Origin of the sequence: Komarekiella delphini-convector SJRDD-AB1 (genome assembly GCF_014831675.1) — a bacterium.
Classification (GTDB): Bacteria; Cyanobacteriota; Cyanobacteriia; order Cyanobacteriales; family Nostocaceae; genus Komarekiella.
The window spans coordinates 57,672-115,342 of the sequence record NZ_VJXY01000026.1; the positions used below are offsets into that span (position 1 = coordinate 57,672).

General features: G+C 41.8%; 48 protein-coding genes, 1 other RNA gene and 1 pseudogene (1 of these 50 only partly in view). 24 read left to right on the forward strand and 26 right to left on the reverse strand.

Translation table 11 applies throughout. From position 1 onward, the window contains the following. The first annotated feature begins 504 nt into the window (after positions 1 to 504). From FNW02_RS21905 to FNW02_RS21915, 3 genes are all read left to right on the forward strand, one after another. Positions 505 to 984 (forward strand): ribonuclease III domain-containing protein, encoded by a 480-nt coding sequence (locus tag FNW02_RS21905; RefSeq protein ID WP_191759610.1) that lies wholly within the window; start codon positions 505 to 507, stop codon positions 982 to 984. Positions 985 to 1,070: 86 nt separating this feature from the next. Beyond that, a complete protein-coding gene (rlmB, locus tag FNW02_RS21910) occupies positions 1,071 to 2,048 on the forward strand; it encodes a 23S rRNA (guanosine(2251)-2'-O)-methyltransferase RlmB (RefSeq protein ID WP_191759611.1) in 978 nt (325 codons plus the stop codon). A gap of 79 nt (positions 2,049 to 2,127) precedes the next feature. Then, a complete protein-coding gene (locus FNW02_RS21915) occupies positions 2,128 to 2,430 on the forward strand; it encodes a DUF1816 domain-containing protein (protein ID WP_162395508.1) in 303 nt (100 codons plus the stop codon). A 106-nt stretch (positions 2,431 to 2,536) separates the two neighbouring features. Here the strand turns inward: FNW02_RS21915 and FNW02_RS21920 are convergent, their stop codons facing one another. The 5 genes from FNW02_RS21920 to FNW02_RS21940 all read right to left on the reverse strand — a co-directional run bounded on the left by FNW02_RS21920 (position 2,537) and on the right by FNW02_RS21940 (position 9,949). Beyond that, entirely contained in the window at positions 2,537 to 3,394 is an 858-nt protein-coding gene (locus tag FNW02_RS21920) for an alpha/beta fold hydrolase (RefSeq protein WP_191759612.1), read from the reverse strand. A gap of 76 nt (positions 3,395 to 3,470) precedes the next feature. Continuing rightward, positions 3,471 to 4,094 (reverse strand): CAP domain-containing protein, encoded by a 624-nt coding sequence (locus FNW02_RS21925; RefSeq protein WP_225225832.1) that lies wholly within the window; start codon positions 4,092 to 4,094, stop codon positions 3,471 to 3,473. A gap of 333 nt (positions 4,095 to 4,427) precedes the next feature. After that, positions 4,428 to 5,132: a CAP domain-containing protein gene (locus FNW02_RS21930; protein WP_191759654.1), complete on the reverse strand. Its 705-nt coding sequence runs from the start codon at positions 5,130 to 5,132 to the stop codon at positions 4,428 to 4,430. Positions 5,133 to 6,467: 1,335 nt separating this feature from the next. Further along, positions 6,468 to 7,232 carry a DsbA family protein gene (locus FNW02_RS21935; RefSeq protein ID WP_191759614.1) on the reverse strand — a complete coding sequence of 255 codons (765 nt, stop codon included), beginning with the start codon at positions 7,230 to 7,232 and terminating at the stop codon, positions 6,468 to 6,470. Positions 7,233 to 7,312: 80 nt separating this feature from the next. Continuing rightward, complete coding sequence (locus FNW02_RS21940; RefSeq protein ID WP_191759615.1) at positions 7,313 to 9,949, reverse strand: DNA polymerase III subunit alpha; 2,637 nt, start codon at positions 9,947 to 9,949, stop codon at positions 7,313 to 7,315. Positions 9,950 to 10,116: 167 nt separating this feature from the next. Between FNW02_RS21940 and FNW02_RS21945 the strand changes: the two genes are divergently transcribed. Next, a complete protein-coding gene (locus FNW02_RS21945; protein ID WP_191759616.1) occupies positions 10,117 to 11,421 on the forward strand; it encodes a dicarboxylate/amino acid:cation symporter in 1,305 nt (434 codons plus the stop codon). 24 nt (positions 11,422 to 11,445) lie between these two features. Here the strand turns inward: FNW02_RS21945 and FNW02_RS38860 are convergent, their stop codons facing one another. The 4 genes from FNW02_RS38860 to FNW02_RS21960 all read right to left on the reverse strand — a co-directional run bounded on the left by FNW02_RS38860 (position 11,446) and on the right by FNW02_RS21960 (position 17,287). Further along, on the reverse strand, positions 11,446 to 11,625 hold the full coding sequence (locus FNW02_RS38860) for a hypothetical protein (protein WP_225225824.1): 180 nt from the start codon (positions 11,623 to 11,625) through the stop codon (positions 11,446 to 11,448). A gap of 368 nt (positions 11,626 to 11,993) precedes the next feature. Further along, positions 11,994 to 13,082, reverse strand: coding sequence for a hypothetical protein (locus FNW02_RS21950; protein WP_225225825.1), 1,089 nt, complete (start codon positions 13,080 to 13,082; stop codon positions 11,994 to 11,996). 594 nt (positions 13,083 to 13,676) lie between these two features. After that, positions 13,677 to 15,389: a diflavin flavoprotein gene (locus tag FNW02_RS21955; protein WP_191759618.1), complete on the reverse strand. Its 1,713-nt coding sequence runs from the start codon at positions 15,387 to 15,389 to the stop codon at positions 13,677 to 13,679. A 179-nt stretch (positions 15,390 to 15,568) separates the two neighbouring features. After that, positions 15,569 to 17,287, reverse strand: a complete 1,719-nt coding sequence (locus FNW02_RS21960) for a diflavin flavoprotein (protein WP_191759655.1) — start codon at positions 17,285 to 17,287, stop codon at positions 15,569 to 15,571. Between the two features lie 1,172 nt (positions 17,288 to 18,459). On the opposite strand from FNW02_RS21960, the gene FNW02_RS21965 reads away from it, so the two are divergent. Continuing rightward, the gene (locus FNW02_RS21965; protein WP_191759619.1) at positions 18,460 to 18,882 is read left to right on the forward strand and encodes a helix-turn-helix domain-containing protein; all 423 of its coding nucleotides are present in this window, start codon (positions 18,460 to 18,462) and stop codon (positions 18,880 to 18,882) included. A 337-nt stretch (positions 18,883 to 19,219) separates the two neighbouring features. Here the strand turns inward: FNW02_RS21965 and ssrA are convergent. Next, positions 19,220 to 19,609: a transfer-messenger RNA gene (gene ssrA, locus FNW02_RS21970) on the reverse strand. Positions 19,610 to 19,697: 88 nt separating this feature from the next. Then, positions 19,698 to 20,465: a class I SAM-dependent methyltransferase gene (locus FNW02_RS21975; protein ID WP_191759620.1), complete on the reverse strand. Its 768-nt coding sequence runs from the start codon at positions 20,463 to 20,465 to the stop codon at positions 19,698 to 19,700. Between the two features lie 227 nt (positions 20,466 to 20,692). Here FNW02_RS21975 and FNW02_RS39620 point away from each other — a divergent pair, with 227 nt between their 5' ends. Further along, positions 20,693 to 20,818, forward strand: coding sequence for a hypothetical protein (locus tag FNW02_RS39620; protein ID WP_263627816.1), 126 nt, complete (start codon positions 20,693 to 20,695; stop codon positions 20,816 to 20,818). A 54-nt stretch (positions 20,819 to 20,872) separates the two neighbouring features. Here FNW02_RS39620 and FNW02_RS21980 read toward each other — a convergent pair whose 3' ends face one another. The 10 genes from FNW02_RS21980 to FNW02_RS22025 form a co-directional block, all read right to left on the reverse strand. Next, a complete protein-coding gene (locus FNW02_RS21980; RefSeq protein WP_191759621.1) occupies positions 20,873 to 21,820 on the reverse strand; it encodes a F0F1 ATP synthase subunit gamma in 948 nt (315 codons plus the stop codon). Positions 21,821 to 21,998: 178 nt separating this feature from the next. Further along, a complete protein-coding gene (gene atpA / locus FNW02_RS21985) occupies positions 21,999 to 23,519 on the reverse strand; it encodes a F0F1 ATP synthase subunit alpha (RefSeq protein ID WP_191759622.1) in 1,521 nt (506 codons plus the stop codon). Between the two features lie 163 nt (positions 23,520 to 23,682). Beyond that, complete coding sequence (atpH, locus tag FNW02_RS21990) at positions 23,683 to 24,237, reverse strand: ATP synthase F1 subunit delta (protein WP_191759623.1); 555 nt, start codon at positions 24,235 to 24,237, stop codon at positions 23,683 to 23,685. After that, on the reverse strand, positions 24,234 to 24,806 hold the full coding sequence (locus FNW02_RS21995; protein WP_191759624.1) for a F0F1 ATP synthase subunit B: 573 nt from the start codon (positions 24,804 to 24,806) through the stop codon (positions 24,234 to 24,236). The genes atpH and FNW02_RS21995 overlap by 4 nt, the downstream gene beginning before the upstream one ends. 162 nt (positions 24,807 to 24,968) lie before the next feature. Then, positions 24,969 to 25,400, reverse strand: coding sequence for a F0F1 ATP synthase subunit B' (locus FNW02_RS22000; protein WP_191759625.1), 432 nt, complete (start codon positions 25,398 to 25,400; stop codon positions 24,969 to 24,971). Positions 25,401 to 25,690: 290 nt separating this feature from the next. Beyond that, on the reverse strand, positions 25,691 to 25,939 hold the full coding sequence (gene atpE, locus FNW02_RS22005) for an ATP synthase F0 subunit C (RefSeq protein WP_073640718.1): 249 nt from the start codon (positions 25,937 to 25,939) through the stop codon (positions 25,691 to 25,693). A gap of 224 nt (positions 25,940 to 26,163) precedes the next feature. Continuing rightward, a complete protein-coding gene (gene atpB / locus FNW02_RS22010) occupies positions 26,164 to 26,925 on the reverse strand; it encodes a F0F1 ATP synthase subunit A (RefSeq protein ID WP_191759626.1) in 762 nt (253 codons plus the stop codon). A gap of 61 nt (positions 26,926 to 26,986) precedes the next feature. Further along, positions 26,987 to 27,427 carry an ATP synthase subunit I gene (locus FNW02_RS22015; protein WP_191759627.1) on the reverse strand — a complete coding sequence of 147 codons (441 nt, stop codon included), beginning with the start codon at positions 27,425 to 27,427 and terminating at the stop codon, positions 26,987 to 26,989. Between the two features lie 299 nt (positions 27,428 to 27,726). Beyond that, positions 27,727 to 28,284: a PEP-CTERM sorting domain-containing protein gene (locus FNW02_RS22020; protein WP_191759628.1), complete on the reverse strand. Its 558-nt coding sequence runs from the start codon at positions 28,282 to 28,284 to the stop codon at positions 27,727 to 27,729. 413 nt (positions 28,285 to 28,697) lie between these two features. Then, the gene (locus tag FNW02_RS22025; protein WP_191759629.1) at positions 28,698 to 29,879 is read right to left on the reverse strand and encodes a class I SAM-dependent methyltransferase; all 1,182 of its coding nucleotides are present in this window, start codon (positions 29,877 to 29,879) and stop codon (positions 28,698 to 28,700) included. A gap of 219 nt (positions 29,880 to 30,098) precedes the next feature. On the opposite strand from FNW02_RS22025, the gene FNW02_RS22030 reads away from it, so the two are divergent. The 3 genes from FNW02_RS22030 to FNW02_RS22040 are packed head-to-tail and all read left to right on the forward strand — an operon-like array spanning position 30,099 to position 34,221. Further along, positions 30,099 to 30,758 (forward strand): vWA domain-containing protein, encoded by a 660-nt coding sequence (locus FNW02_RS22030; protein ID WP_191759630.1) that lies wholly within the window; start codon positions 30,099 to 30,101, stop codon positions 30,756 to 30,758. 10 nt (positions 30,759 to 30,768) lie between these two features. Next, the gene (locus FNW02_RS22035; protein ID WP_191759631.1) at positions 30,769 to 31,542 is read left to right on the forward strand and encodes a protein phosphatase 2C domain-containing protein; all 774 of its coding nucleotides are present in this window, start codon (positions 30,769 to 30,771) and stop codon (positions 31,540 to 31,542) included. Positions 31,543 to 31,548: 6 nt separating this feature from the next. Next, the gene (locus FNW02_RS22040; RefSeq protein ID WP_191759632.1) at positions 31,549 to 34,221 is read left to right on the forward strand and encodes a WD40 domain-containing protein; all 2,673 of its coding nucleotides are present in this window, start codon (positions 31,549 to 31,551) and stop codon (positions 34,219 to 34,221) included. 105 nt (positions 34,222 to 34,326) lie between these two features. Here the strand turns inward: FNW02_RS22040 and FNW02_RS22045 are convergent, their stop codons facing one another. Both FNW02_RS22045 and FNW02_RS22050 read right to left on the reverse strand, forming a co-directional pair. Beyond that, a complete protein-coding gene (locus FNW02_RS22045; protein WP_191759633.1) occupies positions 34,327 to 34,755 on the reverse strand; it encodes a type II toxin-antitoxin system VapC family toxin in 429 nt (142 codons plus the stop codon). A gap of 5 nt (positions 34,756 to 34,760) precedes the next feature. Beyond that, entirely contained in the window at positions 34,761 to 35,108 is a 348-nt protein-coding gene (locus tag FNW02_RS22050) for a type II toxin-antitoxin system HicB family antitoxin (protein WP_191759634.1), read from the reverse strand. Positions 35,109 to 35,849: 741 nt separating this feature from the next. Here FNW02_RS22050 and FNW02_RS22055 point away from each other — a divergent pair. The 4 genes from FNW02_RS22055 to FNW02_RS22070 all read left to right on the forward strand — a co-directional run bounded on the left by FNW02_RS22055 (position 35,850) and on the right by FNW02_RS22070 (position 41,063). Beyond that, positions 35,850 to 39,209, forward strand: coding sequence for a phycobilisome rod-core linker polypeptide (locus FNW02_RS22055; RefSeq protein ID WP_191759635.1), 3,360 nt, complete (start codon positions 35,850 to 35,852; stop codon positions 39,207 to 39,209). A gap of 378 nt (positions 39,210 to 39,587) precedes the next feature. Then, positions 39,588 to 40,073: an allophycocyanin subunit alpha gene (gene apcA, locus FNW02_RS22060; protein WP_191759636.1), complete on the forward strand. Its 486-nt coding sequence runs from the start codon at positions 39,588 to 39,590 to the stop codon at positions 40,071 to 40,073. Positions 40,074 to 40,140: 67 nt separating this feature from the next. Continuing rightward, positions 40,141 to 40,626 (forward strand): allophycocyanin subunit beta, encoded by a 486-nt coding sequence (gene apcB / locus FNW02_RS22065; protein ID WP_162399879.1) that lies wholly within the window; start codon positions 40,141 to 40,143, stop codon positions 40,624 to 40,626. Between the two features lie 230 nt (positions 40,627 to 40,856). Then, on the forward strand, positions 40,857 to 41,063 hold the full coding sequence (locus FNW02_RS22070; protein ID WP_162399880.1) for a phycobilisome linker polypeptide: 207 nt from the start codon (positions 40,857 to 40,859) through the stop codon (positions 41,061 to 41,063). Positions 41,064 to 41,144: 81 nt separating this feature from the next. On the opposite strand, the gene FNW02_RS22075 is transcribed toward FNW02_RS22070, so the two are convergent. Next, positions 41,145 to 42,146, reverse strand: a complete 1,002-nt coding sequence (locus FNW02_RS22075) for a hypothetical protein (protein ID WP_191759637.1) — start codon at positions 42,144 to 42,146, stop codon at positions 41,145 to 41,147. A 610-nt stretch (positions 42,147 to 42,756) separates the two neighbouring features. On the opposite strand from FNW02_RS22075, the gene FNW02_RS22080 reads away from it, so the two are divergent. From FNW02_RS22080 to FNW02_RS38865, 10 genes and pseudogenes are all read left to right on the forward strand, one after another. Continuing rightward, positions 42,757 to 43,527, forward strand: a complete 771-nt coding sequence (locus FNW02_RS22080; RefSeq protein ID WP_191759638.1) for a class I SAM-dependent methyltransferase — start codon at positions 42,757 to 42,759, stop codon at positions 43,525 to 43,527. Then, positions 43,524 to 44,252: a TenA family transcriptional regulator gene (locus FNW02_RS22085; protein ID WP_191759639.1), complete on the forward strand. Its 729-nt coding sequence runs from the start codon at positions 43,524 to 43,526 to the stop codon at positions 44,250 to 44,252. The genes FNW02_RS22080 and FNW02_RS22085 overlap by 4 nt, the downstream gene beginning before the upstream one ends. A gap of 207 nt (positions 44,253 to 44,459) precedes the next feature. After that, positions 44,460 to 45,011 carry a heme NO-binding domain-containing protein gene (locus FNW02_RS22090; RefSeq protein ID WP_191759640.1) on the forward strand — a complete coding sequence of 184 codons (552 nt, stop codon included), beginning with the start codon at positions 44,460 to 44,462 and terminating at the stop codon, positions 45,009 to 45,011. A gap of 10 nt (positions 45,012 to 45,021) precedes the next feature. After that, positions 45,022 to 46,473 carry an ATP-binding protein gene (locus FNW02_RS22095; RefSeq protein ID WP_191759641.1) on the forward strand — a complete coding sequence of 484 codons (1,452 nt, stop codon included), beginning with the start codon at positions 45,022 to 45,024 and terminating at the stop codon, positions 46,471 to 46,473. Between the two features lie 250 nt (positions 46,474 to 46,723). Continuing rightward, positions 46,724 to 47,926, forward strand: coding sequence for an FtsW/RodA/SpoVE family cell cycle protein (locus FNW02_RS22100; RefSeq protein ID WP_191759642.1), 1,203 nt, complete (start codon positions 46,724 to 46,726; stop codon positions 47,924 to 47,926). 73 nt (positions 47,927 to 47,999) lie between these two features. Then, complete coding sequence (locus tag FNW02_RS22105; RefSeq protein ID WP_191759643.1) at positions 48,000 to 49,481, forward strand: FHA domain-containing protein; 1,482 nt, start codon at positions 48,000 to 48,002, stop codon at positions 49,479 to 49,481. Positions 49,482 to 49,729: 248 nt separating this feature from the next. Further along, complete coding sequence (locus FNW02_RS22110) at positions 49,730 to 50,878, forward strand: alanine--glyoxylate aminotransferase family protein (protein WP_191759644.1); 1,149 nt, start codon at positions 49,730 to 49,732, stop codon at positions 50,876 to 50,878. Positions 50,879 to 52,460: 1,582 nt separating this feature from the next. Then, entirely contained in the window at positions 52,461 to 54,194 is a 1,734-nt protein-coding gene (locus tag FNW02_RS22115; protein WP_191759645.1) for an iron uptake porin, read from the forward strand. A 199-nt stretch (positions 54,195 to 54,393) separates the two neighbouring features. Next, positions 54,394 to 54,687 (forward strand): annotated as a pseudogene (locus FNW02_RS22120) (DUF433 domain-containing protein). Between the two features lie 114 nt (positions 54,688 to 54,801). Next, positions 54,802 to 55,050: a DUF5615 family PIN-like protein gene (locus FNW02_RS38865; protein WP_348535431.1), complete on the forward strand. Its 249-nt coding sequence runs from the start codon at positions 54,802 to 54,804 to the stop codon at positions 55,048 to 55,050. 577 nt (positions 55,051 to 55,627) lie between these two features. On the opposite strand, the gene FNW02_RS22130 is transcribed toward FNW02_RS38865, so the two are convergent. Further along, positions 55,628 to 56,023 (reverse strand): hypothetical protein, encoded by a 396-nt coding sequence (locus FNW02_RS22130; protein WP_191759646.1) that lies wholly within the window; start codon positions 56,021 to 56,023, stop codon positions 55,628 to 55,630. 126 nt (positions 56,024 to 56,149) lie between these two features. Continuing rightward, a complete protein-coding gene (locus FNW02_RS22135) occupies positions 56,150 to 56,503 on the reverse strand; it encodes a ribosomal eL19 family protein (protein WP_191759647.1) in 354 nt (117 codons plus the stop codon). A 214-nt stretch (positions 56,504 to 56,717) separates the two neighbouring features. Between FNW02_RS22135 and FNW02_RS22140 the strand changes: the two genes are divergently transcribed. Then, positions 56,718 to 57,671, forward strand: partial view of a sensor histidine kinase gene (locus FNW02_RS22140; RefSeq protein ID WP_191759648.1) — the 5' portion only. It continues 909 nt past the right edge of the window; 954 of the gene's 1,863 nt are visible here — the first part of the coding sequence; its start codon is at positions 56,718 to 56,720; the stop codon falls past the right edge of the window.

Sequence of the window (57,671 nt, forward strand, 5' to 3'; positions counted from 1 at the left end):
AAACTTCTGGCGAGAAAACCTCTCTCCTTGTGGGAGAGGCAAGCCAGTTGAGCTATTATTTATTTTTAAAGCTGACCGAATAAAGGATATAGACAGCCAGTGCTTTGCGGTGTAGTTGGCTATGATATTGGATAGAAGTTAGAGAAAGCTTTAGTGGTTTAGCTAGTAGATTGATTTACAAACCGGGTTTACTCAATACTTCAGATCATTACTTACCAGGTAAAGATGGCAGTATAGTCACTTAGAAAAATAGCTTTAATGTTAGTGTCAAAATATTACCCTATCTTAGGCATATACCACAAGAACCAGGTTGAATTAAATTGATCACTATCTACATCACGGTGATCTAGCAATGTCAACTCTTAATCACAAAGATAAAATTTAGTAAGTAATTTTGATAGTGTTGATTATGCTAGGTATACTAGCATGGCATACTTCATAAAGAATAAACACTATTTTGCGAAGAATGCCCCACAATGTCGCCCGTCAAGGAATGATTCACTTGTGAAGTCAAAGGAGGAATTATTAAATGGACTAGATGCAGCTCCTAATCAGAATTCATCTTGGACTCAAGCACTCTTGGCAAACACAGTGCTATTACCTCAGCAAATTCCCCTCTCACAACTGCAACAAATTTCTCCAGCAGCTCTTGCGTATTTGGGGGATGCAATTTATGAACTATATGTTAGGATGTTTTATTTGCTGCCACTGCAACGACCAGAGACTTACCATCGTCTGGTAGTGGCACAGGTAAGAGCAGAAACACAAGCGCTACATTTGCGATCGCTAACTCCTCATCTGAGGGAAACAGAATTAGAAATTGTCCGACGGGGTCGAAACGCCGCCACAGGACGCCCGAAGAGAGTTGATCCCGGAATTTATCAACAGGCAACAAGTTTAGAAACATTAATTGGCTATCTGTATCTCACCGATTACCAACGCTTAACCGAACTGTTACAAATACTCAATCTAGAGCAACAGTGAGAACTCATAAAGAGCGATCGCTAAATTCAGTAGAGTAATTCAATAAATTTAGGTAATCGAGATATAAGCTACACCCAAAACTCATTATGGCGAGTAAACCAAGAAAAATGAAGACTTCAGGCGAATCTAATCGTGGGCAACCCCTAAAAATTCAGGGCAAGCGTGTTGTTGCCAATCCTATTCGCAATCCGAGAAATGGAGATGGGAATCCCATTTCTAGCAATTCACGCTCACATCGCAACTTTTCGCATCCATCCCCATCCACGAAATCACCAGAAGATAGCGATCTCATCTACGGTCGCCATCCAGTATTGAGTGCGTTGCAAAATCAGCGCGGTCTTAACCGCATCTGGATTACCACCCGTCTGCGTTACGATCCCAGCTTTCACCATTTGCTTCTCCAAGCCAAGGAAAATGGCACAGTCATTGATGAAGTAGAACCTAAGCGCTTAGACCAAATCACCAACGGGGCTAATCACCAAGGTGTGGCAGCGCAAACTGCTCCCTACGACTATGTTGAATTGCCGGATCTGATTGAACGGGCAAAATCTTTAACTGATCCTGTAATTGTAGTGGCTGACGGGATCACAGACCCGCATAACTTGGGGGCAATTATTCGTACTGCCGAAGCAATAGGCGCTCAAGGACTGGTGATCCCCCAACGAAGGGCATCTGGGATCACATCAACAGTTGTAAAAGTAGCAGCAGGTGCTTTAGAAAACTTTTCTGTCGCTAGAGTTATTAACCTTAGCCGCGCTTTGGAAGAATTAAAAGAAGCTGGCTTTTGGATTTACGGCACGGCTGCAAGCGGAAGCGAACCCCTGCATACAGTTAATTTCAGTGGCCCGATAGTTTTGGTAATTGGCTCTGAAGGCGAAGGTCTAAGTATGTTAACCCAGCGTTGCTGCGATGTTTTAGTATCGATTCCCTTACAGGGCAAGACTCCCAGTCTTAATGCTTCAGTAGCAGCGGGTATGGCACTTTATGAGATTTATCGCCAAAGGTCGTTAAATACGCTGTACCTAAATAAATTACAAAAAATCTCTTTGAAAAAAGAAGCGTAAAAGAGTATAAAGAAATGTAAAAGAAAAAAGTCGCATATCGTTCAACACCCTGTACGACCTTTATAAATAGGTGAAAACCATGAAAAAAATTTGGCATAACCTCAAGGAAAGCTTAATTAACGCATTCGATAAACTCGGCTTAGCTTGGTGGGTAGAGATAGTGACACACAACCCCCGTTGTACTTACTACTTTGGGCCATTTCTCAATTCTGCGGATGCAACATTTGCAAGCAAAGGCTATGTAGAAGATTTAGAAGTCGAAGGAGCACAAGGAATTGTTGTAAATGTCAAACGCTGCAAACCTGATAATTTAACGATTGCTGAAGACTTGGGGGAAAGATTTGACCGCAAAGTACAGCCTGCCTTTGGCGGTCAAATTTAAGTTAGGCAAAAGTCAATATAATTCGTAATTCGTAATTTGTAATTTGTAATTTCGAGTTCTAATTACGAATTATCTGGTTAATAGTCAGAAATTCTTGCACTTTGGGCTACTGATTACTAATTACCTGTGGATGTTCTTCCAGCCAAAGGTCAATATCTCTAAGTACCTGCTGGGGAACTTCCCACGGGAAAAGATGGGCAGTATTGGGGTAGAACTGCCACTGACAATTTTTGATGTGTTGAGCAGTTTCTAGGCTGGAATCAACTGTGATGTGGCGGTCTTGGACACCAGCAAGCACCAGACTAGGGCACTCAATTTGTTCTAGATCTAAAAGTCGATTATACCCAGATTGAATTGCGCTGTAGAGGGCGCGAGTGGCAGCAGGTGAAGTTTGCAAATAGGCTGGTACTGCTTCTTGGGCAATGTAATTATAAGCAGTAGATGTATGTTGTTGGATTAAGTAGCGAAAAAGCGATCGCTTGCCAAAAGTTTCAATATTCCACTGCCAACTTGGTTTTATATAATTCAATAGCGCAGCAACACCAGTATACAAATTATCTTGCCAAGTAATGGGGGGATGACTGCCACGCGGTTTTGCTGCTGTTGCCACCAAAATCAGTCCACTAACGCGTTGTGGCAGATGTAATGCCAGTTCCATTCCTAAAATCCCCCCAAGTGACCATCCCAATACTAGACACTTTTCAATCTCAAAGCGGTCTAGCAACGCCTCTAAGTCGGTTAAATGGTCTTGCATGTTAAAACTGCCGTCGAAGCGGCTTTTGCCATATCCACGTAAATCAGGGGCAAAAGTTCGACAGCGTTTTGATAAATGCTCAGTGAAGACAGAAAGACTACGACCAGAACCAGGATGACCGTGTAAGCCCAGAATGGGGAACCCTTGACCTTGGACGTAGACATTGAGATGTGCAGCACCAGTAGTGGTATAACTATGGCGATCGCCCATTACTCCCAGTTCTCCTGTATATTATTCTTCTAATTGTGTCACAGAGCTAGCGGCGAACGATTCTAGCAATACTTTCCTACTTCTCTGTATAACCTCCAGCATAAGTAATCACGCACATTTGCCTATATGTCGCATGAATGCCAAAAGCAACTCCTGTGACTTGAAAAGCTGCGTTAAAAATATTGTGGCGATGACCCCGTGACGGCACTCCATCATCAATAATTAACTGCATAATGATATCTTCGGCTGTATGAGAACCATAGCTAATATTTTCAGCTGCCGTAATTTGCCAATTCCCATAGCGGCTGATGCGAGTAAAAGGATCGCTGCGATCGCTACCAGAGTGACCCGTTGCACCATTTTCTCCTTGGTCTTTGACGTGATCCCTAGCACCTAAAGACATACCTGGCGATATACTTAATGCTCTTACAGGATGGGCAGAATTGAGAAAAGCGATCGCCTCATCAACTGCTTTTACACCTTCCTGAGTTTGCAAATAAACACTATCGGAAATTTTGACTTGCTTACCTTGAAAGCGCTGTTTCCATTTCTCTAGAATCGGCAAGTATGTCTTAGGATTTGTCCGTACCTTGTTCATTTCCGTTATCACTTCTTGTTCCAGCGGCGAGAGACCATGCTCCCGTGGTAACTCAGGAACATCTTTTTGAGGAATTTCCCCTAAAACTTTCCAAAATTGCATCCGATTCATAAATAACCTTACAACTTAGAAGCGACGAAATATATATTTAGCTTCACTGAATGAAAATAAGATTTCGGAGTGACTGGGGATTGAAGGAGTAGAAAAGTGGGGGAGTGGGAGCAGAAGAATTTTAGATTTTAGATTTTGCGGAAAGTTGTAAGGAGGGTTTCCCTCCGTAGCAAACTTTTCAAGACAGATTTTGGATTGAACAATCTAAAATCCAAAATCGCAAATCCAAAATTGAATATGCAGGGGAAGCAGGGGAAGCATGGAAATAAATAACCTCCTGTTTGCTGACTCCTGTCTCCTATCTCCTTCTTATCCCCCCTCAACCTATTTGTCTTTATAGCCACCAGCGTAGTTAATTACACATATTGTTTTGTATGATTTGTGAGTCCCATAAGCAACGCCAGTCACTTTAAAAGCGCCATTAAAGATGTTTGTTCTATGACCGCGATCGCGCACACCATCATCAATAATTAATTGCATAACGATATCTTGGGCAGTGTTTGGCCCATAGCTGATATTTTCGCCTGCGGTTTTTTGCCATGTACCATAGCGATTGATCCGAGTGAAGGGATTGCTACCATCGCTACCATCATGACCTGTAACACCTTTTGGCCCTTGGTCTTTGACGTGATCTCTAGCGCCTAGAGACATACCCTTGGATGCACTCAACGCACCCACAGGACGAGCTGACTTGAGAAATGCGATCGCCTCATCGACTGCTTTTACACCTTCTTGAGTTATCAAATAGGTATTATTGGAAATTTTGACTCTGTTATCTTGGAAGCGCTTTCTATAGTTTTCAATAATCGGAACATACGCCTTGGGATTTGTCCGAACTTTGTTCATTTCATTTATCACCTGTTGTTCCAAAGGCGAAAGGTAACTTGCTTTTGTCAACAAAGTTGGACTCGCTTGCTGGACTATAGGCGGGGTAGATTTTGCCACAGAAGGGCTAGATTGAAACAGTTTATCTGAGCAGCCGACTATCAGGGTTACTGGCAAAAGTACCCAAAATCTAATATGACGCATTAATAAACTCACAATTTTTTCTAAGGTTTAATTTAGTGAATTAGATGCACCACAGAGTTTAAGGAATAGAATTTTAAGCGCACTGAGAAATCTCAGCAGCGGCTTTTTCAGTTCGGACTTCGAGTGCTGATGAGAATTTTGGTAGGTTCGTCAAGGAAAGCGCTCAGAGTATAGATAACTCCGTGATCCTCTTTATTCCCGGAGTGTTTCAAAAATGTCACTTAATGCATGTTGTAACATTAGTAACACTATAACGTAAATAGCAATTTTTACTCAAGTGAACTAAGTACAGCCTTGCATAGCATAAAAATGCAGGGGAAAGTCTGTAGAACCTTTTATCAAAAGTCGGCGAGAAACTCTGTCGCCGCATTAGATACAGAGGTATAGCCACCCGGCTACTTTGAGTATTGAGCATCTGGTGACTTTTACCGATGCCCATGTCCTATGCCCAAAAACTCCATCCCCTTGTAAATGGAGTTTTTGTAGGGTTTTTAGCCATTTAATAGCATGAGGAAGTTGTAAACTTATTTAAGTAATTACATTAACCCGATCTTAACAAATTTTAAATTAGACAGAGTTAGCTGACTCAATTACAAAATTTATGAATAAATTCAACCTCATCCCACCCCTAAAAGGGGATGAGATAACACGAAAGACAGTTGACAGTTAACTGTTAACCGTTAACTGTCAACGGCCTAAAAAAGCGTCTTTCATCACCTACCGAGAAGGAATGGGTTTTCCCGACGCCTTTTTATAAAAATTAAAGAAATAAGCTTAAAAAATGCACAATTTTCACTAAAAAACTTTACTACTTTTTAAGTGATAAAAGCATCAGTATTAATAGATTCAAGAAAAATATTAGAGATTTTGCCTGCTAATTAAGCTAATTTTTGGTAGGCGATCGCTGATTTAGATTTAATTGATCACCTATTTAAGAACATGAGGAGTAAGGAAAATTTCTCCTCTTTACTCCTCATCAGCTACTCCTTACACTTGCTTTAAGTAGAACAGTTTACTAATGCAATAATCCTCTAACTAAAGACGCACATTATTGTTAAATAATTGAGTCTATCTCTAGACATAAGTACAGAGATACAAAAGTTTCACAGTATACATATCTTTGATTATTGCTAGTTGTTGGTCAAAATTAATTAGATATCTTAGAAAAGCTCCGTTTATAAGAGATTAGGCAAGGGAAAAAGATAAAATTTATTTCCTTGCTCCCTTTAGCTTTCCTTTTATCTAGCTTCTGCAAGCAGTATATGTGGCAAGCTTATTGCAGCCATAATCAAGTATTGCTTTTACCTGCATAAGCACATTTCAAAACACACTAACTTACTTAGCATTAGCCAATATACTTTCAATATCTGATAGCTGTACCACTCCTGAGAAACCAGGATTATTGATTATAAAGAAGGGTGTGCCAGAAACTCCTAATTTTTCAGCTAGCTGGATATCTTTTCCAATAGCGGGAGTAGCAAGAGTGCGATCGCGTTCAAATTTCGCCAAATCTAGATTCAGATTTTTGGCAATATCCAAATACAACTCCTCACTCAGTTGCTTTTGATTAGTAAACAAGGCATCATGATATTCCCAGAATTTACCTTGCTGATTTGCTGCCCAAGCTGCTGTTGCAGCTGGCAATGCATTACTATGAATTGTAATCAAAGGTAAATTCTTGTAAATTAATTTTACATTATCCTGATGTGCTAATAACTGTTTCAGGGTTTTATTGGCCTCAGCACAGTAGGGACATTGAAAGTCTGAGAATTCTACCAGTACAGTTTTTGATTGAGCCGACCCTGTGCTGGGAGACTCACCAATCACTGCTTGGGGATTTATTTTTAAATCCTGTAAAAATGCTTGCTGTGCTTGCTTTATTTTTTGTTGCTGTTGTTGTTGGTATGCTTGAACAGATTCAATAAGTACATCTGGATGTTCGCGAATAATTTCTAACACCTGTTCCTCCAGTTGTGGAGTAATGCGGCTAGCGGCTTGTGCAGGAGATGACCAGCTTACAACCAAACATAATAAACATATTACTACCCAGGTACGTAGAGACTGAAGTAGTTGTTCAGACCAATGAAAAAGTTTACTCATACAGAACTCTTGAGAAATCAATATCTCTTAGCCATGATACTGGGATTGTCGATGGGAGGATAGGCGATCGCAACTAGTCACTACGTTGATTCCGGCAAACCTTGAACTCGTAACAAATCTAATTCCCGTTCAAATATTTCATCAATCGGCAACATTTGACCATCAGTAGTCATAAATTTATGATCTTTAGTTGCCCGAATTACTGAACCATCTTCTAGGCAATATTCAAAGATTTCTTGTTGCCTACGATTATGCCATTGTGCTACAGGTTGCGTGTAAACATTCCCATTGCCATCAACACTGTACACTGTGCATTCAATTTGCTTTTCTACAATCTTACCAATGGGAATAAACCCATATTCTACAGTCAATACTTCCGTGTCATAGCTTAAACAATATTCAGCAAACTTCAACATTTGCTCGAATAATTCATCTGCAACTTTTTTCTGCACGCCATTTTTTGCCGCGCCATCCACAAACTTTTCTCGCTGCTTTTGCATCTCAGAAACTTTCTTTTTACCCATCGCCCGGCGCAGCAAGTCAGCTTGTCCTAGGGAATATCCAGCCATATCCTGAGCAATTTTCATGATTTGCTCTTGATAGACCATAATTCCATAAGTTTCATCTAGTATTGTTTCCAGAATAGTGTGTTGATAATCGATATTTTCTCGACCATGTTTGCGGTTAATAAATTTCGGAATCAGTCCCGCATCTAATGGCCCTGGTCGATAAAGTGCCAAAATTGAAGAAATATCTTCTATATTAGAAGGTTTCAAATCCCGCACTATTTGACGCATTCCTGAAGATTCTAATTGAAATATCCCTTCTAATTCACCTGCTTCTAATAGTGCATAAGCTTGCTGGACATCTTTTGGTAGGGTGCTATGTTCCCCTTTTGCTAATATCTTTTGTGCTTTTCTTTCCTGATGGGTGATTTCATCAGGGTCAACAGAATATCCTCTAGTTTCTTGAATTAAATCAATGGTTTTCTGAATCAATGTCAAGTTACGCAAACCCAAAAAATCCATTTTTAATAAACCCATTGATTCCAGGTCTTCCATGAAATATTGGGTAATTACAGAACCGTCATTATTGCGCTGGAGTGGGACAATTTCATCAAGTGGATCGGCAGAAATCACTACACCTGCTGCATGAACACCAAAAGTTTTATTAGTTCCTTCAATTCGCATTGCCATATCAAGCCAATGGCGAACTTTCGGATCATGCTCATATTTTTCTTTAAACTCTGGTTCTGGAGTTTCATTAGAAATCATCACTTTGAGTTTAGTTGGTTTTCCCCGCACCACAGGAATTAATTTCGCCATTTTGTCGGCTTCGCCGTAGGGAATATTCAATACTCTGGCAACATCTTTTAAGACAGCTTTAGAAGTTAGGCGGTTAAAGGTAATAATTTGAGCGACTCTATCTGCACCGTATTTTTCAGTTACGTAGTCAATAACTTTATCCCGTTGTTCAATACAGAAATCCGTGTCAATATCAGGCATGGATTTGCGTTCTGGGTTCAAAAAGCGCTCGAACAGTAGCCCATGATGTACAGGGTCAATATTGGTAATTCGCATCGCATAGGCAACTAATGAACCCGCTGCTGAACCCCGACCGGGGCCTACAGGAATATTATTATCTCTAGCAAATTTGATGTAATCCCACACTACTAAAAAGTATTTGGAAAAACCCATCTGTTGAATCATTTTCAGTTCGTATTCCAATCTTTCTTTATAGATGGAATCGACTTCGGTGCGGGATTTACGATTTAACCTTTCTAAAAGACCTTGCCAAGCAACTTCTTCTGCATAAGTGTCAGCGGTATGACCAGAGGGAATCGGGGGTGTAGGAATTTGAGGCTCACCCATAATATGGTAAGGCTCGACTTTATCGGCGACTTCTTCAGTTGTGGCTACCGCTTCGGCAATAACATCATCTGGTAAATGGTCACGAAATAGCTGCTGCATCTCTTCACCAGATTTGAGATACTCTGTACCGCTATAACGCATTCGTTTATCTTCGACAATTAGCTTGCCAGTTTGAATACATAGCAAAGCGTCGTGTGCTTCAACGTCAAAACAAGATATAAAATGCGAGTCATTAGTAGCAACAATTTTAATATTTAGTTCCCGCGCAATTTTGACAATTTCAACGTTAACAATTCGGTCTTCTTGAGAGCCGTGGTCTTGAATTTCTAGATAATAATCATCACCAAATACATCTTTATACCATTGAGCAACTTTACGAGCCGCGTCTGGTCTACCACTAAGAATTGCTTGGGGAACTTCTCCACCTAAACAAGCACTGGTGACAATCAAGCCTTCATGATATTCTTTTAATAATTCTTTATTAACACAAGGGCGAGAAAAAATTCCTTTACCTTGGACACCTTTGAGGTGAGAAATTGTGGTTAATTTGACTAAATTTTTGTACCCTTTAGTATTTTTGGCTAAAACGACTTGATGATATTTAGGACGGCGTTCTTGTTTTTCAATATCGCCGTTGATTATATACATTTCGTTGCCAAGAATTGGCTTAATATTTTGACTACGGCAGATTTTGATTAGTTCGATCGCTCCGTACATGACACCATGATCGGTAAGGGCGATCGCTTTCATCCCCAGTGCGATCGCTCGCTCCACTAACTCTGGTAGCTGACTTGCTCCATCGAGCAGACTGTAGTCACTGTGAATATGTAAAGGAACAAAGGACATATACGTCTCCAACCACAAGCCAACAATTTCTCTAGGGGTATCCCGGTAACATACCCCTTCGAGCAGGATTTTGCAAAGCAACGGGATCTTAGACTAACTCGTTTACGAAATTTTCACTTCCGAAAGTGAAGTTTTAATAGTTACATCAGTTCACCAGCATCTAAATAATGAGCCAAACAGAGAGCACTAATCCGCTTGAAACCAAAGTCCGCCCTTGGTGGCAGCGTATCCCTCTCACGCTACAAATTCTTATAGCTCTAGTGGCTGCTATCAGCCTCGGAATTGCACTCGGTGCGGGGAATCCCAATCCAACCAACGCCACCTTAATTAACAACTTAGCAATTCCTGCTGAATTAGTGCTAAAGGCTCTCCGTGCCTTGGCTACGCCGCTGATTCTGGTAGCGGTGTTACATACTTTAATGACTACAAATATTCCTGGTACAGCCGGACGACGGTTGGCTGGGTTACTTTTAACAAATACAACCATAGCTATTTTTATAGGACTTTTAGTAGCGAACGTCCTGCGTCCTGGCACTTGGGGCGATGTAACTACCTCACAAACTACAGAAATAACTGGTCAAAGTCTTGACCCTTGGGGAATACTCAAAGATGCTGTACCCGAAGCTGTCCTGAAACCCTTAGTTGATAATAATGTCATCCAACTGATTGTTATTGCTCTGAGCTTTGGTATCGTCCTACGAGGATTAAAATCCGAACAAATTGCCCAAGGAAAAAACGGATACCAGCCGATTGAGGATGTCATCGGGATTTTGTTTGAGGCGGTGATCCGCGTTCTCAACTGGGTAATTGCCTTAGTGCCTTTCGCCGTCTTTGGAATTGTCGCTAAAACCGTTGCTAAAGAAGGTTTTGCCCCTTTTCAATCCTTGGCTGCATTCATCGTGGCGGTGTTGGTAGCCTTGATATTACAAGCTTGTTACTATCTCACCAGAGTAAAATTTGGTTCTTGGGTACACCCACTAAATTTCTTAGGTGGCGGTTCTGATGCTTTTTTAACGGCTTTTTCGACTTCTTCCTCTGCTGCTGCAATGCCGATAACCTTTGAGGTTCTGCAAACAAAAATTGGTTTAAGGGAATCTTCTGCCGCCTTGGGGGCATTAGTAGGAGCAAATTTCAACAATGATGGCACAGCTCTTTATGAAGCGATGTCTGCGTTGTATATTTCTCAACTAATTGGGCAACATCTGAGTTTGGGACAGCAGTTAATTGTCGTTCTAACATCAATTTTTGCATCGGTAGGTGCGGCGAATATTCCCAATGCCGGACTAGTAACAATGACACTGGTATTCACTTCCGTGGGCTTACCTACGCAGTATATCGCTTTACTGGTAACTATAGACTGGTTTTTAGATCGCTGCCGCACTGCAATTAATGTAATGGGAGACATGACTGTTAGTGCTTTACTTGACGGTAAAAAGCCGCGTTCTATGGACGAGGCGGAATTTACCATTTAGTTCAGTGCAGCAGTTTTCAAGTATCTAATGCTGTTGAGGTCCTTTAGCGTCACATTCTTTAAACCAGCAGCGTTCTAGAAGTTGAAGTCGCCACATAGATGCGAAGCGATGAGGATTCAATATCAATTTAGCATCATAACTAAATAAGGGCTGGTTAAGATACTGCCAAAGAGGAAATTTAATTTTTGTGTGTTTTGGAGCCATAAGAACAACAAATAGTATAAAAGCGTTGTAGTAGTAATTGGCATCTATGTATTAATAACTGCCAGATACTTTTTTTCTAGTTAAAGATTACACCGCAGTTTTATAATTGTCCTTGTGGCAATTGCGGAAAATTTTGAATTTTATTGAAGTCGGAAAAACCTTTCGCTAGTCGCCTGATTCGGAACAACGTCGCTTGCTTCAACAGAGGAAGCCCTTTGGGTGAAACTCGTGACGCTTATTCACCTCAGGCGTACCCTTGAAGCAAGCTAAGTTTAGCGTGCCGAGGCAGGAATCGCTACCGCTACGCTATCGACTTTGGCGTTCTCCGTAGGGGAAGCTACACATAGTGTAGCGTGACGTAGAGACCCTCAAGAGCTTCGGCGTTGCTTCATAATATTAATTATGTGGACTCCTATATCTACACCTTTCATATAGCAACTCATGTATGATAACAGCGAGTAGATAAATACAATGATGCCCAGCATCTCTAGTACCTCTTCCACAGTCGTTATGAGGGTGTAAATCATATCATTTTCTGTGTAGTAATCTGCATAATATCCACCCACTAATTCAGTACCAATTGCACCTGCTACATAAATTGTCCCAGCAATGAAAAATAAGTGTCGTGTCTTTGCAGGAAGAGTAGCGAGAAATCGCGCAAACATCAATAAAAATATAAGGACGAAGATAGCACCAGGAATCACCCAAGCGTAATAAAGCAACCCACTGGTATTAAATGTATTTCGCACTGGCTTTATGAGTTTTTCATGAAGACTGATGAATTCGTCTAAGGACAAACCAGCAAAAACTATTGATAATCCTCTCCATGACCAAAAATTGCTATTCCCAGCTAACTTCTGAGCTTGGGCGATAATCACTAGCAGAATAGAACAAAATAGTAAGGCTGCCGTAGAATACAGGGAAGGAATATTTCCTTCGGTGTTAAGGTCGAATGTATATCTAAAGCTATTCCTTCCCTCGAAGTCAGGCAGATAGTGTACATTGAAATTCGCCAAAAGACTGACAATAGTTAGGGATATTACCACGCCAAGCAGGAATTTAAGGGTTCTGTTGGCAGAAAGATACATTTCTAACTTATGCGATGACTGCAACGCTGCGATCGCATCTTCTGGCTTGATAGGATTTGTTGGCTCTACTCTACGTATATATTTGCTATTGCTGGTATCTGAACGAGACAGTTGTTTCAGGATTTTTCGTCGCTCTGGCAATACAATGTTATCCATGAAATACTCAATGGTTTGCTGCTTAACCAAACCATGCATTGCTAGAATTTCTCCTAACTGCTTTCCACTCAACTTTTGTGCCGTGAGCGCTGTGTCTAATGCCTCTGGGGTAATCAATTCAGCTTCAACTAAGTACGTCCCAAGTGGCTTAAGCTGAAATTCTTGTTCCTCTATTTTGTTAATCAATAGTATCTCCTTATTGTCAATGGTCATATAGCAATCTATTGATTGCCATTTAAGGTTATGTAATGATGATAATTACTGGCTAATCTTGAGTTTTAATGTTTTCATAACCTATAATTAACTATATTTTGGTTGTGTCAAAAAATTAACTAACTCAATATAAAGCTTCAGTAAATTTTATGTAAATATACTGTATAGTTTTTTAAAAATATAACCAATAAAGGTGAACTTACGCAGGAGTTGATAAACCTCATCTTTGATCAGCAAAACTGGCTAATACTTCAAAACCTTGTTGTTGCCAAAAAAATAAATCCACCCATACATCAGAGTGAAGGGTGGAATATACTAAAATAAACTGCTGCATTGCTACTTTAGACAGGCTTACGCCAACCTCAAGCAGTCACCACAGCAATTGTTGATTGTGTACAATACATTCTTGCTTAAGATTTAGAAGTCAGAATTCACAGAGAACTCCATATTCTGCCTCCTGAGCAAAAAAGGGAACTGGTGGCCAATACATTATTTCAACGCGCAGTGGGACAAATACTGCGTCCTTATGCAAGCCACCAGATTTATCAGTGGAGTTGTCCCAATCCCGCGCTTTGCGCTTTAACTCCTTTGAGTTTAGTAATGAGTGCCTGTTTTACGATGGTTGATAGCAGTAACAGCATCAGGCTTGAGTAATTTCCCATCGTCCACGGTTGCATACACAACCCAGTGATCGCCACATTCCAAGCGTTGGCTAACTGAACATTCCAGATAAGCTAAGGCGTCGTTGAGAACTGTACAGCCGTTATCTGCAACTCCTGTTTTAAAATTCGCAAATCGGTCTTCTCCTGGTGCAAAAGATTTACGAAAATGCTTCGTGTAGTCTTGATGATTGCCTTCAGGTAAGATATTCAGGGCAAACTTACCGCCTGGATACATCAGGGATTCGATCGCTCGTTCCTTGGCAATAGCAATGGTAAGACCAGGAGGGTTAAAGGTGGCTTGAGAAACCCAAGCGCCTAGCATCCCAGTAGATACTTCTCCTTGCTTAGCTGTGATCACGCAAACGGAACCAACAATCCGACCAACAGCCTGTTCGACTGGGGTCGCAGCTTGTTGTGGCACACGTACTTTTTTAGCCTTTTTCAAAGCTTGAGCGAAGTCTGTACCTACTTCTTCACAAAACTTGAGAGTGACATCATCAGGTTTAAATTTAACTTTCAGGGTGTCAAAGCCAAAGCGATAGCCAGCATCGCGAAGTTTACCCTCAATTAAGTCAAAAGCTTCGCCACTCCAGCCGTAGGAACCAAACACCCCAGCGAGTTTACTGTTGTCACCGCTCGATAGCACAATACCTAAAGCAGTATGAATCGGAGTAGGTGCATGACCGCCGATGGTGGGAGAACCGATGATAAAGCCATCCGACTGTTCTAGATTAGTGCGGATTTCATCAGGGGTGGCAAATTCGCAGTTGATCGATTTTACCGCAACTCCACCTTTGGTCAATCCCAAAGCCATGGCCTGTGCTAGAGTCGCCGTATTGCCGTAAGCTGAGGCGTAAAGCAGAGCAACAGAAATCTCGCGATCGCTGTGAGAACGGCTCCATTCTCCATAAGCTTTCGTAAGTTCGATTAAGCCGGTGCGTACCAAGGGCCCGTGACCCACACCATACATTCTTACCTGCAAATCAGATATCTTCTCCAAAGCTGCTTCCACATGAGGCGCTTGCGGAGCCATCAGGCAGTTAAAGTAGTAATGTTGGTCTTCCTTAAGTGCTTCCCAATTATCATCAAACGCTTCATCGCCACACAGATGAGTTGCAAATAGCTTATCTGTATAGAGAATTTGGGTTTGCTGGTCGTAGGTACAAAGTCCTTCTGGCCAACGTGGACTCGGAGTGGGGAAGAATTTTAAAACGTGACCCTTGCCTAAATCTAAAGTTTCCTTCCCCCGCATCACCAAGACTTTCAGATCATGGTCTAAGAAAGCAGCACGCAAATTTCCAGCACCGGGAAGAGAACAAACAAAAGTTACCTGTGGTGCGAGTTCTAGAATTGCCTTGAGAGTTGCAACTCGGTTGGGATTAAAATGACCCAGGATTATATAATCCAAACGTTTCAAGTCTAAAGTTTGTCGCAATGCCTCTAAATAAACTTCGGTGAAGCTTTCTGGAGGTGGATCAATAAGTGCAGTTTGATCGGCTTCAATTAAATAGCAATTGGAGGTAGTGCCTCTTTCAAGTGCATACTCAATTTCAAACCGTAGACGTGACCAACTACGTGCTCTGAGAACTTTAGTATTTGTAGCAATTGGTAGAACTTGTACGTCGCGTGGTTTGGAGTCGGTCATAGCTGTTTGGTAAAGTTGGGGAAAAATTTGGAAAAACCGGGCAACTTTTGCCCAGTTTTTAAAGCGCTTAAGGAAGTAGTGGGAGGAGTGGAGGAGTAGAGCAGCGGGGGGACAAAGGGAATAAATCTCTTGTACAGACGCGATTAATCGCGTCTGTACTCTTGACCCCTCCTCCTGCCTTAGTAGTAGTTGCCGACTTTGCGATGACGAACAGCTGTCAGTCCATCGACTTTGGAGACACGACCTTCTTGGACGGTGCAGTATAAAATCCAGTGGTCGCTGCACTCCATGCTGGTTTGCACTTCACATTCCATGTATGCCAGAGCATCAGTCAGAATCGGGGAGCCGTTTTTAGCTGTTTGGGTTTTTACTCCAGCAAATCGGTCAGCACCGGGATGCAAGCGCTTGAGAAAGTGCTTCTTAAGTTCTTGATAATTTCCTTCTTCCAGGACATTGAGAACGAAGCGATCGCCTACTTGCATTAAGGAATCAATGGCGCGGTCTTTGGCAACGGCAATTGTGAATCCTAGGGGTTGTAAACTCGCTTGTGTTACCCAGGATGCAAGCATTGCACTTGACACATTACCTTTTTTGGTGGTGACAATGTACAGTCCGCTGCTAATCCGACCCAGCGCTTTTTCCATGTTGACGTCGAGGGACTTAATTTGCTTGATGTTGCGATCGCGCACTAGCAATTGTCCTAGGTCTGTACCTGCTTCTTCACACAACTGGAATGTGGATGCTGTCGGAGCTTCTTTGATCCGAATGGCTGGAAAAGCTTCCTTGATACCGGAGTCGATAAATTTTCTCCGCAGTGTATCAATGGGTTCATCATCTCCGCCGTAAGATTCAAATAGCCCAACCACTTGCTTGTTCTTAGCGACAGCTAGCAACGAACTGATACTAGCCTGAGCTGCGGCGGCGCTAGTTGGAGGCATACCGATAATGATGCCAGCGGCTCTACCAGCTAGTTCTTGGATTTCTTGGCTCTCAGCAGAACTCAGATCTAGTACTTCTACTCCAACCCCAGTTTTCTGTAGTCCGTCACCAATTGCGTGAGCTAGACGATCGCTATACCCGTAATCTGAGACATAAAACAAGCCAACTGTGGTTTCTGCTTTAGCTTGTTTTTGGCTCCAATTTTCGTAGCACCCGGTTAAAACATCTAAATGATGGTGTAGTAAGGGCCCATGACCGTTAGCGATAATATTAATCTTCCCAAGTTCGCCCATTCTCTTCATGGCATTCAGCAGAGAACGAGCGTTGGGGCCCATCAAGCAGTCGTAGTAAAATCTAAAGTCAGCTTCGATCGCTTCTAAGTCTTCGTCAAAGGTGCGATCGTCACAAAAGTGCATCCCAAAAGCATCACAGGTGTAGAGGGTTTGGGTTTTGCGGTCGTAGCTGAAGATTGTGTCCGGCCAGTGCAGGTTAGGCGCACTCACGAATTCGATTTCATGTCCTTTGCCGATATCTATGCGATCGCCACTTTTGACAATTCGCTTGGAAAAAGGATCATGTACTAAGCCTTCGAGAAACTGGAGCGCCACTTTTGAGGCTAAAACGGTGGCTCTTGGTGCTAACTGAAGGACATCTTCCACTAAGCCGCTATGGTCTGGCTCTGTGTGGCTGACAATTATGTAATCAATTGTTTTGGGGTTAACAAGACCTTTAAGAGTGTCTAAATACAACTGGCGAAACTTCTGGTGAGAAGTATCAACCAAAACTGTTTGCTCACCTCTAATTAGATATGAATTGTAGGTTGTACCATTTTGCAGTCCGAATTCGATATCGAAGCGATCGCGATCCCAATCAAGAGAGCGAATCGCTGTTGTGTTAGGGGCAATTTCTACAGTTTGTATAGTTAGCCGATGTTGAATATTCTGTGCGATCGCTACCATTATTCGTCTCCGAGCGCAAATCATCAGGTTTTTATTCTGTCCCCATTGTCCCAAGAAATTTTTTTTTAAGTTGTAATGAATATGATGTTTTGGAAAATTTAACTTGTATTAATTGTTTCTATTTCTTAGCTATATTTTTTACTCAAAAAATCTACCAAATATTAATTAAATCAATCTACACATCCACTATTTAGTAACCCTGAATAGTCGCACTATTTTCTAATCCAAAGCTATCATACATATCACTATTGTTTGTCCAAAATTTATAATTAAAACTAGAACTTAAGCCGAATTGTTCGTTCTTGGCGTTCCCGCAGGATAGAAACTGCGATAGCAAATACTTGAGCATCACCTAGAGAATCATTATGAAAAAAGTACAATAATTATGTAATTTAAGTGCATTAATTTATAATTAGACTTACGATTCAGTATCAACTCATTAAGATATAAAAGTTCATTTTTTCACGTACTTCCTAAGATAATAAGCAGGAAAGGTAAGATAAACTCCTAACAAACTTTTAACAAGCATCAAATATGCTGTTGTTAATACGTTTGTTAATAAGCATCAGATACGCCACTGTCTTGATAAAATTTCTTGTCACGTAAAGTGTAAATTTTCTGTAAAGTAAAGAAAACAGCAATTCTTCAGAAACAATCAAAGCAAATTAGCTAAAACCAGTTTAAGAAAAAAGTCTGGACTTTCATATCTTTTTCTATTTAGGCAAATGCAAATTTTTATAACAGTTATTTTTAAAGTTTCGATAAACTACCAGTAAAAATACGAGTAATCAACTAAATTTTAATGCTACACTCTATTAGTGTAGATTTTTAGATATTTAGTTAGAACAACACTCATAAACTCTTATCGTCATAGCCACGGGCTTCAGCTTATAGCTATCCGATAAAAAGCCTATATAGGCTCAATTTGTCGTTGGACAAATTTTGTAAGTCAATCATTACTTGATGATAAATTCCAGATTTTAATAAGTGTTCTTCAAGCCAATACTTCTCGCATAACATGCCTTCAGGCTAGACTCCGGCATCCTTAAACATTGTAGTTCAGTCATTTTAGTGTGTTACTTAATACTTTGCGTAGCAAGTATATAGGCATGAATAAACATAACAATACCAAAAACTGACTGTGTGAAAGACTAGCGCTTATGGGATGCCGATTGAGAATTTTTTTAACAGAAGAAGAAAAGCAGACTTTGGAAGAGTTAAGGAGAGCTAAAGAGGTTCCTCAACGTACCAAAGATCGTGCTCAAGTTTTACTGCTGAATGCTCGTGGCTTAAAAAACGAGCAGATTGCTCAAGGCTTGAACTGGGCAATTTCAACAGTACGTCAAACTCTTCATCGTTGGGACAAGATGGGGTTAGCAGGGTTGTGGGATGCTCCTGGTCGAGGGGGAAAACCCCGATATTCGGAATCAGACTTAGTTTATTTGGAAAATTGCTTAGCTCAAGAGCCACAAACTTATAACTCGAAACAATTAGCAAAAAAACTGGCTTCTGAGCGCCAAGTAAACTTGAGTCCTGACCGACTGCGACGGGTACTAAAAAAAAGAGGAAAAAGGTTTGAAAACACACCTACATAACCCCAAAACCAGAACGCTTAGCTGATTGCGGAGGATTATATTGTTCTGACTTCAATGTCTGGTAGTTAGAAGATATGGAGATAGGATTAATTAATTATTTTCTTATCCAGCTTCCCCTGTTCTCTCATCTTCCCCTCTCTCTGGGCTTCCTATGTATGTATCTACAGCAAATAGTTCCTTGCTTGTAAGGTGGGCATTGTAATGCCCACCCTACTGTGGTTTATTAGTATGAAACCCATTGTATGAAAGTGGTCAGCGAAATTACACATTACCTTCTATCCATAAAACAAAATCCACCTTGATATTAAATTATCAGGTGGAGTTGTTAGTTGTTCTTTAGTGGATCCGAGCAGAGTCGAACTGCTGTCCAAATTGGGTATTGACCCCCCGCTCATTCACAGGTTTAGCCTTTCTGACCCTCAAGGCGGGAATCGTTCATTATCCCGAACGTAGGATGCTCTGATTTAATCTTAGCTAGCAAGCCAACCAGAGAACGCTTGCTAGAGCATCCGTTGGGGTTTGGTCTTCAGTCCTTAACGGAGTCAAACTAAAGACGCTCGAACCTATAAGAGGTGTTTAGGCAGCTACTAGAGCGTCCTTACGAGCAAATTTAACGATGTTATTCGCATTTACTTTTTTTTCGAGTCTTTGATTTCCGAGAGACGACTCACTCTCGACCTGAATCACAGAGCAGCGTTCGCCAACCTGTCGAAACCGTGACGGACCCATGTCTCATATTTTTTATTATAGTGTATTGTTTTTGAAATGTGTTATGAGACAACAGATTTGGGACTCTGGATTGGTGTCTTTATAGTTCATGCAAGTACTGCTGAAAAACACAGGGTGTCTGTGTGGGCATTTGGCTGTAGATCGTCAATGTAGTTTGCACATAGGGTGATGTCTTTGTAACCATTTTCCCGTAAACACATGATAAATTCATCGCGCCCGAACCAATGTAGAGGAAAGTGCTGTAACTCGGTGGCAATCAGTTTGCTATCTTTCCACTTCTCATAGCGAATTACACTCATGTTGGATTGATTGAGCCAGTCTATATGAGATGTGGATTGTAAAAGAATTGTTGAGCCATCAGGGCAATTAATTGGCGCTCGCTGCCTAACGATATTCTCCGTCTTAAAATCTTCAATAGGCAACTCCAAGTCTATGAAGATTCGCCCTTGCGGCTCAAGGTGTCGAGCAAAAGCTTGCAACGCAGCTACAGCAGAAGATCGTTTTTCTAACAGCATGAACGAGCCAAAGGAAACAGCGATTGCACTAAACTTGCCAGGAATATTAAGATTTTCTATATCACCTTGATGGAGAACAGGGTTCAATCCCCTTTCTACACAGTGCTTTCGACAAGCAGCAAGCATATCTGGTGAAGTATCGATACCCTCAACATTAATACCAGCTTCTAGCAGTGGTATTAGTAGTCGTCCCGTCCCAACCATTGCCTCAAGAATTCTGCCACTGATTCGGGAAAAGTGGCTAATGTAGTAGGGCACATCGGGGTACTCTCCACCAATAGGCTTGGTGATGTCATAAACCTCAGTACACAAGGGCCCGTATGCGGTCAATGTCAACATAATTTGTAATTGATAATTCGTAATTCGTAGTTATAATCAGCTTAGGATTGAACCCACCACTCTCTTACAAAGTTGAGCCAGTTGCTTGGGCGGGTTAAGAGACTTGTGCATTAGCGTAGCGGTAGCAACGCAGGAGCGTCACTGGCGTCTGAGAGCGCCGGAAGCCGGCGCTCTTACTTTGCGCTCTTATTGTTGCACCACAAAGCCATGCAGATTTGATGGGGGCTATGACACGAAGTAATTACGAATTACGCGCTTGGCAGCTCTCTTCGACGCAGGAGCGTCCAGAGCGAATTAGTAATTATTTGGTCATAGTTCAAAAATCTCAAATATTAAAAATAGCCGATCGCTAATCTCAAAACAGTTAGCAATCAGCTATTTTTCACAATTAACAATTAGTAGATTCCCTAAGTTAGGGCTTCAGCACCGCCTACAACCTCAAGAAGTTCTTGGGTAATTGCGGCTTGACGGGCTTTGTTATAAGACAAAGTTAGGGTGTTAATCAACTCACCAGCATTCTCGCTAGCATTGCTCATGGCTGTCATCCGCGCTGCTAGTTCACTAGCAGCTGATTCTTGCAGCGCCCGTAATAGCTGGTTACTTAGATATAGAGGTAACAGAGAATCGAGAATCTGTACTGGATCTTGCTCGAAAATCATGTCGCGGGGAAAAGGGCGAACTTGACTTGTCACTTTCTGCCGTTCGACTTCAAATTGACCACCACGGGTTGTCAAGCGGAAGATTTCGTCATCTGGTGCTTCTAGACCTTGAAGATCGAGGGGAAGCAGAGTTTGCACCACAGGACGGGAGCTAACTAAGGAGACAAATCTGGTATAAACTAACTCAATGCGGTCTACTTTTTCCGAAAGGAATAAGGAAAGTAGTTGGTCGGCAATCTGAGTAGCTTCCGCTGCGGTGGGAATTTGCTCTAAACCGCTGTATGTGGCATCAATAGCCTGATTGCGGCGTTGAAAGTATTGTGTAGCTTTGCGCCCAACAATCACAAATGTGTAGTCTAGACCTTCTGCCTTGATTTCTTTGGCACGGTTTTCTGCACGACGGATGACGTTACTGTTGTACCCACCACACAAACCCCGATCACCAGAAATGACCAACAGCCCCACGGACTGAACTTGTCGTTTTTTTAGTAATGGCAAGTTTGCTTCTTCAAACCGTAGACGGGTTTGCAAACCATACAACACTTGTGCCAAGCGATCGGCAAAAGGGCGAGTCGCCAGTACTTGTTCTTGTGCCCGACGCACTCTAGCCGCAGCCACTAGGCGCATGGCTTCTGTAATTTTTTTGGTATTTTTGACCGACTGAATGCGATCGCGTATTGCTTTGAGATTGGCCATAATTTTATCCTTTGTCGTTAGTCATTTGTGCTTTGTCCTACCCTGCGGGAAGCCGCTAAGGCGTCTATGTCATTAGTCATTAGTTCTTTACCAATGACCAATGACCCCTTCGGGGTTCACCAATCGCTCATGGGGGAGACCCCAAGACCGTATTGGCTCACCAATGACCAATGACTAATTACGCTGTTGCTTTGAAGGTTTTTTTGTACTCGGTTAGCGCTTCCTTCAAGGCTGCTTCTTCTTCATCACCCAGTACTTTTTTGCTTTGTACTGATTGTGTGTACTGAGGTTTGCCTGTTTTTAAGTATTCCCGCAGACCTTTGGTAAAGGTAGTTACTTGATTAACAGGTACATCATCTAAGTAGCCGTTAATCCCAGCATAAAGAATGGCTACTTGCTCATATACTGAGAGTGGGGAATTTTGGGGCTGCTTGAGCAGTTCCCGCAAGCGTTGACCCCTTGCTAACTGGTCTTGAGTGGCTTTATCTAAGTCAGAAGCAAATTGTGCGAAAGCTTGCAGATCGTCAAATTGCGCCAGTTCTAATTTAATCTTACCGGCAACTTTTTTCATTGCCTTGGTTTGAGCCGCAGAACCCACGCGAGACACAGAAATACCAGGGTTTACAGCGGGGCGGATACCAGCGTTAAACAAGTCAGAAGACAGGAATATCTGACCATCGGTAATGGAAATAACGTTTGTGGGGATATATGCGGAAACGTCACCTGCTTGAGTTTCGATAATTGGCAGGGCAGTCATGCTACCTTTACCTAATTCATCACTTAGTTTAGCTGCTCTTTCTAACAAGCGGGAGTGGATGTAGAAAACATCTCCAGGATAAGCTTCGCGTCCTGGTGGACGACGCAGCAGCAAGGACATTTGTCGATAAGCTTGGGCTTGCTTGGAGAGGTCATCGTAAATTACCAAGGTAGCTTTGCCTTTGTACATGAAGTACTCAGCAATTGTTGCTCCTGTGTAAGGTGCTAGGAATTGTAGTGTTGCTGGATCACTGGCGTTTGCAGCGACGACGACGGTGTAGTCCATCGCGCCCTTTTCTTGCAATGTTTGCACCACGTTAGCAACGGTGGAAGCCTTTTGACCGATCGCAACGTAAACGCAGATTACATCTTCTTCTTTTTGGTTGATGATCGTGTCAATGGCGATCGCAGTTTTACCAGTTTGACGATCACCAATAATCAACTCCCGTTGACCACGGCCGATGGGAATCATTGAATCAATAGCTGTGATACCCGTTTGCATGGGTTCGTGTACTGATCGGCGTGCAATAATACCGGGTGCTGGAGATTCAATCAAACGGCTTTCTGAGGACTTAATGTCTCCCTTACCATCGATGGGACGACCCAAAGCGTCTACAACTCGTCCAATTAAAGCTTCACCCACCGCTACCTGGGCGATTCTACCGGTAGCGGTGACTGAGCTACCTTCTTGAATTTCTAGACCTTCACCCATGAGCACCGCGCCCACGTTGTCTTCTTCTAAGTTCTGGGCGATGCCGACTGTGCCGTCTTCAAATTCCAACAGCTCACCAGCCATAGCCTGGTCTAGACCATAGATCCGGGCAATACCATCACCAACTTGTAGCACAGTACCAACGTTAGCAACTTTGACTTCTTGGTCGTATTGCTCGATTTGTTGTTGGATAATGCTGCTGATTTCGTCAGGTCTAATTGAAATGCTCATGTGTCTATCTTGTTTGCTTTCGAGACGGAAGAAGTAATTAGTTAGGAGCAAAGAGTTAGGAATGATGAGTTAAAAATACAACAATTAAAAGTTAAAAGTTAAAATAAATTACTTTATTACTTAACTCCTAACTCCTAACTTCTCACTCCTAACTCCTAAACTTCTAGCTATTAGTTAAGCGTAAGGAAAGGCGGCGCAACTGACCCCGTAAACTGGCGTCAATAACCTGCGAGCCTACTTTGATGATTACACCACCAATTAACTCGCTATCTATCTTAGTTTCTAGTTCTACCTGGCGAGCTTTACTGATGGCGATCACCTTTTCGATAATTGCCTGCTGTTGAGCTTCTGTGAGGGGAACGGCTGAAGTCACTTCCGCTAATACGGTTTGATTCAACTGCCGCAACAGCGCCAGATATTGCTGTAAAATTGGTTCTATGAACGCAATCCGCCGTTTGTCTACCAATACCAGCAAAAAATTGCGTAAGTATGGGTTGACATTTTCACCGAGTATTTGTCTAATGAGAGCCTTTTTTTTCTCAGACTGAATAAACGGGTTGCTAAAGAAGTTGTGTAGCTCTCTGTTTTCTGAGAGCAGGCTTAGGAAAGTACGCGCATCTTCCCCAAATTCTTCTGTCAAGTTTTTCGATTGCGCTATTGACAAAAGTGCCTGTGCATAAGGTTGGGCTACTTCGGCTGTTGCTACTTTACTTGTCATACATTGCCTCCCAGTTGTGCGATGCTGCGGTCAATTAACATTTGTTGAGCATCGTCGGCAATGCCGCTTTTGAGTTGCGATTCGACTTTTTGCAATGCTAGAGTAGCCACTCGCTGCCGCAGTTGGGCGATCGCTCGCTCTGTTTCGCTATTTAAATCCGCTGCTGCTGTTTGTTTCAAGCGTTCTACGTCTTGCACTGCCCGCTCTAACAAGGCTTCCTTCGAGGCCTGGGCGCTTTCTTGGGCAGCTTTGCGGATGCGTTGTGCTTCTGCCTGAGCTTGAGTTAACTGATCTTGCGCCTGGGATAGAGCAATTTGTGCCTCTTTTAAGCGCCCTTCTGCTTCCTGAATTAAGGTTGCAATATTTGACTTTCGCTCATTCAGGATATTGCTTAAAACTTTACGTCCGAAGTAGAATAATATGCCAACAAGAATCGCTAGGTTAATGAGGTTGGTTTCTAGAATGTCTAAGTTTAGACCGAAACCACCTTCTGCTGCGCCTTCTGCCAATTCAGAATGAACAGCGTTCGCTTCTGCGGCAAGTAATAAGAATGTGCCCATGATACCCATCTACAAGTGCGCTGCTCGCTTGCTAATAGTATTGTATTTTCATGAAGGGAAATATAAGTATCCTTTCCCCAGGGAAAAAGTGCCTTTTTTGACACTTGAATTGAGCGCTCTGGGACTAGCGCCCAGACGCGCGTATGCTTTCATAGAAGCAGTTTTGTGAGCTTAGCTAACTACAGTAGATCCCAATAGTTTTTCTAGAATCTGCCTGCTGAGAGCATCAACCCGTTGCTCTAAGGTACGCATAGCTTCTTGTTTCTGTTGCTCTATTTCAACAGCAGCCTGTTCTCGTTGCGCTTGAGCTTCTTTTTGGGCTTCAGCGATTTTCTCGGCAGTAATTTTCTTAGCCTCAGCCTGAGCTGCTTCTACAGTAGCTTGCGATTGCCTGCGAGCTTCTGCGAGCTGCTGCTCATATTCTTGGGCTAAGCGCTCAGCTTTAGCCAAGCGTTCCCGCGCCTCAAGGGTATTCGTTCGGATGTAATTATCGCGATCGTCTAGCACCTTGGTCAGTGGCTTGTAGAAAATTGCATTCAACAAAGCTGCCAACAACAGGAACTGCAATGCCATTAAGGGCAAAGTAGCATTGAAGTCAAACATTTCTCTCCTCTTTGGCTGGAGTAGCAGTTTTCATGGCTAGCAAGATCATCCAACCTTTAATATTTTAGAGACCCATAGCCAACAAGGGTCAAGCGATTGTGGATTTTAGAGTTACGATTTTAGATTTGTTTTGCCGACAAGCTTAGGGGCATGTACCGAAAACTCTTGATAATCCAATCAAAACCTAAAATTGGTAATCAATTACATCAAAATGACTGAAATACTCAAATATTTCGACGACGTAGAGGCGTGAATCATCACGTCTCTACACTCGCAAAAACTTTTAGGTTTTATCCCGCGAAGGGGTTAGCAAACAACAGCACCAGGGCAATAACTAGACCATAAATAGTCAAGGATTCCATGAAAGCCAAGGTTAACAGCAGAGTACCCCGAATTTTTCCTTCTGCTTCGGGCTGACGGGCGATACCTTCTACTGCTTGTCCAGCAGCATTTCCTTGACCAATACCAGGGCCAATTGCAGCTAAACCAATTGCTAGAGCAGCAGCCAGAACTGAAGCAGCAGAAACTAATGGATCCATGTTGATTTTCCTTACTTTGAATACAGAACTAACAAAAGTACGTTAACGACTAGAAACGTGTTTTTCACGCTGCACCGAGTTCTTTCAATCGCGCTTTGCGATGTTTTGAGCGAAGATGCTCGACGGAACTGTGCTATCAACTGAGAAGCTTAACAGTTATCAGTTAACAGTTATCAGTTGTCGGCTTTGCCGCACGCTTGATAACTGTTGACTGTTGACTGAATTTAATGCTCCTCATGCTCATCTCCACCATGTCCCTCCATGGCCTCATGAATGTATGCTCCAGCTAGGGTGGCAAAAACCAGGGCTTGAATGGCACTGGTAAACAAACCCAAAGCCATCACAGGCAGAGGTACAAATAGAGGAACTAGCAGAACCAGCACCGCTACCACTAATTCATCCGCCAAGATATTGCCAAAAAGACGGAAGCTAAGGGAGAGGGGCTTAGTAAAATCTTCTAGGATTGCGATTGGCAATAGAACGGGTGTTGGCTCAATATATTTCTTAAAGTAGCCCAAACCCCGCTTGCTAAAACCCGCGTAAAAGTACGCTAAAGATGTTAGTAATGCCAATGCTACAGTCGTATTGATGTCATTGGTGGGAGCTGCCAATTCACCCGATGGCAGCTTAATTAGCTTCCAGGGAATTAGAGCACCTGACCAGTTCGATACGAAGATAAACAAAAACAATGTGCCTATAAAAGGCACCCAAGGACGGTACTCTTTCTCACCAAGTTGGTTTTTTGCTAGATCCCGAATAAACTCTAGGGCATATTCCATTAAATTTTGGATGCCGCTGGGAATTCTCTGGATGTTGCGAGTCGCAGCTAGTGAAGCTACTACTAGAATGCTAATCACAAACCACGAGGTAAGAAAAACTTGCCCATGAATTTTAAGATTGCCCAATTGCCAGTAGAAATGTTGACCTACTTCTAATTCGGCGAGGGGAAAAGAATTAAAGGCGTTTAAGACACTAAGCATTTGCATTCTTCAAGCAAGAATCTTCCCCAACGAGCGAGGATGGGAGTATTGTCTTTGTGAGCCTGATTTAAGAATCAGGAATGAACGCAGTTTGCACCGTATAGACGATGAGCGTGGCCTTGTAAGTTAGAAATCCCAAAAATATGGGCAGAACATGTAGCTCATGCCATTGAGTTGCCAATACAATCAACCCAATAAACAGAGCCAAACGATTTTTGCTCAGACGGGTTTTTTGATTACCGAGCCGCTCAACATCTTTAGCCAGCATTTTTAAGTAAACCACACCTGCACACGCCCCAATCAAATAATTCAGGGCAATGTTTAAGGAATAAAAAATCCACACAGAGATAAAAATAACCCCCGTCAAGACAAGCGTGATTGTCAACAGTTGCTGGAAGAGTTGATAGAACTCTTGCATAGAGTTCCCTGATTCTGTATCCTCAGAACCAGATTGATCATCTTGTTGTGTTGTCGGAGTGGGTGCAATTGATTCGTCTGACAAGCTCACGGGACTTGAAACCAGTACAGCTAACTATTGATGACTGTACATTCAGTCAGCTGAATCATATCACGCTCCGGTAACAATACTTTAGAAAAAAACAATTAACTTCTTGTCATCAAAAAGCGTGATGAGCGATCGCCTCTCACCACGAAGTATAAATTACTTTTATAAGTTAGTATTCACGAAGGTCTTGCTGTATTAAAAAGAATGCCCTTATGAAAGGATTACAGGCACGCTCACAGGGGCATACATCTTAAGTGTGAAACCTGAATTAGTAGCTAATCAGACTGGCAGCAGTGAATCTACTATATCTTCTGAGAAGCCGCTGCTTGCTTACGCTTCATCCACAAACCAAACCCAAGAGCAACCACTGAACCACCAACTGTGAAGGGTTCGGGGACAGGTGTTCCAGGGCCCGTAACTTGACCCTCAAAAGTTGTCGCCACCTTACCGAGAGGATTTCGGCGTATAATATCCCACTGTGCTAGACCCGCTGTAGTAAAAGAACTGAATAGGGAAAAATTACCGAATAATGATGATGTACCTACTTTACCTGTCTGAGCAAAGTTTATCAATTTTAAAGTCACAAAGTCAGGTTCTTTGGTTTCCACTGACAATCTAGTTGGGTAGTCAGGAGTTACATCAAATACACCCGATAAGCCTGATAAGGTTAATAATGAACCATCTCTGAGCCTTTCAAAATCACCAGGTAGATTCGCAGAATCAAACTGAATCGTGTAATCGAATCTATTGCCTTCTTGTCCCTTAAATACAACACTCGCTGCTTCTGCTGATTTAGCACCAACAGCAGCGAAAAGCGCAACACCAGCAGTAGCAATGCTTAGCTGTTTAGCTAATTTCATCAGAAAATTCTCCTAAATTAAAATTTGATAAGTACAGTAAAAACTCATATGTGAGTCTTTAATAGAATTTATTCTTTTATATTTTTATACGCAGGGCAAAAAAGCACTATTTTCCAAATCTTCACTTTTTTCAACTCTTTTATGAAGAGAGTGTAAAATGATACTACATTTTGCTAGTTAAAAATAATGATTTTTACTTTTAGGTAAAAATTCAATGGTTTTTAATTAAACTTATTGCAAAAATGCAAATAAGTAAAAAAGGAAATACGGATAAACACACGGAGAACTTCTAAGCACCGCAAGTCGGCGCTTAGAAGTTTGATAGAACACAAATAATTTACAGCGTTCATCTCTTGTAAGGTCTGAGGCACAACTTCCAAAGAAAACTGGTGTGGTGAGACAATACGATGTAATTAAGCTGGTGTTAATAAAATCAACTGTTGCTTGAGGAGCGTTCTAACTTCATTAAGTTCCATCTGCACACCTGCTAAAATTTCTCCCACTGTTGAATTACCATCGCATCTTTGCAGAAACTCAAACTCTGCTACTGATAAGTTAACAATCTGGTAATCGTAATTAAAGAAACATTGGCTGGGAAATCCTTCAATACAAGGATTAAGTTCAGGAATTGCCGTCAACAAAATATTATCATCTGACCAGTCAGCTTTGACGAGGGGAGGGCGACCAAGGAAAAACTCGTAATGGGTTACTTCTGGATCTAGTAATTCTATCAGGCGATAACGCTGGCGATCGCCTAATCCTTGGGCCCGTTCTATCAACTCTGGTGCTTTGCCCAAAAGCCTTTCTAACTGCCAAAAACTAGGATTTGAGAAGCCAATAAACTCCAAGCCGGAAGCATCAATTAATTTAAACAGCGTCTCAATGTTGTAGTCAATTTCTTGAGGATGAACATACATATCGGCAAAGTATGCATCCTTATGGTTTTCTAATGACCAACGCTGCTTATCGTACTTGACAATTCGGTTATTTTCTGGTAAAGAGGCGAATATTTGCCGCCCAACTTGCACACCATCGCGGTAATCGCCTCGTTTATCACCTTGGAGGAGAGCGATCGCTTTTTGCATAAGTTGAATTTCCCAACGTCCCAATTCCCCGTACACAAAAATGTGCATCAAGCCGCCTGGAGCTAACTTCTTCGCTAAAGCTTGAATACCACGAATCGGATCGGGGGTATGGTGCAAAACGCCAACGCAGTTGATTAAATCAAACTCACCTGGCAACTGTTCGACATCATACAAGCTCAGGTGATGAAACTCAACGCGGTTAGCCCCAGAACGTTGACAACGCTCTTTTGCCACAGCCAAAGCGCCAGTACTAAGGTCAATTCCAACGACATTAGCTTGGGGATTAAGGTGAACAAGGTATTCTGTACCAACTCCCGTACCGCAACCAGCATCTAAAATGCGGATATCCTGCTTTTGGGGTTTTTGACCTGTGCAGAAATTATAAGCGGCTAGCCAATTCCAGCGCCAGTTGTAGCCTGGAGGTGGTTCATCCAGTAGGGCTTCCGGCGGAAATGGGTAGGTGTTGTAGAGTTTAGCAACAGCAGCACTGACGGTTTGGGAATCTGACATGGTGGGCAAAATTGCAGCAATTCTGAGTTTAGCGAATGCTGGGCACTTAGGGTAGACACATATTTGAGAAGAGTTATCTTACCAAATGCGGCGCTGGATTATTTCAACTTAGGTAAACATAGGGATTCTTTAAATAAAAACACTACTGTTGAAGTATTTATTAGCAATAAGATTAACGTGTATAATTTGTAACCTAATTTACTCAATCAGGAGCATCGAATGGCTGTAGGATTGCCTGAATTCGTTGAAAATCCAGAAAATCGTTGTCCAGTAATTCTATTACTCGATACTTCTGGTTCTATGTCAGGTCAACCTATCCAAAAGTTAAATCGAGGACTTGCTATTTTCAAAGAAGATGTATTAAAAGATTCTCAAGCATCGCTGAGTTTGGAAGTGGCCATGATCACATTTGGTCCCATAGTTAAGCTGATGCAAGACTTTGTAACGATTGACCAATTTATACCGCCTATATTGGAAGTAGATGGTGTTACCCCAATGAGTGGGGCGATTGAGTATGCTTTGGATTTTCTAGAAAACCGCAAACAGACTTATAAAGACAACGGTATTCTCTATTATCGCCCTTGGGTGTTTTTGATTACAGACGGAGCGCCAACAGACTCCTGGCAATCAGCCGCGCAAAGATTGAGAGAAGCAGAAGCACAAAGCCGACTTTTATTTTTTGCGGTAGGTGTACAGGGTGCTGATATGAATATCCTCAAACAAATTTCTCCTCCTGAACGTCCACCAGTTATGCTAAATGGCTTAGATTTTCGTGAGCTATTTGTCTGGCTTTCTACTTCAATGAAACGGGTTTCTAGTGGCAAAGTAGGGCAAGCTGTAGCTTTACCGGCTGTGGGATGGGGTCAAATTACTAGTTAGAGGAAATTTTGTGAATTGGAAAGCTATTGCGGGTTCTGCTGTTGGAACAAGTCATCAAGACCAGGAGATGCCTTGTCAAGATTATGGGGATTATTGCATCTTTAATGATGTGATTGTAGGTGCTGTTGCTGATGGTGCTGGTAGTGCTAAATATTCTGATATTGGTTCTAAATTGGCGGTAAAAACGGTACTCAAATGCTTTTCTGATATTAATGAATATCCTCAGAAGCAAGCTTTTTCTCAAGCACTGTCTAAAGAAGAAGCTCAAAAAGTTTTTGCTAAGATTGTGAACCAAGTTATTACAGAATTACAGAAGCAAGCAGATGAAGGAGATTATTCTGCCAATGATTTAGCTTGTACGTTGTTGGTTTTTGTGGCTACTCCTGACTGGGTTGCAGCTATGCAAATCGGAGATGGATTTATTGTGCTGCGTTCCCAAAATTCAGAATATCAACTGTTGTTTCAGTCAGATAAAGGTGAGTTTGTCAATGAAACAACTTTTATCACCTCAACAAATGCAGTAAAAGATATGCAATTAGAGGTTATTTCCGAAAAACAAGAGTTTATTTGTGCTTCCACTGATGGACTGGAAAAAGTAGCAATTCGCTTGAGCGACTGGAAACCCTTTTCACCTTTCTTTAAACCTTTGGAAGAATACTTGCACGAACCTGTTAATCCAGAGGAGGAAAATAAATATCTGACAGAATTCCTCAACTCTGAACGGCTAAATTCTCGCACTGACGATGATAAAACCTTACTTTTGTGCTTATTTGATAGAGAGTAAAATTCGATGACAGTTCTCACCTGTGCCAGTACGGGAAAATCAATTACTCTGCTAGGTGAACCGATAGCTAATAGTGGTGAAGGTAAGGTTTGGCGAACTAATTACAATGGTTACTTAGCGAAAATTTACCACTCGCAAACTCCTGAACGAGTGCAAAAATTGGCTGTGATGATAGCGCACAGACCCAAAGAGCCAAACTCTCACCTCAATCATATTTCTTTTGCTTGGCCTAAGTCGGTACTGAAAGATGCTCAAGGTAATTGTGTGGGCTTTTTGATGCCGGAAATTAAGGAAGCAAAAGAACTTATTGATGTATACAACCCCCAGAAAAGAAAGGCTTTGAAACTTGACGTTGATTGGCGTTTTCTCCACACAACGGCGCTGAATATCGCCTCAATTATTGAAGCAATTCACATTTCTGGCTATGTTTTGGGTGACATCAAGCCGCAAAATATTCTTGTTAACGATCGCGCCTTGCCTTCAATTATTGATACTGATTCTTTTCAGGTTCGGAATCCGAAAAATAGTAAGGTTTATCGTTGTCTAGTTGGTTCAGACGGCTATACACCACCGGAACTGATTGGTAAAGATTTTGCTAGCACTGATCAAACGGAAGTACACGATCGCTTCCGATTAGCAGTCATTATCTATCAACTGTTGTTTGGTGGTCAAAGTCCTTTTGCGGGAAAGTGGATAGGCGCGGGGGAAACTCCAGAAATGAATGAACTTATCCGCCGGGGTTTATGGCTGTATGCACCAAACAGTTTGATTCAACCTGTTGTAGAAAGGACAATTCCTCTTGAGATTGTTCACCCAGAGGTTCAGCGATGTTTTCTCAGATGTTTTAATGATGGTTATAAAAATCCTAACTTGCGCCCAACTGCTGGGGATTGGGTAAAGGCGCTCAGACTTGCTGTTAATGAGTTAACTATCTGTGGAAAGGTAGACAGCCACTACTACAGCCGAACTCATGGTAAGTGTTATTGGTGCGATCGCGCCATAAAACTTGGTACTGATATATTTCCTGGGTTTGTTAGACCAAAACAAGCTGCTGTTGTTAAATCAACATCACAACCTAAAGCTTTTGCCGCAGATAAAATTATAGAAAATGCCGCAATAGAAGGGCAAATCCATACTCTCCAAGGGCATTCCGACTCTGTTAATTCCGTAGCTTTCAGTCCAGATGGCAGAACCGTTGTCAGTGGGAGTCATGACACGACTATCAAATTATGGGATGTCCGCACGGGAAGAGAAATCTACACCCTTCAGGGGCATTCCAACTCTGTTGATTGCGTAGCTTTCAGCCCAGATGGCAAAATCCTTGCCAGTGGGAGTTCTGACAAGACTATTAAACTGTGGGATGTGACAACAGGAGGGCAAATCCGCACTATCCAGGCGCATTCCGACTCCGTTCGTTCGGTTGTTTTCAGCCCAGATGGCAAAACTATTGCCAGTGGGAGCGATGACAAGACTATTAAACTGTGGGATGTGACAACAGGAGGGCAAATCCGCACTATCCAGGCGCATTTCGACTCGGTTTGTTCGGTTGTCTTCAGCCTAGATGGCAAAACCCTTGCCAGTGGAAGTCATGACAAGACTATCAAATTGTGGGATGTCACCAGAGGAGGGCAAATCTGCATTATCCAGGTGCATTCGGACTGGGTTCGTTCCGTAGCTTTCAGTCCAGATGGCAAAACTCTAATGAGTGGAAGTAGAGACAACACTATCAAGATTTCGCAGTTTGTATCATCAAGCAATACAGCTAGTTCATACCCAGTCCAGCCAAGTCAATCTCAAGTTTGGCAAACTAATCAGTCTGCAAATTCACCATCACCTAATAAGCATAGTAAACAAAGTATTTTTCAAAGCGCTGTTGGAAACAGCGCTTCTTTATCAGGAACTTCTATTTCTACGAAAACCTCGACAAGTAATACAACTGTAAACAATGCACCTCAACAGTTGCCTGCTAAAAAACCGATTCAAAATTATGCTCAAGTTATTATTATTGGTTCAGTATTAGCCTCAGCAACATTAGGTTCACTTGTATTTTTTGCTACTGGTAATCTATTTTATAGCTCTAACAATTCTAATTCTGCAAAAGATGCAACACAGAATTTAACTCAATCGCAATTGAGAGAAATAGCCACCAGTAAGATTAAAAAGTATACTATTGGTATTGGTATTTCATTCCAAGTTAATGAAGAAACTAAAATACCAATAGTTACTAATGTCTTTGAAAAATCTCCAGCAGCATTGGGAAATCTTAAAATTGGTGATCAAATATTGGAAATAAATGGCATACCGACATCAAAAATGAGTGCGACAGATGTAGCTAATTTGATACAAGGTGATATAAATACTACAGTTTTTTTGCAGATTAGTCGTCCAGGTTTCAGAGATACAAACACAATGCTGATTAGGGAACCTTTTATCAATCCCAACGTTGATCAAGACTACGTGAGGCGTTGCTCAGCACATTTTAAATTGAAAGATTATACTGACGCACTAGATGACTGTAACGACGCAATTCAGATAAATCCCAATAATGATGAAGCCTATTATTTACGGGGTACTAGCTATTATTTAGATGGGAATAAGTATCAAGGAATGAAAGATTTACAAAAAGCTGCAAGTTTAGGGAATGAAAAAGCTAAGGAAATCCTCAAAGATGTTAAATAATAGCATTGGATATTTTAAATTCAGCCAAAGAATACTGGGAAGCTAATAATATTGCTCTGAAGTTTTTAATTATAAACAAATAGGTCAATTTAGTCTTGAGACAAATTAAGATATAGTCCAATCTTCTAAACGCAAATTAGGCACTTTTTCAAAATCCTTGCGGTTGCGCGTAACTAAAATCCCATTTACTGACAGCGTAATTGCCGCAATGCGTAAATCTTGAGTACCAACGCGAATTTTTTGCTTAACTAATTCAGCATAAAGATTACAAGCGTTAGTATCAAATTCAAGTAATATTATATTTTTGAAATATTCTATTTCATCCCATAAACCTTTGTATGCCCAGATTAATTTGTCATACTTAGAAGGTTGATTATTATATTTGTTGATAACATTCAACCATCCTTTAACTTTTTCCTCAAATGTAATCACTGTTATAGCTAAATTTTCAGTATTTTGCTGTCTTATGCGTTGTGTGACTAATGGATGAGTATTTTGAAATAAGGATAAATGATCTGTATCTAATATCCACATAATACTCACTTTGTCTCATTCTCTAAGTCAATTTGACTCCGTTCAGCTTCTATGTATTCCAGCACCTCAGCAAAAAGAGGGTTATCTTTGTGCATTCCCGCAAATTTTATCCAAGGATGTTCGGTTTGAGGAGGATCAATTTCTAAAGTAACTATTTCCGCTTTCTCTAAACGAGCTTGCAAACGCTGGATTAGTTCTTTTAAAGCTTCTTCTTTTGTAGCACCTGAAATTTTGCAGTCTGGCAAGCCTAACACCGTTGCATTAAACCTGCCATCTTGTTCGTTTTCAATCAGCACATCATAAGTTAACTTTGGTGCTGTCTTGCTAGAGGAAGTTTTTACAACTAAATTCATGATATTTTTAGCCTTCAATTTTTATATTGATTATAACTTTGCAACATAATGATTTATAAACGCCGACCTACTTACTGTCTAACCTTAGCTGAAAGCTTTATGTTTACATTGTGAACAGTAGTTAATAGTGAGGGCTAAAACCCTTAAATTAGCACTAAAGTGCTGACTACAAACCTTTAATTATTTACATTGGCTTACTTAGCCTATAGTTTAATTTTCATAATATTGTCTTTTGCGATCGCTCTAATGATTTACAACCAATCAGAGTTTGATTTGAGCTAAAAGTGATCCAGGACTGTAATTCTGAGCAAAATACAGTGCAGAAAAAATCTCCGAGATGCTTCCTTGCACTTCGCTCTCAGCATGACAAGGTATTTCATTAAGAAAGTTAAATTTATCACTGTTATACATAGTAGTAATCCGTAATTTAAGTATTTTTGAATACAAATTATTTCATTAATATTTCAATATATACTGAAAAAAACTTAACTTTTTGATGGTTGCTGAAGATTTAGAGAATCGTGTGCTTGAAATTGTCAAGTTAAAGGTTCTACACACTTCTTAATAAACCAGCCCTAGGAACGCAAAACGTTCTAATCTAAAAGCTGACTGGGTTAATTTACTGGCAGTTTTGAAGGCGGCACTCTAAAGCTCTTAAGGCATAAACATACCGATGTGTCAAGCCTCAAAGCAACCCAGACTTAACACATAAATGATTATGATGGGAGTTTTACAAATCCGATGAGTGTTAAGGCGAGTGGTGGAAGCTCAGTTGCGCGTCCGCAACTATATCAAACTCTAGCTGTAGCGACAATTACCCAAGCGGAACAGCAAGACCGCTTTTTGGGAACCGGTGAACTAAATGAACTGGCAAGCTATTTTGCATCTGGTGCAAAGCGTCTAGAAATTGCCCAGACGCTCACGGAAAATTCTGAGATTATCGTATCTCGAGCTGCCAACCGGATTTTTGTCGGTGGTTCGCCAATGGCTTTTTTAGAAAAGCCGAGGGAACCAGAATTAGCGATGGCTGTAGCTAGTAGTACTAATGTTCAAGAGGGGATGAAACTGGGAAATGTCACCTACGTTGAAAGTCGTGGTGGGTTCCTAGAAAATTTACGCTCAATATTTAATTCATCCCCCAGTGGCCCGACACCTCCAGGTTTCAGACCAATCAACGTTGCTCGTTATGGCCCGAGCAACATGGCGAAGAGTTTACGGGACTTATCCTGGTTCTTGCGCTATGCTACCTATGCGATCGTTGCTGGCGACCCCAACATCATAGCGGTGAATACACGGGGTCTACGGGAAATAATTGAAAATGCCTGCTCCGGTGAAGCAACATTGGTGGCTTTGCAGGAAATCTCAGCTGCGGCACTCTCATATTTCCGCAGGGATGCTGAGGCTACAGAGATTGTGTCTCAGTACATGGATGTTTTGCTGACAGAATTCAAAGCAGCCACACCCTCAAATAAACTGCGCCAACGTCCTTCAGGTGATCAGCAAGGGTTGCAACTGCCACAAATTTATTTTAATGCGGCAGAACGGCGACCCAAGTTTGTGATGAAGCCTGGATTGTCAACTAGTGAGAAAAATGAGGTAATCAAAGCAGCATATCGTCAAATCTTTGAGCGCGACATCACCCGTGCTTATAGCTTGTCGATATCTGACCTAGAATCCAAGGTGAAAAATGGCGACATCTCGATGAAAGAGTTTGTTCGCCGTCTAGCAAAATCTCCCCTTTACCAAAAACAGTTTTACCAGCCTTTTATTAACAGCCGAGTTATCGAACTGGCTTTCCGTCACATTCTGGGACGGGGGCCAAGTAGCCGCGAAGAAGTACAAAAATACTTTGCGATTATTTCCCAAGGCGGTTTAGCAGCCTTAGTCGATGCTTTAGTAGATTCTGAAGAATACGGCGACTACTTTGGCGAAGAAACAGTACCCTACCTCCGGGGTCTGGGTCAAGAGGCACAAGAATGTCGCAACTGGGGGCCGCAACAAGACCTGTTTAACTACAGTGCGCCTTTCCGCAAAATACCTCAGTTCATCACCACATTTGCTGCTTACGAACAACCACTACCAGATCAGCATCCATACGGTTCTGGTAATGACCCCTTAGAAATTCAGTTTGGGGCAATTTTCCCGAAAGAAACTCGTAACCCCAGCACTAGTCCGGCTCCTTTTGGCAAGGATACTAAACGCATCCTGATCCATCAAGGGGCAGGCATTAACAACCAAAATAGTAATCCCAAGGCGCGAGGTGAGGCTCCCGGTACTCTTGGGCCCAAGGTGTTCAAGTTGGATCAACTTCCTGGCACCATCGGCAAAAAGGCTACCAAGGGTGCAAGTGTAAAATTCTCCGAAAGCTCAACGCAAGCAGTGATTAGAGCTGCTTACCTGCAAGTTTTCGGACGTGATGTCTACGAAGGTCAACGCCAGAAGGTATTGGAAATCAAGCTGGAAAACGGCAACATTTCCGTGCGGGAGTTTGTTCGTGCTTTGGCTAAGTCGGATATATTCCGCAACCTGTACTGGACATCACTGTATGTTTGTAAGGCGATAGAGTACATCCATCGTCGCTTATTGGGTCGTCCGACCTACGGTCGTCAAGAACTCAACAAGTACTTTGACATTGCCTCTAAAAAGGGCTTTTATGCGGTGGTTGACGCCATCATTGACAGCCTAGAGTACACTGAGGCGTTTGGTGAAGATACAGTTCCCTACGAACGGTATCTGACTCCTGGTGGTGTGGCATTACGACAGCTGCGGGTTGGCAGTATTCGCGAAGATGTTGGCGCGAAAATCCAGAAGGAAGAAACGCAGAGCTTTGTGAAACTGGGTACAGTCTCAGAAAATCGGACAGAACCAGATATTCAGTTCCGAATTAACCAAGGTGTCAGCAAGCAACGAGAACAAACAAAAATCTTCAAGTTGGTGGCGAACACCAGTGACAAAGTTGCAGTCAAAACTTTGATCAGTGCTGCGTACCGCCAGATTTTTGAGCGCGATATTGCACCATACATTGCCAAAAACGAATTCACAGCGTGGGAAAGCAAGCTAGGGAATGGCGAAATCAGTGTTAAAGAATTTATTGAAGGTTTGGGTTACTCCAACCTTTATCTCAAAGAATTCTACACACCCTACCCCAACACCAAGGTGATTGAGTTAGGAACCAAGCACTTCCTAGGACGCGCACCACTAGATCAGGCAGAAATCCGCAAGTACAACCAGATTTTGGCTACTCAAGGTATTCGTGCCTTTATCAGTGCCCTACTGAATAGTGTGGAATATAACCAGGTGTTTGGTGAAGATACGGTGCCTTACCGTCGCTTCCCGACCCTACCAGCTGCAAACTTCCCGAATACTGAGAAGCTTTACAACCAGCTAACCAAGCAAAATGATGACGTGGTTGTGCCTAGCTTTGAGCCAGTGCAATCCAGCAAAGATGCTAACACGCCGCTTTTAGCGCAGGCGATCGCAGATATAGCCGCGCAAACAAAGGCTACCGAAAACGGCAAGCCCTCGTTCACGGAACTAGGTCGTTCCTACAACAATGGTCGTAAACAGTCTACGGAAGTGGGTGTAGGTACAAGCTACCGTAAAGCACGTATTTACCGTCTGAGTAAGGGCATAAACCAAGCAGAAATGCAACAGGTAGTTAATGCCATTTACTGTCAGGTGTTGGATGTATCTAGCTCTCAAGTGCCTGATGATTTCCGTCTGGCTTACCTAGACAGCAAACTCCAAAATGGCGAAATTTCCGTGCGGGAGTTTGTGCGTGAACTAGCAAGTTCGGAAATTTATCGCCAGCGCTTTTACATGCCTTATCCCCACACCAAGGTGATTGAGTTCCTATTCCGTCACCTGTTGGGGCGCACACCCGCGACTCAAGGAGAAATTAGCCAGCACAACCAGTTGCTAGCTGATAGCGGTTTGCAAGCTACTGTAGAAGCAATAGTGGATAGCCCTGAATATTCTTGCTTCTTTGGAGAAGACGTAGTGCCTTACAACCGCTTCCCATCCTTGGCAGCAGGTAACTACCTCGGTAGTGTCCAAGCGGCTGCTGATTTGGTGAAATCGGGTCGTCAGAGCGATCGCTAAAGCACTATGTGCAGGGATTGGAGACTGGGGAAAACTTTCCTAATCCCCAATCCCTAAGTACCCAATTTCCCTTCGCAACCTTTCGTAATACTGCTTTCAGATTGCAGTGAAGACAGTAAATCTGAAAAGTAATATTACAAACTGTTAAGAGCAGTCATAAATGCTCAACAGAATGCCGGAAAATATTTTGCGGAAGGTAGCTGAGTTTAAAAGGTTGTGTACTTGTATTAACTCAAGCAAACTCGTAATCTATTAGCAATAGCAGTTATTTAACTGTTGTATCTAAAAAGACGAGACAACAGAACCTCTGTCTACCAAATTTAAAGTCGTACCAGTTTAATCAAATCCTGGTTTCATTAGTATTGGAGGAATCCATTAATGAGTATCGTCACGAAGTCCATCGTGAATGCTGATGCAGAAGCCCGCTATCTCAGCCCTGGTGAACTGGATCGGATCAAGTCCTTTGTTGCAGGTGGTGAGCGCCGTCTGCGGATTGCTCAAGTTTTGACAGAAAATCGCGAGCGGCTGGTTAAGCAAGCTGGCGACCAACTGTTCCAAAAGCGTCCTGATGTTGTTTCTCCTGGTGGTAACGCCTACGGTCAAGAATTGACCGCTACTTGTCTGCGCGACCTCGATTACTACCTCCGCCTTGTCACCTACGGTATTGTTTCTGGTGATGTCACCCCCATCGAAGAAATTGGTGTTGTGGGTGTCCGCGAAATGTACAAGTCTTTGGGAACTCCTATTGAAGGTGTTGCTGAAGGTATCCGTGGTCTGAAGAATGTATCCGCTACACTTCTGTCTGGTGAAGACGCTGCTGAAGCTAGTAACTACTTCGACTACCTAGTTGGCGCCCTACTGTAGGGTGAAGCTGTTTCCTCGGCAAGAAACAGAAGAATTGCAATACGGTTGGAAATAAGGAATTAACAACATGCAAGACGCAATTACCGCTGTCATTAACTCTTCGGACGTTCAAGGTAAATATCTTGATACATCAGCATTAGAGAAGCTAAAAGGTTACTTCTCCACTGGCGAACTGCGGGTACGTGCTGCTAGCACCATCAGCGCTAACGCTGCGGCGATCGTTAAAGAAGCTGTAGCAAAGTCTTTGCTATACTCTGACATCACCCGTCCAGGCGGCAACATGTACACCACTCGTCGCTATGCTGCTTGCATTCGCGATTTGGATTACTACCTCCGCTATGCTACCTATGCCATGTTAGCTGGCGATCCTTCCATCTTGGATGAACGCGTGCTGAATGGCTTGAAAGAAACTTACAACTCCTTGGGTGTTCCTGTCGGTGCAACCGTACAAGCTATCCAAGCAATCAAAGAAGTAACTGCCAGCTTAGTAGGTTCTGATGCCGGTAAGGAAATGGGCGTTTACTTAGACTATATCTCCTCTGGCTTGAGTTAAGAGCTAGTTAGTTTGCGCTTAAGAATTTAGGTGCGGCTTTATTAAGGTCTGGAAATCAATTGTGAGTGCTAGAACGTTTTATTGCTTATCTTGTTAAATTATCAGTGATGAGTGTTAGCGGTCTAGTATTGATGCTTGATTTCCAGCCTTGGAATAATTAATTAAAGATTTGCACTCAAGATTTTGAGATAAAAAAAGTTTCCATAAACATCACAGGAGATTCTTAGATCATGTCCCGTTTGTTTAAAATTACTGCTCTTGTTCCTAGCCAAAGCCGAATTCGTACCCAACGCGAACTACAAAATACCTACTTTACCAAGCTAGTCCCCTATGAGAACTGGTTCCGCGAACAGCAACGCATTCAAAAAGCAGGCGGAAAAATTATCAAGGTAGAACTGGCAACTGGCAAGCAAGGCGCTAATGCTGGGTTGCTGTAATAGTTTTATATCGAACATTATTGTAGGGAATTATTCAGAGGTCAATAAAGACCTCTTTTTTGTTACATGTGTTGTTGAAAGTCAAAAGTCAAACAACTTTACAAGGCGATACCCGCGAGTATAAAGCGGAACTGGAGCGCCAGTATTCTGTCTATTCTTAGTTTGTTCAACAGTTTCATCAAACACAATTAACGTTTCTTTGCCAACTTTTAGCCAGTCTTCATAGGGCACACTCATATCTTCTTCAATACCACCAATACTAGGTGTTACCATAGCCCGATAAGCTTCATTGAATTTCCTACGAAACCGAAAATCTACTGAAATTCTCAAACCTTCAGTCTTCCGTCTGATTGTTTGATGCAATCCACGAGCATCATTAAAGTACATCGTACCGTGTTGTAGTTGGGCTTCCGTGTAAGAGACGACCATTGGAATATCTCGACCTTCATCGAAGTCAGACATCACCCGCATAGCCTGTAGTTCCATCTCGCGAGGCATTTCACCCGCTTCGATGGTTATATTATCGATGTCGCCAAACAGTGGCAGAACCACCACAGTCGCATCAGCGGCAACACCTGCCCAGACATCACTATGGCATTTTGAACTAGCAAAGGGTAAACGCAACCTAGTTGCGTCAGTCTTACCATATACCATGCGGAGATTTACTGGTAAATCCACTGCATCGATTAGGTCATTTGCTCCCAGTTGGTAAAAAGCTTCAGCAACACTCTTTTGAAAGAGATTAAACGCTAAAGCGTGTTCTCGCTTGGGCATTAAAAGACCAGTACCAGTATAGTTGGGCAAAGAATTTCTTGCTTCTAGTAGTCGTTGAAGCATTTCGGCTTCTGAGAGAATGATGGGACTATTCAGACAAGCACATATATAACCAGCAGCAGCAACTCGAATTTGCTGGAATAACTCAGGCTTTAATGTGTGTTCAAACAGCAGTCGATACTGCTGCCTTGTAGCGATCCTATCAGCAAGCTCATCAAAGAGTTGATCACCTAGCTGAGAGAATGCGATCGCACGTTGATATTGTAAGCGATCGCACATTGAGGCTTCTACTAACAGTTTTTCTACCATAATTTCTCCTAAAAGTTATTCTAAATTAGCTAAGAAACTCATACATTCAAAAACAGTTCGCCTTAAAAACGAATTCTGTTATTACAAATTAACAAAGTTATTCTGTCTATAAATCGTAAAATATACTGCTCTTTGCTCTGATTTTTTTCTCAAGCAAAAGGGTTATTCTTAACATTAGTAAACTTGAGATAAAGTCAAAAATTATGAACAAAATAACAGAATATAAAACAGCTATTTTTTATGAAGCAAGAATTCATGAAGCAAAATTATATTTAGTCATTTTTATTTTAAGAAAGTAATAATATTATCAGATGCAGGTTGATTATTTCTTTGAATACCCTGCCTTTCAGATGCAAAGTAAGCAGCTAGTTAAAAATCGGTAATTTTAACATTAGCAACCAAACCAGCAAATGTTAAAACCTAAATAGTTAAACTAATTAACTTTGAAGCTGTATTTACTCTTTGTACAGTGTTTTAAATTAAGACACAAACAACTTTAATCCTGATCACCTTTGATAGCAGGGAACTTTTGCTCAAAATTTCAATGAGATTGCTATGCATCTAGAATGCTCAAGACAAATACAACTGAAATGTAAATAAATAATTAAAAATGTCAACTTTGAACCATAAAAGCTCAACTAGAAACCTATATAATCGCACAGCATCAGAGTGGATTAGAGGAGAACCTAGTTCACTCTCAGACTTTACAGCACGCCCTTTTGTACTAGAACTTTGCGAGCCTGTCGCTGGATTGCGAGTACTCGATATCGGCTGTGGTGAAGGTTATTGTAGTCGGGAGCTACGCCAACGAGGTGCTACACAAGTACATGGAATAGACCTTTCTGAAGGCATGATTGCAGCAGCAAGCTTGCAAGAAGCAGAAGATGCTTTGGGTATTAGCTATGAAGTCGGATGTGCCACCGACCTCAAGCAATTTGATAATGACGAAATTGATCTAGTTGTTGCAGTATTTCTATTTAACTATTTGACAATTGCTCAGACCCAAGAATGCATGGCAGAAGTTGCACGCGTTCTTCGTCCCGGAGGTCGATTTGTATTTAGCGTTCCCCACCCATCTTTTCCATATATGCGAGAAGCAGCATATCCGTTTTATTTTCAACTAGACGGTACAGGCTACTTCAGCAAGCGTGACCAGCAGTTTCCGGGTCGTATTTGGAAACGAGACGGTTCCTGGCTAAATGTTCAATTGATTCACAAAACTCTTGAGGATTACTTTAATGCCCTTAAAAATGCTGGCTTTAATACGATGCCAATTCTACAGGAATTGCGTGTAACACCAGAACATATCGCTATAGATGAATCATTTTTTAGCTCTTTGCTTGACCAACCCCTCCACCTAGCCATACAAGTATCACGATGACACAGATATCTTCTCCTGTTAGAAATTCTTTCCGTGAAATAACGGATAATCATCCTCTATGGAATCATGAATTCCTAACCTGCTGTCGTACTGGAAATTTATTTCTACCAGACGTACAATTACTAGCTGTTCAAATGTATAAATTCTCCAAAGAATTTAATCGTATCCTAGCTAGCATCTTGTCTTGCTGCCAAGACGAAAGCACTCAGTTAGTCATTTTGGAGAACCTATTTGACGAAATGGGACAAGGAGACGTAAATCAGTCCCATCCAGAATTATTTCGTCGGTTTACCCGCGCACTTGGTATTGACGATAAAACTTTGGCAGCACTACCCACTGCACCTGAAACTCTTGCCTTAGTTGAGACTTACTTAAGGATTCCACACCAGTACGGGTATTTAGCTGCATTGGGAGCTGTCTGTTATGCTTCCGAAGGTATTGTTAGCTCCTTGTATACGCAACTATACAAAGGAATTGTAGGTGCTGCTCCCTTGCCCAAAGAATCCTTAATCTTTTTTGAAGTTCACATTGATGTGGATGATAGTCATGCAGCAAAGTTAGCAGCCGTAATTGAACCTCGTATTAGCACAAGCGAAGAGGATATTAAAGTAAAGCTAGCTATTGTTGAAGCGATGGATGCCCGTGTCCAATTCTTTAATGGAATTCAGCGTCAAATCTCTAAATATAGCTTGTCTCCTAATTCATCGCTTCTTGTGAGTGCGTAGTACAAATACGGATGCAAATATGCTAACTTGTAGCACTAAAATACAGAGATATTTTCTTACTTTTTCCAGTTTTTAAAGCTTTCAATACGGTAGACCAAGATTTAACTACAGAAAAGCTGGTAATTTAATTAACCTCTTTAGGGTATTAGCTGTTAAATCTTGGTCAAATTCACAAAACAAAATTAGGTGCAGCAGAAGGAGGTTTCCATGTACGGATTAGTGAACAAGGCGATTCAAGACATGGTGTGCAGTCGCTTTGGCGAAGAGATTTGGAAAGACATTAAGCAGAAAGCAGAGGTAAACGTAGATGTCTTCCTCAGTATGGAAGGCTATCCTGATAACATCACCCACAGGCTAGTAAAAGCTGCTAGTGTCGTTTTGGGTTTATCTTCCACAGAGATTATGCAAGCCTTTGGAGAATTCTGGGTTCAGTACACAGCCCAAGAAGGCTACGGCGAAATGATGGATATGAGTGGAGATACGCTGCCTGAGTTTTTAGAAAACCTCGACAATCTTCATGCTCGTGTGGGAGTCAGTTTTCCCAAACTTAAGCCCCCATCATTTGAGTGTACTGATATGGAGGACAATTCTCTGAACTTACACTATCGCTCTAGTAGAGAAGGGCTGACACCAATGATTCTTGGTCTGGTTAAAGGATTGGGAACAAGGTTTGATACAGAAGTCCATGTTACCCAAACCCAAAGTCGGGATGAGGGTGCTGAACATGATGAGTTTTTAGTGCTTTATAAACCAAATTGAGCGCAGCAGCATGGCTCCTCCTCACCTTACTCTTTCGCCAGAGTTGCTGGCGAAAGCTTTTCCTTTCCACTTTGCATTTAACCGTAATCGGGAAATTGTACAAACTGGTGATGTTTTAGGACGCATTAGTCCTGAACCACTAGTTGGTAGACTAATTGAGCAGCATTTCCAGATCAATCGTCCAAAAATTATAGTCGATTTTGATGCTATTAATAAACAGTCCCGTGCTCTGTTCATATTGGAGTTTCTACACAACGGAATGCAGCTAAAGGGTCAGATAATGTATCTGCCAGAGATGGATGTAACATTTTTTTTGGGTTCTCCCTGGATTACAGATACGAATAGCCTCGCTCCTTTTGGTATCAAACTCAAAGACTTTGCGATTCACGACCCAATTGTAGATTTCCTTTTTCTACTGCAAGCTCAGAATACCGCTTTGACTGATGCCAAAAAATTAACAAAGGAACTGAAACAGCAAAGGTCACAACTACAGAGTGCGCTACAAATCAAAGAAAATCTAGCAGAAATTGCTGAGGCACAGTCTAAAAAATTAGAAAAGTCTCTCAGGGAACTACAGCAAACTCAAGCCCAATTAGTCCAAGCTGAGAAAATGTCTAGTTTAGGGCAATTAGTTGCGGGAGTTGCTCACGAAATTAACAACCCTGTTAACTTTATTTACGGTAATTTAAAATATGCAAAAGATTATACGCAATGTCTGCTGAAGCTTGTGCATCTTTACCAGAAGTTTTATGCCAATCCTGTGTCAGAAATTCAAGACTGTATCGAAGCAATTGATTTAAATTTTTTATTAGATGATTTACCTAAAATCCTACATTCAATGCAAGTAGGAGCCGAGCGTATCGCTGAAATTGTGTTGTCCCTTCGGAACTTCTCTCGTCTTGATGAAGCGGAGATGAAAAGAGTTGATATCCACCAAGGACTGGATAGTACTTTGTTGATTTTACAGAATCGCTTCAAGGATAGCGTTGAGCATCCTGGCATTAAAATAGTTAAAAACTATGGAAATTTGCCTTTAGTATATTGCTACGCTGGGCAATTAAATCAAGTATTTATGAATATTATTAGTAATGCCATTGATGCACTCGACAACTATAACAGTCAACGGGCGATCACAGAAATTCACGCTGAACCTAATACAATTACAATTACTACAGAAGTTATAGAAACAAAGTGTGTTGTTATCCGAATTGCTGACAATGGTTCAGGAATGACACAATCAGTTAAGGAACGGCTATTCGATCCATTTTTCACAACTAAGCCCGTAGGTAAGGGTACAGGATTAGGTTTATCAATTAGCTATCAGATTGTAGTTGAAAAACACGGTGGAACACTCAGATGTATATCAGAACCCGGACAGGGAACTGAGTTTTGGGTTGAAATTCCTCTATTGATGGATAACCAAGCAGAGAATTGCGTGAAATCATTGAGTTTTATTAAATAAATATTTTTAGAATCAGGTTTAATTATCAGAACATAACATCTACAAGATACCTTCAGACAGGAAGTATAGACCGCAGTAGCTAAAACTCTGGGAGAACAACTAGCTACCTCGGCTATACAAATGGAGTCCGCGCTAGCAAAATTGATCGCATCCTTTTTCAATGTCAGGTAAGCGGTGCATCATATTATGAGTTATTATTTATGAGTTTTATTCCTAACTCATAATTTCTAACTTTTTACCTGTACTGATCGTGAATCTACGTAGCCTGATTCCAATTTTTGGTAATTCCGTCTCCGTCTGGGCATTAGAAGCGCGGTTGTTGCGCTGGTTAACATTGATTTGGCTGTTTGTCGGCTTAATCATGCTATTTTCAGCATCTTATCCCGTCGCTGACGCCCGTCATGATGATGGATTGTACTACTTCAAGCGTCAAGTCATTTGGGTCTTAGTTTCCTTAATTGGATTCAACATTATTGTTAATCTGCCGTTACACAAAATTTTGGGATCATCCCATTGGTTTTTGATGCTGTTTTTAGCATTAATTTTCGTCACATTGATACCAGGATTGGGAAAGAAAGCTTTTGATGCGGCCCGTTGGATAGCCATTGGCCCAGTTCCTATCCAACCTTCAGAATTGATTAAACCCTTTTTAGTGCTGCAAAGCGCACGCCTGTTTGGTCAGTGGGAACGAATAAGTTGGCGAGTTCGCTTTACTTGGCTCATTATTTTTGGTTTTGTACTTTTAGGAATTCTTGCCCAGCCTAACTTGAGTACAACAGCACTTTGCGGCATGACTATTTGGCTAATTGCCCTAGCAGCTGGATTGCCTTACAAGTACTTAGGAGGAACGGCAATCGGTGGAGTAATGTTAGCAATCCTCAGTATTAGTATTAAAGAGTATCAGCGTAAGCGGGTGATGTCATTCCTTAATCCTTGGGCGGACGCTACAGGGGATGGCTACCAGTTAGTGCAAAGTTTGCTAGCGGTAGGCTCTGGTAGGACTTGGGGATCTGGATATGGGCTTTCTCAACAAAAGCTGTTTTATTTACCAATTCAGGATACTGATTTTATTTTTGCCGTATTCGCTGAAGAGTTTGGCTTTGTTGGCAGTATGGTGTTGTTAACACTTTTAGCTTTATTCGCCACTCTGGGATTAATTGTGGCACTAAAGGCTAAAAATCCAGTGCATCAACTAGTAGCGATCGGTGTAACAATTTTGATGGTAGGACAATCATTGCTTCATATTGGTGTTGCCACAGGTTCTCTACCAACTACGGGCTTACCTTTGCCTATGTTTAGTTATGGTGGTAATTCTATGATTGCCAGCTTGATAGCCGCTGGATTGCTGATTCGGGTAGCACGCGAGAGTAGTGAGGCTGAGGTAGTACCGTTACGAAGACCCTTGTTTGAAAATGGGCGCAGGCGTCGGATGTTTCAGAAAACCAAGAATTGAACTAGTAGGATTCTAATATTGCCACCCATCAGCGCTGGGTGGACGAAATCAATAAAATTAACCAAAAATTAATATGAAAGTAAAAGTTAGCTATTCACCAACTGTAAGTGAAGTAAATGAAGTTGACCTGGTTTTAGATACAACAAAGGAAGAGTGGGTAATAGGTCGTGCTCCTGATTCTGATGTAATCTTGGACAGTCCTGATGTCAGTCGGCTACATGGCAAGTTCTTGCTTAAAGGTGGAAGTTACTACTTTTTTGACCTTGGTAGTAGAAATGGCTCAATAGTTAATGGAGAACAGGCAGAAGAAGATCAACCATACATTTTGAAGGATGGAGATATTATCCAGATCGGAGATTATGTTCTGATAGTGGAAGCAGTCAATCTTTTGTCTGAGCAATTACCTGAGACAATATCTAGAACTATAGATCCTTCTTTATTTTCTAGTTTACAAATGACTGAAAATGTTAACAGGTCTAATATTACTAATCTAATAACAGAAGAAGTTAGTCATAACTCTGCTGGAGAGTTGAGTCAAACTACAGGTGAATTAGAAACCTCGGAAATGGTCAATACTGCTCAACCAGAAATTAGCGAAAGCTCAAAAGTTACTTTTACTCAGCCTGATGATATTATGTCTGTGTTTGAGGCAATAATCACCTCTGATGACATAATTCAACCGCCAGAGAGGGGAAGCGAAGTTGCAGAAGAAATCAGCATAGATGTTGATGAAATAGAAGCTCTGGAAGCTATCAACAATGAACTTCTAGTTTTTGAGATAGCACTTGCAGAAGAAGCTAATTTCGGACGGTCAGGTGATATGTTTAGCCAGGAATCTGATGAGGAAAGTACGGTTGTAGAAATTATTAGCGCTGAAGCTACAGATTTAGGTACATCTGAGACAGTAAGTCAATCTCAAGTACTTATACGCAATGATACTATTAAAGCTCAACCTGAAGTTGTGGAAGTGTTTAGCAATCAATATATTGATTTTAGTAGTCCAGGCACGGAAGAAGTTAGTGTAAATATTAATGACATAGATCTCAGTTCTTTTCCTACAAACGTCAGCGAAATCTTTGAATCTACTAATATTCATGTAGAGACAGCAGAAGAAACTTTGTTTGATGAGATTGCAGAAGTAGCAAATGTCAGTGACCATTCTCAAACGCTGACTCAAAGAAAAATAGTACTCATAGCTCATGAAAGTAAGAAATCGGAACTTGCGGAATTTGTTGCTCAGTATGAAGAGTTTTTCTCGCATAGCTTCACAATCACTTGGCCATCTATTAGTGAAGTTTTACATCAACAAAAGGGTATAACTATTAGTCAACAAATCTCAGCAGCAACATCTGGAGGATATTTAACAATTGCTTCATTAGTTTGCTCAGGAGATATTTTAGCAGTTATTTTCTTAAGAGATTTTCTGCAAACCCAGGCTGGTCAAGTAAATGAAGAAGCATTGCTGAGGTTATGTAATATTAATCAAGTTTTACTTGCAACGAATGTTCCAACAGCAGAAGCGATCGTGCATTATATTAAGCACATTGCACAATAGCACTAAGAAGCTTAGACAGGCAGTGGTAAGGCGATCGCAATCTTGACCGTGAAAGGCTTGTCGTTAGACATCGCATTATTTACTTTATAGAGTATACTTTGAAACTTTCCCTGCCTTCTGCTTTACTACGTTTGGTAGATGCAAGAGGCTTTGCTAGATCAGCGTATTGTTTTAATTGACTGTTAGTTTAACACCCAAGTCTGCGATCGCTCTATGATCCGGTAAGTATGATCTAACGAGGATAAATTATGACGCAGACAATCGCAATTAACGACAGTCAGCGCTTGCAACTTGCGCCTTTAGAAATACCATCCCGTTTGCTACTGGGGCCAGGGCCATCAAATGCCCATCCTACAGTACTCCAGGCGATGAATACTTCCCCTGTTGGGCATCTTGACCCAGCTTTTCTAGAACTGATGGATGAGATTCAATCCCTGCTGCGCTACGTATGGCAGACAGAAAACCCATTAACTATTGCAGTCAGCGGGACAGGAACGGCTGCAATGGAGGCAACTATTGCTAATGTTACAGAACCCGGTGATGTGGTTTTGATTGGTGTAGCTGGTTACTTCGGAAATCGTCTCGTTGATATGGCTGGGCGATATGGTGCTGATGTGCGAACTATTACAAAACCTTGGGGACAAGTCTTCACTTTGGAAGAACTCAGAACTGCTGTAGAAACTCATCGTCCAGCTATTCTAGCTCTAGTTCATGCCGAAACCTCTACAGGTGCACGTCAACCCTTGGAAGGGATAGCTGAAGTGTGCCGTGAATTTGACACTCTGCTGCTGGTGGATACTGTCACAAGCCTAGGTGGTGTCCCCTTGTTTTTAGATGCTTGGGGGGTTGACTTGGCTTATAGCTGTAGCCAAAAAGGTTTGGGTTGTCCACCCGGCGCTTCGCCTTTTACCATGAGTCCGCGTGCAGTTGAGAAATTGCAGCAGCGCCACACGAAGGTTGCAAATTGGTATTTAGATATGTCATTACTGGGCAAATATTGGGGCACTGAACGCACCTATCACCATACAGCACCCATTAACCTTTATTATGCATTGCGGGAAGCACTGCGTTTGATTGCAGAGGAAGGACTGGCAAACTGCTGGCAGCGTCATCAAAAAAACGTAGAGTATCTCTGGGAAGGGTTGGAAGACTTAGGACTGAGTTTGCACGTTGAGCAAGAGTTCCGGCTACCAACGCTTACCACTGTATGTATTCCTGCTGGAGTAGATGGTAAAGCAATTGCACGGCAGTTACTCAATGAACATAATATTGAGATTGGTGGTGGTCTTGGTGAATTAGCTGGTAAAGTCTGGCGTGTTGGACTGATGGGTTTCAACAGTCGCAAAGAAAGTGTTGACCAACTTTTAGCAGCACTGCGGCAGGTTTTACCTGAGTAATTTTGGTATGATTTGGTGCGTTACTCTGTTGTTAACGCACCTGATAAAAAGAGCGATCGCACTAGTATTGTTTGAGAATCACTGTGATAAAAAACCCACAACCAGCAAAGGCAACAGTATCAGGACAGACACAATCAAAACGAGGGTTGCCGGCTCAATTTTAATGACGTTCTTCTGTGGATCACGCATGTGGCACTTTCTCGATGAGCAATAAGTGTATTAAGTCAGCCTAAAGGATGTTTATCCATTTTTTAAAGCCCCATTAGGTTGAAAAGTGTAAATTTTTTTGCTAAGTCAAGATATTCGATTTGTATATTTTTAAACGCATGCAGATATAGGGTGTGATTAAGAATTTTGGCGTTTTGCTCTCTACACCTAATTAAAGATTTGATGCTTCAGTAGATAGTTTAAGTTATACTTTTACCTTTTAACCAAAGCTATTTTGACCTGATCGTGGATGCAGATGCCCGCATTGGTATGAGGTAGCGACATGAGCAAGTCTCAAAGGCAGAGCAAAACTTTTATCTCCAGTAAATTACTGAAATTTATTTTTGTAAGATGAACACTAATTTTACTTTGCCTCTAGTTTATACTACTGTATAAGTATCTTATTGCTTTATTTTTTGCGTATTTTTACTGGGAAAACAATAAACTTATCTTTCTCAATCTTACGCAATGAGTAGAGTTATACAGGTTGTTATATTAGCTTGCGAGATTTTCTACATGTCCAGGCTATCAAGCTTTCTAAGCTTATTGAGTTAAGCGATCGCTTACAAACAAAGCCTTGTAGTTAATACGGATAAGATAGATAAATATTTAACCAGACTAACTATCTTAGACAAGTAATGACGAATGTATCTATAGCAGTTAGAGTGTAGTCTCAAAGAGAATAGAGATTACAAAATAGGAAAAGAGCTTAAGTTGTAAGACTTTCAGCTTTTCATAGCAAGCTAGAGTTCAGTAGTTCACTGAGTTAACCGTAGTAGTCCAGCTACGGTTTTTTCATGTTATGAGAGTATCAGGCTAAGTATAGCCTAATACGTAATATGGTTCAGTTAACGTAGCTGTCACTCTAAGAGAATGTTTGAAAAGTGTCTTGAGTTTTGCAGTTGAATCTAGCTCTAGATCAAGTTGGCAAATAAAGGTATAAGAAAGCGATCGCTACTACTCCTGTTGCTTGCTTTACAGTCTTTTGGATCAAAAAGATTTTACGGCTTGGAAGCTGAGTTTTTTCATGCAAAACAAAACTCCTCTAGAATTGTCGATGATGTCATTAACTAACTGCATGAATATCTAAAAATTCGACCTATTCTGGTTGAAATTTGCTAGTTTTACAAAAACCAAAGGAAGCTACCCTAATTTAGGGTCAATAATTCAGAAGTTAAAAACTAGAAAAGAGACTAACTAGCGAAACACAAGCAAAAACCTCCGGTTCGCAAACAAGCTCTCGGCAAGACTTTACATCAAAGGTGGTCTAGTGTACTATATTGCAAATTACATTTCCAAGAGAGCAATAACTGCTCATTTTTTTTCCTTGAAGGTAATAATTCTCGGACTTTATTTAGGAAAGTAAAATAAAGAAATGTCTGATCTATTGTGGAAAACTCTGGCTCTAAGTCCAGTAGTTTTAGGAGTGACGGTGTTGGTTTCCGCTAAGGCAATGGCTGCTAAAGTACTAAGCCCTTCTAACAATACAAAGGTAGAAGTTGGTCGAGTAAATGCACCCATAGCTTCTCAAGCTTCTACATTCATCCAAACAGAGCAACTAAAAGTTAATCAGCAGTTGGTTGCTCAAGCAAAGACTGATGAAAACAACGTTTTAGAACAAGTTAACAAATACAGCAGTGAAGCCAATAACCAAAATTCACTGTCTCAAGTTACATCAGTTTCTCAGTTTTCGGACGTACAGCCAACTGATTGGGCATTCCAAGCATTGCAATCCCTAGTTGAACGCTACGGCTGTATTGCAGGATATCCAAATGGCACGTACCGTGGCAACCGAGCACTGACCCGTTATGAGTTTGCCGCAGGTTTAAATGCTTGTTTAGATCGGGTTAATGAACTGATTGCTACTGCAACTGCTGATTTAGTGACCAAGCAGGATTTGGCAACTCTGCAACGTTTGCAAGAAGAATTCTCAGCAGAATTAGCAACTCTGCGTGGTCGAGTCGATTCTTTAGAAGCACGTACTGCTGAACTAGAAGCAAATCAGTTTTCTACTACAACTAAGCTGGTTGGTGAAGCTATTTTCGCTGTTACTGACAACTTTGGCAGCGGCGATGATAACAACACTGTTTTTCAAAATAGGGTGCGTTTAGACCTGCAATCCAGCTTCACTGGTAGAGATACCCTGCACACTCGGATTGCTGCTGGTAATGCAAATCCTTTAGCTTTACCAGGTGGTACAGCCGAAGGTCTGCAAACCTTTAACCTTTCCCCCAGTCTTGACAATAGTGCTTTTATAGACTGGTTGTCTTACTACTTCCCCATCGGCAACTCCCAAGTATACCTTGCTGCTACTGGGGGTATTCATAGCGATTACGTTCCGACTGTCAACCCATACTTTGAGGATTTTGATGGTGGTAACGGGGCTTTGTCTACCTTTGCTTCTGAAAGCCCAATCTATCGGATTGGTGGCGGTGCTGGTGTCGGCTTTAACTTAGCCTTTGGTGGTGGTGGTACTTTCAAACCTTCATTAACCTTCGGTTACTTGGCATCTGAAGCGAATAATCCTAGCCCTGGTTCAGGTTTATTTGAGGGTAACTATGCTGCTTTAGGACAGTTAAATCTGAATGTTGGCGATCGCTTGACCTTAGCAGCAACCTACGTTCACGGTTATCATGGTGCAGGCACTCCTCTATTCAACGCAGGCGGAGCTAGTCCTGTAGTCGGTACTTCACAAGCCAACTTTGTCGCCGGTAATGTCGGTGGCAATCCTTATGTCAGTAATTCTTTCGGTTTAGAGGCAGCTTTCAAACCTAGTGAAAAACTGTCAATTAGTGGCTTTGTACTTTACAGTGACATCACAGGCTTTGGTGCTGATGATAACGGTGAAGTTTGGAGCTATGGACTTGGGGTAGCCCTACCCGACTTCGGTAAGAGAGGCAACGTCTTAGGCATCTTCGCAGGCGTCCAACCATACTTAGGCAGTGTTGATAGCGATAAACCATACCACTTTGAAGGATTCTATAAGTATCGCGTCACCGACAACATCTCTATTACCCCAGGGGTGATTTGGTTGACAAATCCTGGTCAAAGTACTGCTAACGGCGACGATGCGATCATCGGAACGTTGAGAACTACTTTTAACTTCTAATTGAGGATTGGGGACTGGGGACTGAAGAGGCAGAGGGGCAGAGGTGCGGAGGGGCAGAGGGGAAAGCCTTACTGCAACTTACCATCTACTCCTCTGCTCCCTTTCCCCAATGCCTTATGCCCCATGCCCCGCTTTCAATGAAATCGCAATGCTACGCTAGAAAGTAATAGTTAGTGCGAGACATTTGGGAGAATAAGTTTTGGCAACTATTACCGATATCGGCACACTGATTAACCATAATCCTGAAATACACGGCGGTTGTCCAATTATTACTGGTACAGGAGTGACAGTACGCCGCATAGCCATCTAGTACAAACAAGGTTACAGTGCAGAAGAAATTGCAGAGCAAATTAGTCATCTGACCTTGGCACAAGTTTACGCAGCTTTAGCTTATTATCATGCTAACCGCGACGAAATTGATGCTGACATTGCAGTAGAAGAGGCGGAAGCTAACAGATTAGAGACACTGCATAAAACTGAAAAGCTTTCATAAGCCGAATTCGATTGTACATGGATGAGGATTCTACCGCACACGCTTTGGTTGTGGCTTTACAAAATCGTGGTGTAGATATGATCTACCAGTCTAAGTCTGAATAGACTTGGATATATCGATGAAGAACAGCTTAGATGGTCAACGAAACAAGGTTTTGTTTTATATAGTTCTAATATTAGAGATTTCTACCGTTTGCACACTGATTTTTTGAGCAAAGAACAATCTCATGCAGGAATGATTTTGGTACAGCAGCGTTACTCAGTAGGGAAACTAATGCGCGGTATTTTGAGACGAATTGCAGCTAGGTCAGCAGAAGAAATGCACAATCAAGTAGAATTTCTAAGTACTTGGATTGATAAATAAGTTGTTAAGGTGCGATCGCTCTTTACTATCTCGCTACATTTGGAAAAAAGAATTGCGATCGCTTTTCGCCCATAATATACAGCAGAATTTAGGAGACAGGAGACAGGAGACAGGAGACAGGAGACAGTAGTCAAAATCCTCCGCTCCCATGCCCTTTCATCTCCCCCTGCTCCCCCTACTTTTCTGCTTCCCTAATACTCAGAACTTACGCACTCAGATCCCCCAACCCCCTTCAAAAAGGGGCTTTATAAATTCCCCCCTTTTGAAGGGGAGCCAGCGCGGTCTTCTCCCAAAGGGAGAGGCTAGCGCCAAGGGGGTTTCCACGCCACTCCCCACAACGGATAGCGCAGCGTCAAGCCTTCTCTTCGTTCGCGTAGCGTGTCGTAGACAGAGGCTTCGCCTTAAGCGAAGCCATGCCGTAAAGCCTGCGGCATGGCTTCTCTACTTTGAGGCTGCGCCAACGCTTAGAGCGAGTCATTGAGCGTCGGGAACCTCCGCCTTGGGGTGGCTCCCCATGAGCGACTGGCGTGGGCTAGGGGGGATCTAGGTTTCAGCCTTCAGTGCGTAAGTCCTAATACTAAGCAATTTTAGGATTCTCATCTGATGCTTCTGCAATAGCATTTTTCAAACGGCTCGACCTGATTTTGCGGATGCGATCGCTTGTGCGAACACCACCCGCCATCTCATATTCGTGGCTGTTTTTACCGTACTTGATAGCAACCACCATCAGCATCTTCTCAGCAAGACTGCTCAAGTTTTTTTCCATCTCTTCAATTTCAGCTTTAGAAGAGTCAACCACAGATAGAGCAGTATTATAAATATCAATTTTGGTACGTAACTGCTCAATTGACTCAATCAATTTTTCCAGACTGTATTCCTCATCAAATTTGATGTTTGGAACAATTGATTTTAGTCCAGCACATCTTAATTGAGCTTTTTCTAGAACGCGGGATGTACGTTTTGGACGAGACATAAATTTATTCTTTTAAAATACTTCTAGAGCTAGCTTGCCTTGCTTAAACCGTATTCCGGTTCAGGGTAATTCACAATTTTTTCTAATAAATTTTTCAGGTGATACCAGTAATTTTTCGGTATTTAATCACAAAAATTTTAAGGGAACCGCTGCCATAAGTTGTGGAACCGTTACCCTAAGTCGGGGAATCGCTGCCATAAATTTGGGAACCGTTACCCTAAGTCGGGGAATCGCTGCCATAAATTTGGGAACCGCTGCCATAAGTTGTGGAACCGTTACCCTAAGTCGGGGAATCGCTGCCATAAATTTGGGAACCGCTGCCATAAGTTGGGGAACTGCTCCCATAAATTTGGGAACCGCTGCCATAAGTTGTGGAACCGTTACCCTAAGTCGGGGAACCGTTACCGAAAGATGCCAGCCTGAAAACTGATACCATTTTGAAAAAAACGCGACAGATAGACCACTGTAGAGACGTTGCATTGCAACGTCTCTATAAAAGTTAAAAATTTAAGAATAATAATTTTTAATTACCCGAAGGGGTTGACTTTCTTAATTACGAATTACGTAGCTTGCTTCTCACGCCAGGCGCGAGTATTACGAATTACCGTCACCATGCATAATAATATAGTTAGACCGGTGAGGAAACTGGGAATCCTAGACCTATGCAGGCTCCTGTATAGATCCGCAAAGTTTTATGATGCAGCAGAGTTTAGGACAACGGTTATCTAGCCTCAGAGTTGGGCAAAAAATCGGTTTAGGATACACTCTTGCTTTAGGCATTGCTGTGTCTGGAACAATTGCTAGTTTTAGAGTTGGGCATTATTATCAGCAACAAGGTCAAAAACGAGAAGAACACGCACGCAACGAAATAGAGCTTCTGCATCGTTTGCAATCTCGTGTTCTCCAAACCCGCACTCACCAACAACAACTTATCCCTCTGGCGCAATACCCAGAAAAATTTCAGGATGAATATGCTCATTTACTGAAGCATCAAGCTGAAATTCAAGAAATTTGGACTGAACTTAAAGCATTTGTGGCATCTCCGATCCTACAAGATCATGTGCATCAAGCAACGATTCTAGCTTTCTTGCAAACTTATGACCGTGTGCCACAACTCTACTCACAGGAATTAAAACGCCGAGTTGAACGAATTCGTAATCTGAATCTTGCATTACCCACTGATGTTGAGCAAGCCCAAAGGCTAATGTTGGAATTTACCAATAGCGATTTGGCGCTTAAATTTGATGGCATATCAGATGATCTGGTGGTTTCAATTAATCAAGCCTATCGAGAACTTGAGTCAGCGGAAGAATCACAGCAACAAGCGAACAAAGTTGTTGAGAAAATTGTGGTGGCGAGTATTGGATTTTCTGTTGTGATCGCGATTATTTTAGCAATGTTGACCAGTCGAGCGATCGCTCAACCCATTAAAGTTCTGACCAGCGTTGCGCGACGCTCCACTGAAGAGTCTAATTTTGAGTTACAAGCAACTGTTAAGCAAGATGATGAGATTGGAACGCTTGCCAATGCCTTTAACCAATTAATTCGCGCTGTTCAACAACTCTTACAGGAACAGAAAACAGCCAACGAACAACTGGAAACCTACAGCCAAACGCTTGAATCTAAAGTTGAGGAAAGAACCCAAGAA

Bases quoted from the DNA above. Each gene is read 5' to 3' on its own strand.
- FNW02_RS22075 (WP_191759637.1), bottom strand. From the start codon at position 42,146: ATGGTAGAAAAACTGTTAGTAGAAGCCTCAATGTGCGATCGCTTACAA.
- FNW02_RS21980 (WP_191759621.1), bottom strand. From the start codon at position 21,820: ATGGCCAATCTCAAAGCAATACGCGATCGCATTCAGTCGGTCAAAAAT.
- FNW02_RS22025 (WP_191759629.1), bottom strand. From the start codon at position 29,879: ATGTCAGATTCCCAAACCGTCAGTGCTGCTGTTGCTAAACTCTACAAC.
- atpA (WP_191759622.1), bottom strand. From the start codon at position 23,519: ATGAGCATTTCAATTAGACCTGACGAAATCAGCAGCATTATCCAACAA.
- atpE (WP_073640718.1), bottom strand. From the start codon at position 25,939: ATGGATCCATTAGTTTCTGCTGCTTCAGTTCTGGCTGCTGCTCTAGCA.
- FNW02_RS21955 (WP_191759618.1), bottom strand. From the start codon at position 15,389: ATGACCGACTCCAAACCACGCGACGTACAAGTTCTACCAATTGCTACA.
- FNW02_RS22000 (WP_191759625.1), bottom strand. From the start codon at position 25,400: ATGTTTGACTTCAATGCTACTTTGCCCTTAATGGCATTGCAGTTCCTG.
- apcB (WP_162399879.1), top strand. From the start codon at position 40,141: ATGCAAGACGCAATTACCGCTGTCATTAACTCTTCGGACGTTCAAGGT.
- apcA (WP_191759636.1), top strand. From the start codon at position 39,588: ATGAGTATCGTCACGAAGTCCATCGTGAATGCTGATGCAGAAGCCCGC.
- atpH (WP_191759623.1), bottom strand. From the start codon at position 24,237: ATGACAAGTAAAGTAGCAACAGCCGAAGTAGCCCAACCTTATGCACAG.
- FNW02_RS21995 (WP_191759624.1), bottom strand. From the start codon at position 24,806: ATGGGTATCATGGGCACATTCTTATTACTTGCCGCAGAAGCGAACGCT.
- FNW02_RS21920 (WP_191759612.1), bottom strand. From the start codon at position 3,394: ATGGGCGATCGCCATAGTTATACCACTACTGGTGCTGCACATCTCAAT.
- FNW02_RS22020 (WP_191759628.1), bottom strand. From the start codon at position 28,284: ATGAAATTAGCTAAACAGCTAAGCATTGCTACTGCTGGTGTTGCGCTT.
- FNW02_RS22090 (WP_191759640.1), top strand. From the start codon at position 44,460: ATGTACGGATTAGTGAACAAGGCGATTCAAGACATGGTGTGCAGTCGC.
- FNW02_RS38860 (WP_225225824.1), bottom strand. From the start codon at position 11,625: ATGGCTCCAAAACACACAAAAATTAAATTTCCTCTTTGGCAGTATCTT.
- FNW02_RS22095 (WP_191759641.1), top strand. From the start codon at position 45,022: ATGGCTCCTCCTCACCTTACTCTTTCGCCAGAGTTGCTGGCGAAAGCT.
- FNW02_RS22115 (WP_191759645.1), top strand. From the start codon at position 52,461: ATGTCTGATCTATTGTGGAAAACTCTGGCTCTAAGTCCAGTAGTTTTA.
- FNW02_RS22105 (WP_191759643.1), top strand. From the start codon at position 48,000: ATGAAAGTAAAAGTTAGCTATTCACCAACTGTAAGTGAAGTAAATGAA.
- FNW02_RS22080 (WP_191759638.1), top strand. From the start codon at position 42,757: ATGTCAACTTTGAACCATAAAAGCTCAACTAGAAACCTATATAATCGC.
- atpB (WP_191759626.1), bottom strand. From the start codon at position 26,925: ATGCAAATGCTTAGTGTCTTAAACGCCTTTAATTCTTTTCCCCTCGCC.
- FNW02_RS22030 (WP_191759630.1), top strand. From the start codon at position 30,099: ATGGCTGTAGGATTGCCTGAATTCGTTGAAAATCCAGAAAATCGTTGT.
- FNW02_RS22040 (WP_191759632.1), top strand. From the start codon at position 31,549: ATGACAGTTCTCACCTGTGCCAGTACGGGAAAATCAATTACTCTGCTA.
- rlmB (WP_191759611.1), top strand. From the start codon at position 1,071: ATGGCGAGTAAACCAAGAAAAATGAAGACTTCAGGCGAATCTAATCGT.
- FNW02_RS22050 (WP_191759634.1), bottom strand. From the start codon at position 35,108: ATGAATTTAGTTGTAAAAACTTCCTCTAGCAAGACAGCACCAAAGTTA.
- FNW02_RS22135 (WP_191759647.1), bottom strand. From the start codon at position 56,503: ATGCAACGTCTCTACAGTGGTCTATCTGTCGCGTTTTTTTCAAAATGG.
- FNW02_RS21915 (WP_162395508.1), top strand. From the start codon at position 2,128: ATGAAAAAAATTTGGCATAACCTCAAGGAAAGCTTAATTAACGCATTC.
- FNW02_RS21925 (WP_225225832.1), bottom strand. From the start codon at position 4,094: ATGCAATTTTGGAAAGTTTTAGGGGAAATTCCTCAAAAAGATGTTCCT.
- FNW02_RS21960 (WP_191759655.1), bottom strand. From the start codon at position 17,287: ATGGTAGCGATCGCACAGAATATTCAACATCGGCTAACTATACAAACT.
- FNW02_RS22045 (WP_191759633.1), bottom strand. From the start codon at position 34,755: ATGTGGATATTAGATACAGATCATTTATCCTTATTTCAAAATACTCAT.
- FNW02_RS22055 (WP_191759635.1), top strand. From the start codon at position 35,850: ATGAGTGTTAAGGCGAGTGGTGGAAGCTCAGTTGCGCGTCCGCAACTA.
- FNW02_RS21935 (WP_191759614.1), bottom strand. From the start codon at position 7,232: ATGAGTAAACTTTTTCATTGGTCTGAACAACTACTTCAGTCTCTACGT.
- FNW02_RS39620 (WP_263627816.1), top strand. From the start codon at position 20,693: ATGACACGAAGTAATTACGAATTACGCGCTTGGCAGCTCTCTTCGACG.
- FNW02_RS22070 (WP_162399880.1), top strand. From the start codon at position 40,857: ATGTCCCGTTTGTTTAAAATTACTGCTCTTGTTCCTAGCCAAAGCCGA.
- FNW02_RS22130 (WP_191759646.1), bottom strand. From the start codon at position 56,023: ATGTCTCGTCCAAAACGTACATCCCGCGTTCTAGAAAAAGCTCAATTA.
- FNW02_RS21930 (WP_191759654.1), bottom strand. From the start codon at position 5,132: ATGCGTCATATTAGATTTTGGGTACTTTTGCCAGTAACCCTGATAGTC.
- FNW02_RS22110 (WP_191759644.1), top strand. From the start codon at position 49,730: ATGACGCAGACAATCGCAATTAACGACAGTCAGCGCTTGCAACTTGCG.
- FNW02_RS21940 (WP_191759615.1), bottom strand. From the start codon at position 9,949: ATGTCCTTTGTTCCTTTACATATTCACAGTGACTACAGTCTGCTCGAT.
- FNW02_RS21950 (WP_225225825.1), bottom strand. From the start codon at position 13,082: ATGACCATTGACAATAAGGAGATACTATTGATTAACAAAATAGAGGAA.
- FNW02_RS22085 (WP_191759639.1), top strand. From the start codon at position 43,524: ATGACACAGATATCTTCTCCTGTTAGAAATTCTTTCCGTGAAATAACG.
- FNW02_RS21975 (WP_191759620.1), bottom strand. From the start codon at position 20,465: ATGTTGACATTGACCGCATACGGGCCCTTGTGTACTGAGGTTTATGAC.
- FNW02_RS21945 (WP_191759616.1), top strand. From the start codon at position 10,117: ATGAGCCAAACAGAGAGCACTAATCCGCTTGAAACCAAAGTCCGCCCT.